This window comes from Sinomonas sp. (assembly GCF_036848755.1).
Lineage (GTDB): Bacteria > Actinomycetota > Actinomycetes > Actinomycetales > Micrococcaceae > Sinomonas.
Genome location: NZ_DAIUJO010000023.1, coordinates 1 through 41,420, shown reverse-complemented (window position 1 = coordinate 41,420; position 41,420 = coordinate 1). Strand labels below are relative to the sequence as shown.

At 69.1% G+C, this 41,420-nt stretch carries 45 protein-coding genes, 1 pseudogene and 1 riboswitch; of the genes and pseudogenes, 19 read left to right on the top strand and 27 right to left on the bottom strand.

What is annotated here, in order from left to right; all coding sequences use genetic code 11:
- Positions 1-356 (top strand): annotated as a pseudogene (locus tag V7053_RS05605) (hypothetical protein); the annotation flags it as partial.
- A gap of 58 nt (positions 357-414) precedes the next feature.
- Positions 415-1,062: an NADPH-dependent F420 reductase gene (locus V7053_RS05600; protein WP_334171285.1), complete on the top strand. Its 648-nt coding sequence runs from the start codon at positions 415-417 to the stop codon at positions 1,060-1,062.
- 30 nt (positions 1,063-1,092) lie between these two features.
- On the opposite strand, the gene V7053_RS05595 is transcribed toward V7053_RS05600, so the two are convergent.
- Positions 1,093-2,091 (bottom strand): GNAT family N-acetyltransferase, encoded by a 999-nt coding sequence (locus V7053_RS05595; protein WP_334171284.1) that lies wholly within the window; start codon positions 2,089-2,091, stop codon positions 1,093-1,095.
- Between the two features lie 60 nt (positions 2,092-2,151).
- Positions 2,152-3,537 carry a glycine--tRNA ligase gene (locus tag V7053_RS05590; protein WP_334171283.1) on the bottom strand — a complete coding sequence of 462 codons (1,386 nt, stop codon included), beginning with the start codon at positions 3,535-3,537 and terminating at the stop codon, positions 2,152-2,154.
- An 86-nt stretch (positions 3,538-3,623) separates the two neighbouring features.
- Here V7053_RS05590 and V7053_RS05585 point away from each other — a divergent pair, with 86 nt between their 5' ends.
- Positions 3,624-3,839 (top strand): RNA-binding S4 domain-containing protein, encoded by a 216-nt coding sequence (locus tag V7053_RS05585; RefSeq protein WP_334171282.1) that lies wholly within the window; start codon positions 3,624-3,626, stop codon positions 3,837-3,839.
- A 3-nt stretch (positions 3,840-3,842) separates the two neighbouring features.
- On the opposite strand, the gene V7053_RS05580 is transcribed toward V7053_RS05585, so the two are convergent.
- Positions 3,843-4,538: an alpha/beta hydrolase gene (locus V7053_RS05580; RefSeq protein ID WP_334171281.1), complete on the bottom strand. Its 696-nt coding sequence runs from the start codon at positions 4,536-4,538 to the stop codon at positions 3,843-3,845.
- Positions 4,539-4,720: 182 nt separating this feature from the next.
- Between V7053_RS05580 and V7053_RS05575 the strand changes: the two genes are divergently transcribed.
- Positions 4,721-5,605, top strand: coding sequence for an SGNH/GDSL hydrolase family protein (locus tag V7053_RS05575; RefSeq protein ID WP_334171280.1), 885 nt, complete (start codon positions 4,721-4,723; stop codon positions 5,603-5,605).
- A gap of 9 nt (positions 5,606-5,614) precedes the next feature.
- On the top strand, positions 5,615-6,199 hold the full coding sequence (locus V7053_RS05570) for a hypothetical protein (RefSeq protein WP_334171279.1): 585 nt from the start codon (positions 5,615-5,617) through the stop codon (positions 6,197-6,199).
- Positions 6,200-6,226: 27 nt separating this feature from the next.
- Here V7053_RS05570 and V7053_RS05565 read toward each other — a convergent pair whose 3' ends face one another.
- The 6 genes from V7053_RS05565 to V7053_RS05540 form a co-directional block, all read right to left on the bottom strand.
- The gene (locus V7053_RS05565; RefSeq protein WP_334171278.1) at positions 6,227-7,126 is read right to left on the bottom strand and encodes an FAD:protein FMN transferase; all 900 of its coding nucleotides are present in this window, start codon (positions 7,124-7,126) and stop codon (positions 6,227-6,229) included.
- A 1-nt stretch (position 7,127) separates the two neighbouring features.
- The gene (locus tag V7053_RS05560; RefSeq protein ID WP_334171277.1) at positions 7,128-7,424 is read right to left on the bottom strand and encodes a hypothetical protein; all 297 of its coding nucleotides are present in this window, start codon (positions 7,422-7,424) and stop codon (positions 7,128-7,130) included.
- A 112-nt stretch (positions 7,425-7,536) separates the two neighbouring features.
- Positions 7,537-8,691 (bottom strand): homoserine O-acetyltransferase MetX, encoded by a 1,155-nt coding sequence (gene metX, locus V7053_RS05555; RefSeq protein ID WP_334171276.1) that lies wholly within the window; start codon positions 8,689-8,691, stop codon positions 7,537-7,539.
- Complete coding sequence (locus V7053_RS05550; RefSeq protein ID WP_334171275.1) at positions 8,688-10,055, bottom strand: bifunctional o-acetylhomoserine/o-acetylserine sulfhydrylase; 1,368 nt, start codon at positions 10,053-10,055, stop codon at positions 8,688-8,690. Before V7053_RS05550 ends, metX begins: the two co-directional genes overlap by 4 nt.
- A 13-nt stretch (positions 10,056-10,068) precedes the next feature.
- A riboswitch (SAM riboswitch) is annotated at positions 10,069-10,180 on the bottom strand.
- 73 nt (positions 10,181-10,253) lie between these two features.
- Positions 10,254-11,474 carry a type II toxin-antitoxin system HipA family toxin gene (locus V7053_RS05545; protein ID WP_334171274.1) on the bottom strand — a complete coding sequence of 407 codons (1,221 nt, stop codon included), beginning with the start codon at positions 11,472-11,474 and terminating at the stop codon, positions 10,254-10,256.
- 13 nt (positions 11,475-11,487) lie between these two features.
- On the bottom strand, positions 11,488-11,712 hold the full coding sequence (locus tag V7053_RS05540) for a type II toxin-antitoxin system Y4mF family antitoxin (RefSeq protein WP_334171273.1): 225 nt from the start codon (positions 11,710-11,712) through the stop codon (positions 11,488-11,490).
- Between the two features lie 290 nt (positions 11,713-12,002).
- Between V7053_RS05540 and V7053_RS05535 the strand changes: the two genes are divergently transcribed.
- From V7053_RS05535 to V7053_RS05515, 5 genes are read left to right on the top strand one after another with little or no spacing between them, the layout of a single operon-like run.
- The gene (locus V7053_RS05535; protein WP_334171272.1) at positions 12,003-12,740 is read left to right on the top strand and encodes a phosphatase PAP2 family protein; all 738 of its coding nucleotides are present in this window, start codon (positions 12,003-12,005) and stop codon (positions 12,738-12,740) included.
- Between the two features lie 18 nt (positions 12,741-12,758).
- Entirely contained in the window at positions 12,759-13,412 is a 654-nt protein-coding gene (locus V7053_RS05530; RefSeq protein ID WP_334171271.1) for a DedA family protein, read from the top strand.
- 54 nt (positions 13,413-13,466) lie between these two features.
- Positions 13,467-14,135, top strand: coding sequence for a response regulator transcription factor (locus V7053_RS05525; protein ID WP_334171270.1), 669 nt, complete (start codon positions 13,467-13,469; stop codon positions 14,133-14,135).
- Positions 14,132-15,154 (top strand): sensor histidine kinase, encoded by a 1,023-nt coding sequence (locus V7053_RS05520; protein ID WP_334171269.1) that lies wholly within the window; start codon positions 14,132-14,134, stop codon positions 15,152-15,154. The genes V7053_RS05525 and V7053_RS05520 overlap by 4 nt, the downstream gene beginning before the upstream one ends.
- Before the next feature lie 47 nt (positions 15,155-15,201).
- On the top strand, positions 15,202-15,840 hold the full coding sequence (locus V7053_RS05515) for a VOC family protein (protein WP_334171268.1): 639 nt from the start codon (positions 15,202-15,204) through the stop codon (positions 15,838-15,840).
- Between the two features lie 72 nt (positions 15,841-15,912).
- Here V7053_RS05515 and V7053_RS05510 read toward each other — a convergent pair whose 3' ends face one another.
- From V7053_RS05510 to tdh, 5 genes are read right to left on the bottom strand one after another with little or no spacing between them, the layout of a single operon-like run.
- The gene (locus V7053_RS05510) at positions 15,913-16,698 is read right to left on the bottom strand and encodes a CPBP family intramembrane glutamic endopeptidase (protein ID WP_334171267.1); all 786 of its coding nucleotides are present in this window, start codon (positions 16,696-16,698) and stop codon (positions 15,913-15,915) included.
- 55 nt (positions 16,699-16,753) lie between these two features.
- A complete protein-coding gene (gene hutI, locus V7053_RS05505) occupies positions 16,754-17,998 on the bottom strand; it encodes an imidazolonepropionase (protein ID WP_334171266.1) in 1,245 nt (414 codons plus the stop codon).
- A gap of 11 nt (positions 17,999-18,009) precedes the next feature.
- Positions 18,010-19,134 (bottom strand): NAD(P)/FAD-dependent oxidoreductase, encoded by a 1,125-nt coding sequence (locus tag V7053_RS05500; RefSeq protein WP_334171265.1) that lies wholly within the window; start codon positions 19,132-19,134, stop codon positions 18,010-18,012.
- Positions 19,135-19,143: 9 nt separating this feature from the next.
- Positions 19,144-20,376 carry a glycine C-acetyltransferase gene (locus V7053_RS05495; RefSeq protein ID WP_334171264.1) on the bottom strand — a complete coding sequence of 411 codons (1,233 nt, stop codon included), beginning with the start codon at positions 20,374-20,376 and terminating at the stop codon, positions 19,144-19,146.
- A 30-nt stretch (positions 20,377-20,406) separates the two neighbouring features.
- A complete protein-coding gene (gene tdh / locus V7053_RS05490) occupies positions 20,407-21,453 on the bottom strand; it encodes an L-threonine 3-dehydrogenase (protein ID WP_334171263.1) in 1,047 nt (348 codons plus the stop codon).
- A 295-nt stretch (positions 21,454-21,748) separates the two neighbouring features.
- On the opposite strand from tdh, the gene V7053_RS05485 reads away from it, so the two are divergent.
- From V7053_RS05485 to V7053_RS05455, 7 genes are all read left to right on the top strand, one after another.
- Complete coding sequence (locus tag V7053_RS05485) at positions 21,749-22,015, top strand: hypothetical protein (RefSeq protein ID WP_334171262.1); 267 nt, start codon at positions 21,749-21,751, stop codon at positions 22,013-22,015.
- A 98-nt stretch (positions 22,016-22,113) separates the two neighbouring features.
- Entirely contained in the window at positions 22,114-22,611 is a 498-nt protein-coding gene (locus V7053_RS05480; RefSeq protein WP_334171261.1) for a hypothetical protein, read from the top strand.
- Entirely contained in the window at positions 22,608-23,180 is a 573-nt protein-coding gene (locus V7053_RS05475) for a hypothetical protein (RefSeq protein WP_334171260.1), read from the top strand. The genes V7053_RS05480 and V7053_RS05475 overlap by 4 nt, the downstream gene beginning before the upstream one ends.
- Positions 23,181-23,188: 8 nt before the next feature.
- Positions 23,189-23,554, top strand: coding sequence for a hypothetical protein (locus V7053_RS05470; protein WP_334171259.1), 366 nt, complete (start codon positions 23,189-23,191; stop codon positions 23,552-23,554).
- Positions 23,554-25,053, top strand: a complete 1,500-nt coding sequence (locus V7053_RS05465) for a hypothetical protein (RefSeq protein ID WP_334171258.1) — start codon at positions 23,554-23,556, stop codon at positions 25,051-25,053. The genes V7053_RS05470 and V7053_RS05465 overlap by 1 nt, the downstream gene beginning before the upstream one ends.
- Positions 25,050-25,652, top strand: a complete 603-nt coding sequence (locus tag V7053_RS05460; RefSeq protein WP_334171257.1) for an ABC transporter ATP-binding protein — start codon at positions 25,050-25,052, stop codon at positions 25,650-25,652. The genes V7053_RS05465 and V7053_RS05460 overlap by 4 nt, the downstream gene beginning before the upstream one ends.
- Positions 25,653-25,683: 31 nt before the next feature.
- On the top strand, positions 25,684-26,646 hold the full coding sequence (locus tag V7053_RS05455) for a LysR family transcriptional regulator (protein ID WP_334171256.1): 963 nt from the start codon (positions 25,684-25,686) through the stop codon (positions 26,644-26,646).
- Here V7053_RS05455 and V7053_RS05450 read toward each other — a convergent pair.
- From V7053_RS05450 to V7053_RS05390, 13 genes are all read right to left on the bottom strand, one after another.
- Entirely contained in the window at positions 26,594-27,094 is a 501-nt protein-coding gene (locus tag V7053_RS05450) for a hypothetical protein (protein WP_334171255.1), read from the bottom strand. The genes V7053_RS05455 and V7053_RS05450 overlap by 53 nt on opposite strands.
- 107 nt (positions 27,095-27,201) lie before the next feature.
- On the bottom strand, positions 27,202-27,573 hold the full coding sequence (locus tag V7053_RS05445) for a VOC family protein (RefSeq protein ID WP_334171254.1): 372 nt from the start codon (positions 27,571-27,573) through the stop codon (positions 27,202-27,204).
- Between the two features lie 88 nt (positions 27,574-27,661).
- Entirely contained in the window at positions 27,662-29,167 is a 1,506-nt protein-coding gene (gene gatB / locus V7053_RS05440; RefSeq protein WP_334171253.1) for an Asp-tRNA(Asn)/Glu-tRNA(Gln) amidotransferase subunit GatB, read from the bottom strand.
- On the bottom strand, positions 29,168-30,703 hold the full coding sequence (gene gatA / locus V7053_RS05435) for an Asp-tRNA(Asn)/Glu-tRNA(Gln) amidotransferase subunit GatA (protein WP_334171252.1): 1,536 nt from the start codon (positions 30,701-30,703) through the stop codon (positions 29,168-29,170).
- Between the two features lie 8 nt (positions 30,704-30,711).
- Positions 30,712-31,008, bottom strand: coding sequence for an Asp-tRNA(Asn)/Glu-tRNA(Gln) amidotransferase subunit GatC (gene gatC, locus V7053_RS05430; RefSeq protein ID WP_334171251.1), 297 nt, complete (start codon positions 31,006-31,008; stop codon positions 30,712-30,714).
- A 136-nt stretch (positions 31,009-31,144) separates the two neighbouring features.
- Positions 31,145-31,675: a GNAT family N-acetyltransferase gene (locus V7053_RS05425; RefSeq protein ID WP_334171250.1), complete on the bottom strand. Its 531-nt coding sequence runs from the start codon at positions 31,673-31,675 to the stop codon at positions 31,145-31,147.
- The gene (locus tag V7053_RS05420) at positions 31,672-32,508 is read right to left on the bottom strand and encodes an inositol monophosphatase family protein (RefSeq protein WP_334171249.1); all 837 of its coding nucleotides are present in this window, start codon (positions 32,506-32,508) and stop codon (positions 31,672-31,674) included. Before V7053_RS05420 ends, V7053_RS05425 begins: the two co-directional genes overlap by 4 nt.
- Positions 32,508-34,802, bottom strand: a complete 2,295-nt coding sequence (ligA, locus tag V7053_RS05415; protein ID WP_443022540.1) for an NAD-dependent DNA ligase LigA — start codon at positions 34,800-34,802, stop codon at positions 32,508-32,510. Before ligA ends, V7053_RS05420 begins: the two co-directional genes overlap by 1 nt.
- A 6-nt stretch (positions 34,803-34,808) precedes the next feature.
- Positions 34,809-35,597 (bottom strand): PP2C family protein-serine/threonine phosphatase, encoded by a 789-nt coding sequence (locus tag V7053_RS05410; RefSeq protein ID WP_334171247.1) that lies wholly within the window; start codon positions 35,595-35,597, stop codon positions 34,809-34,811.
- A 23-nt stretch (positions 35,598-35,620) separates the two neighbouring features.
- Positions 35,621-36,811 carry an adenylate/guanylate cyclase domain-containing protein gene (locus tag V7053_RS05405; RefSeq protein WP_334171246.1) on the bottom strand — a complete coding sequence of 397 codons (1,191 nt, stop codon included), beginning with the start codon at positions 36,809-36,811 and terminating at the stop codon, positions 35,621-35,623.
- An 11-nt stretch (positions 36,812-36,822) separates the two neighbouring features.
- Positions 36,823-37,428: a PH domain-containing protein gene (locus tag V7053_RS05400; protein ID WP_334171245.1), complete on the bottom strand. Its 606-nt coding sequence runs from the start codon at positions 37,426-37,428 to the stop codon at positions 36,823-36,825.
- Positions 37,421-38,317, bottom strand: a complete 897-nt coding sequence (locus V7053_RS05395; RefSeq protein WP_334171244.1) for a biotin--[acetyl-CoA-carboxylase] ligase — start codon at positions 38,315-38,317, stop codon at positions 37,421-37,423. Before V7053_RS05395 ends, V7053_RS05400 begins: the two co-directional genes overlap by 8 nt.
- A gap of 50 nt (positions 38,318-38,367) precedes the next feature.
- Entirely contained in the window at positions 38,368-39,243 is an 876-nt protein-coding gene (locus V7053_RS05390) for an SDR family oxidoreductase (protein WP_334171243.1), read from the bottom strand.
- Between the two features lie 224 nt (positions 39,244-39,467).
- Here V7053_RS05390 and V7053_RS05385 point away from each other — a divergent pair, with 224 nt between their 5' ends.
- The gene (locus V7053_RS05385; protein WP_334171242.1) at positions 39,468-41,063 is read left to right on the top strand and encodes an acyl-CoA carboxylase subunit beta; all 1,596 of its coding nucleotides are present in this window, start codon (positions 39,468-39,470) and stop codon (positions 41,061-41,063) included.
- Entirely contained in the window at positions 41,060-41,323 is a 264-nt protein-coding gene (locus V7053_RS05380; RefSeq protein ID WP_334171241.1) for an acyl-CoA carboxylase epsilon subunit, read from the top strand. Before V7053_RS05385 ends, V7053_RS05380 begins: the two co-directional genes overlap by 4 nt.
- Positions 41,324-41,420: the final 97 nt, after the last annotated feature.

Here is a 41,420-nt window from a genome sequence, read left to right as displayed (position 1 = left end):
TCGCCGTGTGGGGCGGACATCGCGTGACGACGCGGGGCCACGGGACGATGGGGTCGCGCGGGCAGGGGTCTCTTCGCGATCTCGTGCGGGCGCCCATCCGCGTGCACTTCGGTCCGCCCTTGGACCTCGCGGACTGCGAGCCCGACGATGAGGCTGATGATGCGGCCGCGATGCTCCAACTCGCCATGCAGACCGCGGTGGACGTCGCAGCATCGGATTTTCCACTCGGCCAGCCGGCGGGAGCCTGGTGGCTCCCGGCGAAGCTGGGCGGCGGCGCGCCGACGGAGGCGGAGCGGGACATCTGGGACGCGCGGGACGTGATGAACGGGCTGCGGCCCGACCGGGACAAGATGTGATGGCAAGAACTGTTCGCCGAGGAGGGAATACTCCGCGCCCTTCGCGGTTGCACCCGACATGACAACGATTGGCTTCATCGGCAGCGGACACATCGGCTCCCAGCTCGCACGGCTCGCCGTGCGTTCGGGCTACGACGTGGTCGTGAGCAACTCGCGCGACCCCGAGACCCTGTCCGGTCTCGTGGCCGAGCTCGGTCCCACCGCCCGTGCCGCAACGGCCCGCGACGCTGCGCGCGCCGCGGACATCGCCGTCGTCACCATCCCGCTGAAGAACATCGACAAGGTGCCGGTTGAGGAGCTCGCCGGCAAGACGGTCATCGACACCAACAATTACTACCCCCAGCGCGACGGCTCGATCCCGGAGCTCGACTCGGAGGAGTCCACGACGGCGGAACTGCTCCAGGCGCATCTGCCCACCTCGCACGTCGTCAAGGCGTTCAACCACATCCATTCGCGCGACCTCACGGCAGACCCGCTGCCAGCGGGGTCGGCGAACCGGCGCGCCCTCGTGGTCGCCGGGGACGACGAGGAGGCCAAGGCTCAAGCGGCCCGGCTCATCGATCAGTTCGGCTTCGACGTGGTTGACGCCGGTCCCCTCGCCGAGGGCTGGCGCATCCAGCGGGACACCCCCGGTTATGGCGTCCGGCTCGACAAGGCCGGCCTCACGGCGGCGCTGGCCGCCGCGAAGCGCTACCGCGACATGTAGCCTGCCACTCGCGTGGTCCCGCCCTAGACGTCAGTCCCCGAGAACGAGCGTGTCCGGCCCGAGCTGGGTCGCCAACCCGGCCTCGAGCAGGGGGTCGACGGCGGCGCGGACGGCGTCCATCGAATCGTCCACCTCGAGGACCACGGGATGCTGGTAGGCGATGAGGGCGAGCAGGCCCCGCACCGCATCGCGCGCATCGGCGGAATCGAGCTCCGGGTTGTAGCCGAGGAACACCTCGGTGGGCTCTTCGCCGTCGTCTCCCGCCTGGGACGCCGCCGCGATCGGTGAGGCGTAGCTGACGGCGAAAGCCCGCAGCCTGCCCTTCTTCTTCGCGGGCACACCCGCCCCGAAGGCGCTCTGGGCGGGGGCCCGGAGGACCACCGCCCCGTGCGCACCCGAGGCATCCGAGAGGAACAGCTGCTGCGCCCTCCCGATACTCAGCGGCGCCGGCGGATCCCACGCATGCACGGTCGCGTAGTAGCGGCCGACGACGTCGCTCAGCTCGACGGAGCCGGTCGCCAGATCCTGCACGAGCTGGGAGCCCTGCTCCTCGGAGCCGTCGCCGAACACGGGGAGCTTCAGGGTGCCGGGACGAACGACGACGTGCCGCGAGCGCTGAAGGGGCGCGAAGCCCCGAGCCCCCGCAAAGGCCTCACCCGTGCTGCCCGAGCCGGCCTTGGTGCGCAGCGCCCTCACGCCGCCCGGGGCGAGCAGGGCCGCCTCGCGGAGGCGTCGGAGGAGCTCCGTGCCCACGCCGCGGCGGCGGTGGTCACGCGCGACCTCGACATAAGCCCACATCCGTTCCGGATGCAGCATGCTCTCGTAGACGACCCCGGCGGCCACAGGGATCCCCTGATCCTCTGCCACGACACACCGACGCCAGACCACCCCCGTGGTGTCGTCGTGGTCTGCGTCGGGCGCAAGCTCGCCGCGGAACTGCTCCACGGCGGGCCCTTCGGCGTCGCCCCAGATCTGCAGGAGGTTCTGGTCGTCGCCCGCATGCCACGGACGGTAGGTCAGCTCAGCCACGCGGTCCGCCTGCTCCTTGTTCTAGGGGTTCTCTGCGCCGTTCTAGGGCTTCTCTGCGCCTCAGTTCTTCGCGAGACGCTCGAAGAGATAGCCCTGAACCTTGTCGAGCGAGACGCGATCCTGTGACATCGTGTCCCGTTCGCGAATGGTCACGGCCTGGTCCTCGAGCGTGTCGAAGTCGACCGTGATGCAGAACGGGGTGCCGACCTCATCCTGACGGCGGTAGCGGCGCCCGATCGCACCGGCGTCGTCGAAGTCGATGTTCCAGTGCTTCCGGAGCTCGGCCGCGAGGTCGCGGGCCTTGGGCGAAAGGTCCTCGTTTCGGCTCAGCGGCAGCACCGCTGCCTTCACAGGAGCCAGGCGGGGATCGAGGCGCAGGACAGTGCGCTTGTCGACGCCGCCCTTGGTGTTCGGAGCCTCGTCCTCCGAATAGGCGTCGACGAGGAACGCCATCATCGAACGGGTGAGGCCGAAGGAGGGCTCGATCACGTAGGGGATGTAGCGCTCGTTCGTGGTCTGGTCGAAGTAGCTCAGTTCGTGGCCCGAAGCCTTCGAATGGCTCCCGAGGTCGAAGTCCGTCCGGTTGGCGATGCCCATGAGCTCGCCCCACTCGTTGCCCTGGAAGCCGAAGCGGTATTCCACGTCGATCGTGCCCGCGGAGTAGTGCGCTCGTTCCTCCTCGGGAACGTCGAACTTGCGCATGTTGTCCGGGTTGATTCCGAGGTCCACAAACCAGTTCCAGCACGCGTCGACCCAGTGCTTGAACCACTCGTCCGCCTCTGCCGGCTCGGTGAAGTACTCGATCTCCATCTGCTCGAACTCACGCGTGCGGAAGATGAAGTTGCCCGGGGTGATCTCGTTGCGGAACGCCTTGCCGATCTGCCCGATGCCGAACGGCGGCTTCTTGCGGGACGCGGTGACGACGTTGTTGAAGTTCACGAAGATGCCCTGCGCCGTCTCGGGCCGCATGTAATGGAGGCCCTCGGCGTTGTCGACCGGGCCGAGGAACGTCTTCATGAGGCCGGAGAACATCTGCGGCTCAGTCCACTTCCCGGTGATGCCGCAGTCCGGGCAGGTGATCGATTCCATGCCGTTCTCGGGTTCACGGCCCTTCTTGGCGACGTACGCCTCGATGAGGTGATCCTGACGGTGGCGCTTGTGGCAGTTGAGACATTCGACGAGAGGGTCGGTGAACGTCGCGACGTGACCGGAAGCCTCCCAGACCTGCTTCGGGAGGATGACGGACGAGTCGAGGCCCACCATGTCTTCGCGGCCGCGGACGAAGGTCTGCCACCACTGCTCCTTGATGTTCTCCTTCAGCTCGACGCCGAGCGGGCCGTAGTCCCATGCGGAGCGGGAGCCTCCGTAGATCTCACCCGCCTGGAAGACGAATCCGCGGCGCTTGGCCAGGGAGACGATAGCGTCCAGTTGGGATTTGGGTGCCAAGAGATGTCCTCCGTAGTGATCAGGGCCGCTGGGTGCGGTCCGGCGATGTCCTTCAGTCAAGCCTACCGGCGGTTAAAGTGAGTGCCATGCACGACGTCGAGATCCGCGAAGGCACCATCCGTCTGGGACAGCTCCTCAAGCTTGCCTCGCTCGTGGAGGACGGCGTCGAGGCGGCGGAGCTCATCCGCAACGGCCTCGTCAAGGTCAACGGGGACATCGAGGAGCGCCGCGGCCGCCAGCTCGCGGCCGGCGATGTGGTCGAGGTCAACGGCGAGAGGGTCAGGCTCGTCGCCCAGGAGTGACCGTCAGACTCCGGCGAGCACCTTGAGCCGCAGGAACTCGGCGACGTGACCCATCTCGGGGACGCTGATGCTGTGTCGGATCCCCTCGTAGGCGACCTTCGTGAGGTCGACATGGCCCCGAACCCACGAGAGCGTGTAGGCCACCTTGTCCGGCGTGATGACGGGGTCTGCTTGATCGCGCCCCCAGAAGAACGGGAGCGTGCCGTCGAGCTCGTCGTCGCGCACATAGTCCCAGGAGGCCTCCCCGCCCTGGCTGGCCGGATCGATCGCGAATCCGGAGAGCCCGACGACGGCGGCGAATTCGTGCGGGCGCCGCCTCAGGAGAGTCGTCGCCATCGCCATGCCCATCGAGAAGCCGAGAAGCGTGACGGAGGGATGGTCGGCACGGAATTCGTCGAGCCATCCGAGGGTGTATTCGCTCGCCGCCTCGACGTGGGCGAGGTCGAAGTCGTCGGCCGCTACGAGCGGGAACCACTGGTAGGCGCCTGGGGCCAGGACTTGCGGCGCGCGCAGCGAGACGATCGTGAATTCTTCGGGAAGCAGCGGAGTCAGGCCCATGAGGTCGGCCTCGTTCGCACCGTACCCGTGCAGGAGCACGAGGAGCGGCGTCCCTGCGCGCTCGTCTTCAGGGCGGTTCCAGATGGCCTGGGGCGCCGGGTAGCCTGCAAGGTAGCGGGAAACGGTCGAGACCTCTGTCATGCCCACCATTCTTGCACATAGTTGAAGGGTCAAGTATTCGCCTGAATGGATCAGCTAGTGCATCAGGGCACAGACGGGGCATCATCGGCGTTAACGTCTCAAGGCCTAGGAACCCCAGGTCTCTAGCCCCACCACGACGCCTCAACCCCCACGAGGGGATCAGGAGCAAAGCGAGAAGCGAGATGACTCTGACCAGCCAACGCGAAGTGGAACTCGTCGACGGCGAGCGGCACCCCTGGCATCGATATGTCGCCATGGGCGACTCCTTCACCGAAGGCATCGGCGACCCCAACCCGGATTCGCCGGGAGGACACCGCGGCTGGGCCGACCGCCTCGCCGAGGAACTCGCCCGCGGGCGCGAGGACTTCGCCTACGCCAATCTCGCCATCCGCGGCCGTCTCCTGCAGCAGATCCTCGACGAACAGCTCGAGCCAGCCCTCGCACTCGTCCCCGACCTTGTAACGATCTCCGCGGGCGGCAACGACCTCCTCCGCCCTGGCAGCGATCCGGACGCCCTCGCCGTGAAGCTTGACGGCGCCGTCGGCCGCCTCGCCGACAGCGGTGCCACGGTCCTCCTGTTCAACGGGCCGGACATCGGCTCGACCCCCGTACTCAGCGCGATCAGGGGCAAGGTGGCGATCTACAACGAGAATCTGCGGACCGTAGCCGCCCGCCACGACGCCATCATCGCCGATATGTGGAGCCTGCGGCTGCTTTCGGACCCACGGATGTGGGCAAGCGACCGGCTCCACTTCAGCCCGCTCGGGCATCACACGATCGCCATTATGGCGCTCGAGGCCCTCAACGTCCCGCACGCACTCTCCCCGATGGATCCGGCCCCGCTGCCGGGCCGGTCGTGGCGGATGGCCCGCGGGGAGGATCTCGTGTGGGCCCGCGAGTACTTCGTCCCTTGGGTGATCAGGCGGATCCGCCACAAGTCGAGCGGCGACGGCATTTCGGCAAAGCGGCCGACGGCGGCACCCGTCTTCGGGATGGGCGTACCCTTGGGCTCGGGCGACGCCGCGATAGCGGGCGCGATCGCCAACCCCGACGACGTTGGAAAGTAGGAGGCGGCCGTGAGCTTCTTTTGGCTGGTCGTCGTCTTCGGCTGGGTGATTCCGATCATCATCAGGCGGATGAGCCAAGATCCGCGGCGGCGGCAGCTTCCACCGCGCGACCGAGGCTACAACCGCTACGGCGGATATCCGGGCAACCCGTATCCCCGTGGCTTCCCCGGCCCCCCACCGCCGCCGCAGCAGGCCCCAGATGAGCCATCCGGCAGCCAGCAGCCTGGTGGCCAGCCGGTAGGAACCGCTTCCGCCACCGGTCGCCCGCCGATACCGCCCGGCGAGGGCGCCTGGTGGCAGCAGCCCATCCCGCCCGGAAGCTTCCCAAGGCAGACGATCCCGGACCCGTCCCCCATGCCGAGCCAGGCCGGCTCCGTGCCACCACGCATGCCGAATCAGGCGACCTTCGGCCAGCCAGTGCCCGGCCAGCCTGTGCCCGGCCAGACAGTGCCCGAACCCCCGACAATGCCGGAGAGCTCAGAGCCCCAGGGCTATCGAGCCCGGAAATTGGCCGAGCTCGACCAGAAGTTCACCGAGCAGAAGATCTCCCTCGAGGAGTATATGAAGGCCCGGAACGAGGTCATGCGCGGCTGACGCCGACCGCAGCCGGCCCGGCTCGTCTCATACCCTGTCTCTGGCCGGCCAGCCGTTGATCGCGAGGACTTCGCCGCCGTCTCGCACGAGCCACGAGGGATAGCCGAGCCGGCGGAGCCAAGGCAGCGCACGCTCGCCCCTGACGACCGCGGCCGTGCTCGCCATGTTCGCGCTGACGCAGTCGGGCGCTGCGACGGTCGCGCTGCGCCATACCGGCTCCGCAGGAAGTGACGTGCGCGGGTCGAGGATGTGGTGGAGCTCGAGGGACCCCGAGCTCCACCGTCTCTTCTGAGTGCTCGAGGTCGCCATGGCCCAGCCCCCGCTGAGGCGGACCTGCGTGGACGGATCGTCCGGGAGGTCTTGGACGAAGACCTCCCACGCGTCCGGTCCCGCCGTCGCGAGGTCGCCCCCGAGGGAGACCAGGACAGACGTTGCAAAGCGTTCGCGGATGTCGCGCGCAGCACGGTCCGCGGCCCAGGCCTTGGCCGTCGCGCCCAAGTCGAGGGTGACACCCGGCGGAAGGGTGAGCGCGCCGTCGTCGATCCGCACCTGGCGCCAGCTCTCGCCCGGCAGGACCCGTTCGGTGATGAGCGGCTCTCCTGGGGCGGTCCTTGTCGATCCGTCGGGAGAGGGGCCGTACCCCAGGACCGCGAGTTGGCTTCCCAGAGTCGGCGTGACATCTCCCTCGCTGCGTTCGGCCACGACGAGGGCGGCCTGGACGAGCGAGACGAGGAGCGGACTCGCGTGGCCTCCGCCCTCGCGCTGGAGACGGCTCAGCTCCGAGTCGGGCCGGAATCGGCTGCAGGCTTCGTCGATTCGGGCGAGGAATGATTGGAGGTACAGGAGGGCCGGCTCAAGCACGTCCTCGTCAGCGACCACCAGACGGCAAGCGCACGTGAAGGCCTCGAAGTCAGCGGAAGCCGGCACCTCAGGACCCCGACGAATGGCCGAACGCGCCCCCGCCCTGTGACGGCTGCAGACCCTGCTGGAACCGCGGGTACTGCTGCCGGTACTGCTGGCTTCCGCCATTCGAGCCGGATGAGCTGCCGTCCGTCCCGAAGTTCCCCGAAGTGCTTCCCGAGGTATTGGACACGTTCTGGACGGCAGCGGGCGCGTACACCGCGGCCGCGATCGCCCCGGCGCCCAGCACGCTCGAGGCCCCGACGGCGACCGCGGCAACGCGGGCACGACGACGTCCTGACTCACGGGTGTTCTGCCCCATCATCACCCTCCTCACTCCGGTCTACTCCGACGAGCGCCGTACTTCCAGAGTGGGCCGTCCTCTTGTGTCTTCCAGGAGCGAATCCTGTGGAATCCCTGTGGACGGGTCGGCCGGTTCAGAGCGTGAAGACGCGCCGCCTCAGCGCGGGACCGAGCTGCCCGATCTCCGTGAGGAAGCCGTCGTGGCCGATCTTCGCGTCGATCATGTGCACGGGAACGTCGCCCGGCAGCGCTTGCGCGAGCTCCTCGCTCTGCTCCGGGAAGTAGAGCCGGTCCGAGTTGACGGCCGCCAGGAAGAACTCCGCCCTCGCGGACGAGAGGGCCCGCCGGACGCCTCCCCGGCCGCGCCCTACGTCGTGGCTCATGAGGGCTTCGGTCAGGATCACGTAGCTGTTGGCGTCGAAGCGACCGACGAGTTTCTCGGCCTGATGGTCGAGGTAGCTCTCCACCTGATAGCGTCCGCGCGAGGCGGCTCCGCCGGGCGCGTCGAACGGGTTCTCGGCCCCTTGGCCGCGCCGGCCGAAACGGAAGCCCAGCTCCGCTTCCGATCGGTAGCTGATGTGGGCGATCCGACGGGCGAGGCCGAGCCCCGCTTCCGGGGGCGGGCCCCCGTAGTAGTCACCGTCGCGGTAGTTCGGGTCCTGGCGGATCGCGAGGATCTGGGCCTGCGCGAGCGCGATCTGCTCGGCGGTGCTGTACGCGCCGATGGCGACGACGACGCAGTGCCGCACGCGGTCCGGGTACGTCGCGGCCCACTCGAGCGCGCGGGCCCCGCCCATCGATCCGCCCAGCACCGCATGCCAGCGCCGGATGCCGAGCCGATCGGCGAGGCGTGCCTCAGCGCGTACCGAGTCGCGCATCGTCACGAAGGGGAAGCGCGAACCCCACGGCGTGCCGTCGGGATCCAGGGAGGCAGGGCCGGTGCTCCCGTAGCAGCCGCCGAGCATGTTGGCCGAGACGACGAAGTACTTGTCGGTGTCCACAGGCTTGCCGGGGCCGACGAGCGCGTCCCACCAACCCGGTTCGGGCCCCAAGCCGCGCGCGACGTGGGTGTCGCCGGTCAGCGCATGCTGGATGAGGACGGCATTGGAAGCCTCGGCATTGAGCGTGCCCCAGGTCTCGTACGCGAGCTCGACCTCGGGCAGGGCGCCGCCCGCCTCGAGCTGCAGCGCACCGACTCCGACGGCGCGCAGCACGCCGTCGGAGTCGGGGCGCGGAGCTGCAGCCGGCGCCTCGGCTGGAGCGGCGGTGAAGCGATCCACTACCGTCATGCGAGCGACTCGGCGACGACGGGGGCGCCGGAGGCTGCCGCCGCGGCCGCGAAGCCCGCCTCGAGGTCGGCGAGGATATCCGCGATGTTCTCAATGCCCACCGCGAGGCGCACGAGCCCGGGGGTCACCCCGGCGGCGCGCTGTTGCTCCTCCGAGAGCTGGGCGTGGGTCGTCGACGCTGGATGGATGACGAGCGAGCGGACGTCCCCGATATTGGCCACGTGCGAATGGAGCGTGAGCGCGTCGACGAAGGCCTTGCCGGCATCAGCGGGCGCGGCGCCGGTGCTCTCAAGTTCGAACGAGACGATCGCGCCCGCGCCCTTCGGTGCATACTTCTGGCCCAGCTCGTACCAAGGGCTCGACTCGAGCCCGGCATAGGCAACCGAAGCGACGTCTTCGCGCGCCTCGAGCCATTGGGCGACCTTGCCGGCGTTCTCGACGTGGCGCTCGACCCTCAGGCTCAGCGTCTCGAGTCCTTGGGCAATGAGGAAGGCGTTGAACGGCGCCACGGCCGAGCCAAGGTCGCGGAGCAGCTGGACGCGTGCCTTGAGAATGTAGGCGAGGTTCGCGCCGAGGATCCCGTTGACGCCGAGGTCGCGCGCGAACACGAGCCCGTTGTAGCTCTCGTCGGGAGTGTTGAACCCCGGGAACCGTTCGGGGTCTGCCGCGTAGTCGAAGGTGCCACCGTCCACGATGACGCCCGCGATCGCTGTTCCGTGGCCGCCGAGGTACTTCGTCGCCGAGTGCACCACGACGTCGGCGCCGTGCTCGAGCGGGCGGAGGAGGTACGGGGTCGCGACCGTGTTGTCGACGATGAACGGCACGCCCGCCTCGTGGGCCACTGCAGCGACCGCTTCGAGGTCGAGGACGTTCTGGCGGGGGTTGGAGATCGACTCCGCGAAGAACGCCTTCGTGTTCGGGCGGACCGCGCCCCTCCACTCCTCGAGGCTGTCCGGATCCTCGACGAAGGTCGTCTCGATGCCGAACTTGCGCAGCGTGAGCTTGAGCAAGTTGTAGGTGCCCCCGTAGAGGCTCGCGCTCGCGACCACGTGGTCGCCCGACTCGGCCACGGTGAGGATCGAGTACGTCGTCGCCGCCTGCCCCGAGGCGAGCAGGAGGGCTCCGATCCCCCCTTCGAGGCTGGCGATGCGCTGCTCGACGGCATCCTGGGTGGGGTTGCCGATACGCGTATAGATGGGCGCGAGTTCGGCGAGGGCAAAGCGGTTGGCCGCGCTCTCGGCGCTCGGGAAGACGAACGACGTCGTCTGGTAGATCGGCAGGGCCCGGGCACCGGTCTCGGCGTCAGGGGTCTGGCCCACGTGGATCTGGCGGGTCTCGAAGGACCATTGGGGGTTGCTGGACATAGCGATCTCCTTTGAGCTGCACTTGACCGGCGGCTCCCGCCGGACCAGGTCCTCACCCGGGGCACCCCACCGCAGCGGAGGGTTGCCGGCCAGCAAACCGGGGTTTGACGCTGGCACTCATGACCTCTTGAGAGTCTAGGAGGCCGCGCTTTCAGGCGGACAAGTCTGTGACCGTGTGTGAAGCACCCCCTGCGGCGCCTACCCGTCGAGAAGCCGACGCCGGTGACGCAGCTCCTTGACCCAGGAGCGGGTCTGCGTGGCCCCGAAAGGCGAGGGGCCGCCGTCGTCCGCCTCGAGGGCCGCGACGAGGGGGCCAGCCGCCCGCAGCGCCGCGTCCACGCCCCCCACCGCCGCGCGCGGCGGGAGCCCGAGTGCGCCGGCCCACCCGAGGAAGTGACGCCGCGAGATGCCGGTCCGCTTGCCGCCCAGCGGCAGGGCGAGCGACAGGTCGCCATAGGGCACCGTCGACGGAATGTCGTAGACGGGCGCAACGGTCCACTCCCCCGCAACCATGAGCCCGCGCACCACGGAGACGTTCTTCGCGTGGAGATCGCCATTCCCGACGAGCCACGCGAACGCTCCTTGGAGCGCGAGGTTCCGCAGCGCGGGCAGCTCCGCTGCGCACTGGGACGCAACGGCACGGCACAGCTCTTCGTAGCTGACGCTGTACTTGTCCGCCGGGTAGAGGCCGAGCAGCTGCGAGCCGTCCTCGACGGCCAGCCGCGCGTTGCCGCCCTCGGGCAGCACCGGCCGATCGAAGCGCTCGACGAGAAGTCCCGCACGCCCCTCGACGTCGTGCACGAGCCGGACCGGGCTCAACGGCAGCCGCAGGCGGGCGGCGAAACGGTACATGAGGTATTCGTTCTCGACGACGTGCGGGAACTCCGGGGCGTTGAGCTTGAGGATGTAGCGACGGCCGGCCTCCGCAGCGGGGAGCGAGATCATCCCCGCGCTCACCTTGTCCTGGATGCCCGCGAGCGCCTTCGGGTCGACGAGCGTCGGGTCGTCGACGAGCGCAGCGAAGTCCGGTGGGCGCCGTGCGTCGAACTCGACGGCGTGCTCGAGGTCCCGGGCGTGGCTCGAGAGCGGTTCTCCGTGCGGCACGATCTGGACATCCCCGACGGGGTCGCCGCCCGCAGCCATGAGGAGGCCGAGCTCGTCGTCCGCGCTCGTCTTGACGGCACGCCGGAGAGACGCGAGGCGACGGCCCTCGGGGAGGAGCCCGGTGAAGAACGCCGGCACGGCACCGGCCGGAGTCTCGACAGGCCGGGAACTCAAGGGGAGCGTGGTCGCGACCGGATCGCGGTGTGCGGCGAGATAGGCGGGCAGGTACGAGAAACGGGTCCCGTGCTCCACGCGCTCGAGCCGGGCCGCGAGCACCCCGGCCTTGTAGACGTCCGCGATGCGGTGCCTGCTCACGCCCGCCTCCCGCTCACGTGGGACCGCCGCCGCGGCGCGCCACGACGGCGAGGTCCAAGCCGAGGGCGTCGAGCACCGCGGTCAGCGCATCGAGCCGGATGCTCGGCTTCGCCTGTTCGACGAAGCGCACAAAGCGTTCGGAGACCCCGGCGAGATCGGCCAGATCCTGCTGGGTCAGGGCCAGCGCCCGACGTCGGTCGCGCACGCGCGCCGCGATCTCACCGCTCGCTTCGCTCATCCGGTCCCTCGATCCCTGGGATGCGACGTTCGTGTGGAGCTCGGCCCGCCTCCGGCGGAGCGCTCGTCAGTGGCGGAGCGCTCGTCAGTGGCGGAACGATCGTTCCGATCTTATCGTCTCGGGCAGTTCGACTGTGAATCGCGCCACGAAATGGGCCACCAATCGGCACGTTCGTACCGGCGTCGCCGTACGCCGACTCGTCCCCCGCCGCTCGGGAATGCCCGGGTTTCCCCGATCACTCCTCAGTGGTTCTTAGAGCCGTCTTAGATGCAACAAGGCAGGATAGGACCATGACCTCTTACGACTTCGCGGGGCAGAGCGCCTCTGTGAACCGCACTCCGCGCAGCCAACTGGCCACGCTGCCGAGCGTGCGCCACTGGATCCTCACCCCCGTGGTGCTCAGCGTCATCGTGCTCATCGGCGGCTTCGTGGCGAAGACGTCGACCATCACGGGCGCCGAACTCTCGATCGACCAGTCGATGAGCACGGAGCATGTCGGCTGGCTCAACACCCTCGCGCTCGCCGTCGAGAAGATTCTCGGCCCGTCGGGCGCCGTCGTGATACTCGTCGTGCTCATCGCCGTCCTCTGGTTCGTCAGACGCACGCCCATCGATGCACTCGCCGTCGCCTCGATCACCGGATTCGGCTGGGTCTTCAGTCTCATCTTCAAGTACGCCGTGCACCGGCAGCGCCCGGACGCGAGCCTCCTCGCGAATCCCATCTCCCCGGATATGGACCCCAACAGCTTCCCGAGCGGCCACGTCTGCTTCGCGGTGTCCCTCACGATCGCGCTCTACTTCCTGTTCCGCCACAAGCGCTGGGGGCAGTGGGTGCTCGTGGTGGGCATGGTCTTCTCGGGCCTCGTCGCCGTGTCCCGCGTGTACGTCGGGGTGCACTACCCGATCGACGTCATCGCGTCCTTCCCCGCCTCGATCGCAGGCATCCTCTTGTGGTGCGGCCTGTGGAACCGCTTCGCTCCGCGAGTGCTTGCCCGCGTCCCGTTCGTGACGCGCCTCGAGTACCGCTGACCCCGAAGGACCCTCCTGATGGATCCCACCTCGCTCCTCGTCAATGCCGGGCCCTGGGTGCTCGGCGTGGTCGCGCTCATCGTCTTCATCGAATCCGGCCTCCTGTTCCCGTTCCTCCCGGGCGACTCGCTGCTGTTCACGGTGGGGCTCCTGCACGCCCAGCTCGGCCTCTCGCTGCCCGTCCTCATCCTCGTGGTCGCCGTCGCCGCCATCGCAGGAGACCAGGCAGGCTATATGCTGGGCCGGGCCGTCGGCAGGCGGTGGTTCACGGAGGACGCGAGGATCCTCAAGCTCAGGCATCTCGAGAGCGCCGAGTCGTTCTTCGCCCGCTACGGCGGCCGGGCTCTCGTCCTGGCCCGTTTCGTACCGATCGTGCGCACCTACACCCCTCTCGTCGCGGGGGCCGCCCGGTACCCGTACCGGAGGTTCATCGGCTGGAACGTGCTCGGCGCCGTCGCGTGGTCAGTCTCCGTGACGCTGCTCGGCGTGTGGCTCGGCCACGTCGAGTTCATCAAGAACAACATCGACGTGCTCTCGGTGGTGATCGTGGTCGTCTCGGTCGTCCCGATCGGGATCGAGGCCTTGCGTCACCGCCGATCAGCCCGGACCCCGCACGCCGGGGAGGCCGAGCAGACCGCTCCCGCGCCCGACTACGCCGAAGCGGCCGACTGACCTCCGGTGCCCGCCGCCGGGGACGGGGTGCGCATCCTTGCGAGAATGTCTCTCATGGACCCCCGACCCCGCGTGCTCCTCGTGGAGGACGACCCCCAACTCGGCCCCCTCATCGCCGAGCTCCTCGCCTCGGACTTCGAAGTCACCCTCACGCCTGACGGTCGGGAGGGGCTCCGCCTCGCGACCGGCCAGGAATGGGAGGCGCTCGTCGTCGACCGCGGTCTGCCCCACGTGGACGGCATCGATCTCGTGAAGTCGCTGCGGTCCAAGGGCCTCGCCACGCCCGTGCTGATGCTCACGGCCCTCGGCACCGTGCCCGACAAGGTCGAGGGCCTCGACGCCGGAGCGGACGACTACCTCGTCAAGCCCTTCGACGCGGACGAGCTCGCCGCCCGTCTCAGAGCCATGACGCGCACCTACGCCTCACACGGACCCGAGCGCCTCGGGATCGGCACCTGGGAGCTGGACCCTGCCACGCGGGTCCTCTCATCCCCGTATGGGCACCGGGTCGAGCTCTCAGGCGCCGAGGCGACACTCCTTGCGGTGCTCGCGCGGGAGCCGGAGCGCGTGCACTCCCGTTCCGAGCTCCTCGCCGTCGCGTTCGACGCCGGAGACACCCCCGGCGTCGTCGACACCTACGTCCATTACCTGCGGAAGAAGACGGACAAGTCAGTGATCAGGACCGTCCACGGCGTCGGCTACCAGCTCGGCGGGCTCGAATGAGCTGGCGGGGGGCGCGCCGGGCCCGAAACTCGGACGAGGTCGCGCTTCGCCGCGCGGCGCTCCGGGTGGGGGTGCAGATCGCGGGAGCCGTCGCCGTCGTCGTCGTCCTGCTGCTCGCGGGAGCCGCCGTCTTCCTGTGGGCCAAATCGCAGCCGGCCGAGGTGCTCTCGCACCTCCAGCGCTCGGAACCGCAGGTCGTGCTGGACACCGTCGACGTACTGGGGATCCTCGTGGTCGGGGGCATCGCGGGCATCGTGCTCGGAGGCGTGGTCGGAGTCCTGAGCGCTCGGCGCGCGGTCCGGCCGCTCGGCGAGGCACTGGCCCTCCAGCGGCGGTTCGTCCAGGACGCGAGCCACGAGCTCCGGACCCCGCTCGCGGTCCTCGACACCCGGATCCAGCTCGCGCAGAAGCGCCTCGGTCCCGGCAGCGACGCCGCTCCCGTCCTCGCCGAGCTGCGGAACGATTCCGCCTCCCTCGCCGCGGTCATCGAGGACCTGCTCCACGGCATCGCCGGCTCCGGGCCCGACCTCACCGAGAGCCCGACTGACCTCGCCGAGCTCGCCCGGACCGTCGTCGCCGACCTCGCGGTCATGGCGAGCGACCGCGGCATCTCACTCGGGGCCGAGACGACCACGGAGCCCGTGCCGGTGGCCGTTGCGGCGCCGGCGGTGCGACGCGTCCTCGTCGCCCTCGCCGACAACGCGCTCAAGTACACGCCCGAAGGTGGGCGGGTCACGGTCGCTGTGCGGACAGCGGCGGCTCCGGGCCGTGGCGGGACGGCGCTCCTGACGGTCGCGGACACCGGGCCGGGCATCTCGGGGCCGAGCCCCGAGCGGGTCTTCGAGCGGTTCTCGCGCGGCGGTTCCACGGCGCGGCTTGACGCGCGGCGGAGCTACGGAATCGGACTCGCGCTCGTTCGGGAGATCGCCGTTCGGAACGGCGGATCCGTCCGGATCGCCGAAACGGGGGCCGGTGGAACAACGATGGAAGTGGCACTTCCGCTCGCACTTTCCAAGTAAGGCAACCCTAAGCTGAGAGCCCAGTCACAAAGTGCCAAGATGACTGCATGCGTATGGACCATGTTTCTTATGCCTGCGAGCCCGACGGCCTGGCCGCCACAACGGAGAGGATTGCCAGCGCACTCGGCGTCGAGGCGGTCAAGGGCGGGGTCCACCCTCGGTTCGGCACCCGCAATATGATCATCCCGCTCACTCAGCACCACTACCTCGAGGTCGTCGAAGTCCTCGATCACCCGGCATCGGACAAGGCACCGTTCGGTCAGGCCGTGCGCGCCCGTTCGGCTGCAGGCGGGGGCTGGATGGGCTGGTGTGTCGAGGTCGAGGACCTCGCCCCCATCGAAGACCGGCTCGGCCGCAAGGCTGTTCCGGGCAACCGCAAGTTCCCCGACGGCCGCGAACTCGTATGGAAGCAGATCGGCATCCTGGGGCTCATCGCCGACCCGCAGGTCCCGTACATGCTCAAGTGGGAGGGCGACCCGGAGCTGCACCCCTCGAACGCCTACCCGGGCACGGTCGGGGTCACGAAGCTCACGATCGCAGGCTCGGCCGAGCGCGTCACCGAGTGGCTCGGCGAGCCGGTCGAGAAGCCGCTCGAGGACGTCGAGGTCGAATGGGTGGCGCCGAAGGGCACGCCCGGCATCATGTCGGTCACGTTCGACACGGGCAGCGGCCTCGTCACCATCTGACCAGCGTCTCTGGTTTGCTCTGGCCACTCGTCGATGCGTTCGGGGAGTGGCCAGAGCGCTTTCGCCGACGTCTCAGCCCAAGCCGATGGCCTTGCCCACCAGGCTGAAGCCCACGAAGGCGAAGGTATCCAGAAGCGCGTGGGCAACGACGAGCGGCATCACCCGACCGTAGCGCCGATAGACCCAGCAGAAGACGAGGCCCATCACGGCATTGCCGAAGAACGGTCCGATGCCCTGGTAGAGGTGGTAGCTCCCCCGCAGGATCGAGCTTGCCGCGGCCGCCGCCCTCGGGCCCCAGCCGAGCTTCCGGAGCCACCCGAGCATGAAGCCGACGACGATCGTCTCTTCGAGCAGCGCATGCCGAATCGCCGAAAGGATGAGGACCGGAACCGTCCACCAGTACTGGTCGAGACCGCTCGGGATGATCGACGTGGTGATGCCGAGCAGCCTCCCGGCCCAGTACAGGCCGAGCGACGGGATCCCGATCGCCAGGAACAGGCCCACGCCATAGAGGGCGTCGCGGCCGGGACGACGCAGGTCCAGGCCCAGGCGCGCGAACGGCACCCGCCACCCCCCGCGCCCGGCGGCCTCCCAGACGAAGTACAGCGCGAGCGCGACGGGCACGAGCGAGAACACGATGTCGAGCAGCTGGTAGACGAGGTCGAAGTACTCGCGGGTGCTGAGCGACTGGTTGAGCGTCGACTTCCCCTGGGCGAGCGGCGCCTTGGTCGCCTTGTCGAGAAGCTGCACGACCGAGTACACGGCCGACTGTCCGAGGGAGAGCCCCAGGACTATGAGCAGCTGGGCCCGCCAGCGCGTGCGGTGGGCGGGACGGACGACGGCGGGTGCATCGGGCATGCATCCATCCTGCCCTAGGCCGAGGTTCTATGAGCGCGACGCTTCCCGAAAGGCTCTAGCGCACGCGCTTCCCCGCGCGCCACACGGCATGGACGAGCGGCATCCCCGGCCGGTACGCAAGGTGCGTCGCCGAGGGCGCGTCGAGGAGCTGGAGGTCGGCGCGGTGGCCGAGAGCGATCGAGCCGACGGCGCGCTGGCCGTCCTCGTCCCGGCCCACGTGGCGGCGCAGCGCGAGTGCGCCTCCGAATGTCGCCGCCCGCACTGCCTCCTGGACGCTCAGGCCCATCTGGAGAACCGCCGTCGTGACGCAGAAGGCGATCGAACTCGTGTAGCTCGTGCCGGGATTGCAGTTCGACGCGATCGCGAGCTGAACGCCGGCGTCCAGGAGCCGCCGGGCTGGCGCGAGCGGTGCCCGGGTCGACAGATCGCATGCGGGCAGGACGGTCGCCACCGTTCCGGCGCCCTCAGCCGAGTCGGGACCAGCCCAGTCGCCCCATGTCCCTGCGAGCGCCTCGATGTCGGCCTCGTCGAGGAAGTTCACGTGGTCCACGCTCGCTGCCCCGACCTCGACGGCGAGGCGTGCGCCGGCACCGGGCCCGAGCTGGTTGCCGTGCACGCGAAGGCCGAGCCCGGCCTCCCGGCAGGCGATCAGAACGCGACGGGACTGCTCCTCGGTGAATGCACCCCGCTCGCAGAACACGTCAGCCCACTGGACGTAGGGCCGCACGGCATCGAGCATCTCGCCGCAGACTAGGTCCGTGTACTCCTCCGGGTCGGCGCCTGCGGGAACCAGATGTGCGCCGAGGTAGGTCACCGCGTCCGCCGCCTCGGCAGCGAGCATCGCGCTGCGACGTTCGTTGCGGACATCGAGCCCGTAGCCGGTCTTCGTCTCGAGATAGGTGGTCCCTCCCGCACTCGCCTCTGCGAGCCGCACAGCGAGGAGACGCCGGAGCTCGTCGTCGGACGCCTCCCGCGTTGCCGCGGTGGTGACACCGATGCCGCCGGCAGCGTACGCCTGCCCCGCCATCCGCGCCTCGAACTCCGCTGTGCGGTCGCCCGCGAAGACGAGGTGGCTATGGGAGTCAACCCAGCCGGGCAGCGCGGCGCGCCCCCCGGCGTCGTACCTTTCGTCGGTGGCCGGGGCGGACGACGACGGACCGACCCACGCGATCCGCTCGCCATCGAGCACGACGGCGGCATCCCTGAGCACGCTTGCTGCAGCGGCCGCGGGAGTCCTGCCCTCCCAGTCTTGGGTTGAGAGTTCGCCGATGTTGTCGATCAGGAGGGTCGCACTGCTCATGCAGCCATCCTCTAGCGGCGCACCGACAGCCGGTGCGGGTCGAGGGCCCGCTCCGTCTCGGATACCGGACGAGCCCCTGTCCGGAGCGCCTCGGGTCCCGCAAGCAGCTGGCCCGTCGCGTCCTCGGCCATCGCGGCGGAGGTCTGGAAGCCGTAGCCGCCCTGCCCGGCGAGCCAGAAGAACCCGGGCGCCTCGGGATCGAAGCCGAGCACGGGCACTCCGTCCCCGGCCGAGGTGCGCAGTCCGGTCCACGCTCGGATGACCCCGGTCACCGGGAGGTCCGCGACCTGGCGGATGAGGTGAATGGTCCGCTCGATGTCCCCTGGCCGGGGGACGGCGTCCTCGGCACGGCTCGGCTCCGTCTCGGAGGGCGACACGAGGGCGCCGGCCTCGTCGGGGCGGAAGTACCACGTGTCGTCGGCTGCAGCGACCATCGGCATCTCGGGGTCGAGCGGCTCGGCGAGCGAGACGAGGGCCGCCGTGCGGCGATAGGGCTGGAGGCCGAGCCGCTCGACGCCGAACAGGATGGCCAGATCGTCGGCCCACGCGCCCGCGGCGTTGACGACGCTCGTCGCATGGAAGCCCTCGGATCCGGCGCCCACGAGCCAGCCGTCGCCCACGCGCTGCGCCGTGTGAACGGCACTCCCGAGGTGAATGGCGACACCGCCGGAACGGGCGCGCGCCTCGTGATGGGCCAGCAGCGCCGCGGCATCGGTCCGGACTGAATCCGAATCAAGGGCCGCGGCCTCGAAGGCGCCCTCCCTCAGGACGGGCGCGAGTCCGCGGGCTTCCTCGGGCTCCAGATGACGCATGCCCGCGTGCGCCTCGGACGCGACGTCGCCGCGGCTGCCCACGAGCATGAACCGGCTGGGCCACGCGAGCCTCCGCCCGCCGTCGTCGACCGCGTCGCGGAGCGTCGCGAGGGTGCGCCGGGTGAGGTCTTGGACGGGGGCGGGACCGAAGCTCGGAATGAGCTGCTGCGCCGACCGCGCAGACGTGTGGTAGGCGAGGCTCTGCTCCGCCTCGACGAGTGCGACCTTGCACTGGCCGGCGAGCCGAGCGGCCAGTGAGAGCCCTGCAATGCCGCCGCCAACAATGAGGACATCGACGTCATTGGTGCTGTCCGGGGAGGTCATGCGGCCAGACTATCGCGCTGGCTCCTGGCGCCCCGCCACCGCCGAGCGCGCGGCGACGAAGGCTGCCACGGCCGTTTCGACGTCGTCCGCGCTGTGCGCCGCGGAGAGCTGCACCCGAATGCGAGCCTTGCCCTTCGGCACGACAGGGTACGAGAACGCCGTGACGTAGACGCCGTGGGCGAGCATCTCGCCTGCGATCCTGCCTGCGAGGACGGCGTCGCCGAACATCACGGGCACGATCGCGTGCTCGCCGGGAAGCAGATCGAAGCCTTCCTCGGCCATGCGGCGCCGGAACAGGGCTGCGTTCTCGAAGAGCCTCGACCGCAGCTCGGCCGAGCCCGCCAGGAGGTCGAGGGCACGCAGAGTGGCCGCGACGATCATGGGTGCGACCGAGTTCGAGAACAGGTAGGGCCGGGCCTTCTGGCGCAAGGTCGCGACGATCTCCGCCCTGCCCGAAACGTAACCGCCGGACGCGCCGCCAAGGGCCTTGCCGAACGTCCCGGTATAGATGTCGACGCGGTCCGAGACGCCTGCGTGCTCGGGGGTCCCCGCGCCGGTCTCGCCCATGAAGCCGACGGCGTGCGAGTCGTCGACCATGACCATTGCGCCATAGCGATCGGCCAGATCGCAGATCTCGCGCAGGGGCGCGAGGTAGCCGTCCATGGAGAAGACGCCGTCGGTGACGATCAGCATCCGTCGGGCGCCGACGCCGTCGTTCAGCGTCGTGGCCTCGCGGAGCCGGGTCTCGAGCTCACCCATGTCCCGGTTCGCGTAGCGGAACCGGGTCGCCTTGCAGAGCCGGATGCCGTCGATGATCGAGGCGTGGTTGAGCGCATCGGAGATGACGACGTCGTCGGCGCCCAGCAGCGCTTCGAAGACGCCGCCGTTGGCGTCGAAGCAGCTCGAGAAGAGGATCGTGTCCTCGGTGCCGAGGAATTCGGAGACCCGGCGCTCGAGCGCGAGATGCGCATCCTGCGTCCCGCAGATGAACCGGACAGAGGCCATGCCGAAGCCGCGCTCGTCCAGGGCCTTCTTGGCTGCCTCAATGAGCTCCGGATTGTCGGCCAGGCCGAGGTAGTTGTTCGCGCAGAAGTTGAGCACCTCCCCCGCCGGCGCTCCGAGCGGGCCCGCCTGGATGTGGGCCGACTGCGGCGAGTCGATGTGCCGCTCCTCCTTGAAGGTCCCCGCCGAGCGGATCTCGGCGAGCTCCGCGGCCAGCTGTTCCTTGACTCCTGCGAACATGTACTGCTCTCTTCCCTCTGTCTGCTTCGCCTAGACGCCCGACCAGTCCAACACCACTTTGCCGCCGCTGCCAGAGCGGGCGATGTCGAAGCCCTCCTCCCAGCGCGCGGCCGGGAGGACGTCCGTGACGACGGCGGCGACGTTCCGGTGGAGGACAGCGTTGGACGAGAGCATGGCGCTCATCGCATACCACGTCTCGAACATCTCGCGCCCGTAGATGCCTTTGAGCGTGAGCATGTGCGTCACTACCTTTCCCCAGTCGATCTCCGCGGCCTGGGCGGGCAGGCCGAGCAGGGCGATGCGGCCGCCGTGGTTCATGTTCTCGATCATTCCCTGCAATGCGGAGGGCCGGCCGGACATCTCGAAGCCCACGTCGAAGCCCTCGCGCATCCCGAGCTCGCGCTGGGCCTCGCGGACGCTCATATTCGAGACGTCGACCGCGAGGTCCGCGCCCATCTGACGAGCAAGCTCGAGACGGCGCCGCGAGACGTCGGTGATGGCGATCTTCCGGGCGCCCGCGTGCCTCGCGATCGAGATGGCCATCAGCCCGATCGGGCCTGCGCCGGTGATGAGGACGTCCTCGCCGACGAGCGGAAAGCTCAGGGCCGTGTGGGTCGCGTTGCCGAACGGGTCGAAGATCGCACCGAGTTCCGGGGTGATGGACGGATCCTGATGGACCCACACATTCGTTTCGGGGATGACGACGTACTCGGCGAACGCCCCGTCGCGCTGGACGCCGACACTCGAGACGTGAATGCACATCTGGCGACGCCCAGCGCGGCAATTGCGGCAGACGCCGCAGACGATGTGCCCCTCGCCGGACACCCGATCACCCGGCCGCACATCGCGGACATCCGCGCCCACCTCGACGACCTCGCCGTAGAACTCGTGGCCCGGGATGAGGGGCGCGTTGCTCATGGACTGAGCGGTCGCGTCCCAGGACTGCAGATGGAGGTCAGTGCCGCAGATGCCTGTCGCGAGCACCCGGATCTTGACGTCTGCGGGCCCCGCCTCGGGCTCCGGGCGCTCGACGAACTCGAAGCCCGGCTGCGGGCGGGCCTTGAACAGGGCTTTCATGAGGCCATTCAAGGGCAGGGGAAGGCTTAGAACAACCACGGGCGTCTCAAGGGACAGATTAGCGTCCCTTCACCTTTTGCCGGCCGGCACCGGCCCATCGAGAACCAACCACGACAAGTAAGTCGTCGCCGGACACCGTATGACTCAATGTGTCGCTTCTCCCTCCCCGCACCCATCGTCCCGGGACACAAACGTTCCTCCCCGGCCCGCGGCCGCTGGATACAAGTAAAGACGGGATGCCTACTCTCTGTTCGTGGCCACTCCCGGCCACACCATCCCTTGAGAGGAGACAGTCATGACCCCCATCTCGTCCAAGTCGCTCGCTGCAGCAGCCGTGGTCAGCGCAATCGGACTTTCGCTCGGAAGCATAGGAGCGATGTATATCGCCGGAATGTTCGGCCTTTCGGCCTCGTTCGCGGGACAGATCGTCGACGCGGTCACGGTCGGTGGCTGGGTCTTGGCGGTCGTCATGGGGCTTCTTTCAGGAGGCACCGCAGCGGTCGTCATCGGCACCGCGCGGTGGGCCATCTCTGCTCTCGGCCGCAGGGCCGCCGTCGCCTAGCCACGCATCGGACAAGCACAATGAGCGCCAGGGGGAACGCGCGCCCGTCGATGATCTTGGCACTCGCACTCTCCCTGGCGCTTCTATGCACAGGCCTAGTGATCGGCTTCCAGACCAACATCGGGGAAGATGCAGGGCAGCGTGGCAATACCAGCCTCTCATGGTGGGATGCGTTCAGAGGGGTTCTGGCAGTCAACGGACCAGCGGTTGCCCTGCTCTACAGCGGGGTCCTCACCGTCGGCGTCGGCACGCTGATCGCCTTGCCCATCCTGGCAATCTACATAGGGGCAACGCTCCGGGCGAGCACAGATCTACTCGGCGCCAATCAGGTGTTCGGCACAATCTGGGTCTATGCACCGCTTGAATTCATGGCGGTGGCCTTTGGCGCCGCTTCAGGCCTAATGCCCCTTCTCTCGGCTCTGAGGGCCGCCTTCTGGCTGCATGCAGAGGAACGCCCCATCCGCGCCTATCTAGGCGAAATCGGTAATTCTCTTCGAATCCTTGTCATAGCCACGAGCTTGATGCTGCTCGCCGCCTCTGTCGAAGCCAGCGTGATCATGCTGAATTCGACGCTGGAGGGAAGGAATATCCAATGACCGAAATGCCGGCCCTCAGGGCCAGTGCAGACGAGGTGCATGAACGCTCGTCGCGCAGCACCTCGGCCCCCTTCTGGGTCACTGCTGTCGTAGCGACCGCCGTCTTCCTGTGGATCCGGATGCAACAGCTCCACCCCCTGCTCGTCAAGCGAGTCCACAACGCGCCTGAACTCTCGCACGTCACGAACGAAGGGGTTCTCGACCTGTCGGTAGGTATCGGCTCCTTCCTCGGATTCGTCCTGTCGCTAGGTCTGGCTGCGATGTACTTCTCCCTGGCGTCGGTCCTTGAGTCCCGTGTACTCCCGGGAGTACGAGTTCGCTTGGGAAGGCTCAGCCTCGGGGTACTCGGGGCATCGTCGATCGCCTCACTGGTCGGCCTACAGGCCGTTGCTGCCCTCGGACAACTCGTAGCTATCAAGGATCAATGGTTCAGCTTCGCCTTCGTAGCGCTGGTGGGCTCCACTCTGCCGTTCCTCTTCCGAGCCCGCTGGAGGTCTCGACCGGCAGCAGCGCGGATGTGGACGTTCGGACTGTCGCTCGGAATTGCCGCTGGCTCACTACTCTTCTGAGGATCACCTTGCTCGCCAAATTCACACTCCCCGCTCTGACGCTGATCGGCACTCTCGTTGTGACAAGCGTTGTCCTCGCCGCCGTTGTCGCTGAGGGGACCTGGTTCTCCTGGACTATTGCGAGCTTTACAGCGCTGCTTCTGGCGGTTGTCGCGGCAACCGCTCGGTTCTCGCCCAGAAATGCCGCTCGAAGGATGGGCGTAGGTTTCTTCCTTGTGGGTCTCGGCGGCGCGCTTTTCCTATCGAGCAGCGGGCTGCCCATGCCGGCGTCTCTTCCGACGTGGGGTTGGACGATCCTCGCCATCGGGATGGCAACGATCGGCCTCGTCGAAGATGCTGACAGGGCACAATCGACGCCGAAGAACCGACTCTGATGCCGTCGAGTCTCGCTGCCGCAATCGCCCTTGAGGGGCTTCGCCTGCTCGCCGCCCTCGGCTGGTCGATTTCCCTTCGTGCGCTCGGGTGGCTCGCTATCATCACCGCTGCAGCCATCGCTCTACTTGCCTTTGCAGCAGGACTTACTGTGTTCCGACTACTGTGCTCCCTTGAGGCAGAAGGCGTCATCCCGCTCAACGGCACGGCGGGATCACTGGCGAGCTTCACGGCGATTACCGTTGTGATCTACCTCGCGGGTGGCGTCGCTCTGCGGGAAATGCTCGGCCCGCGTCGGCTGGCGGTCCAAGGCAACCCCAACCGAGGACTCTTCCGTGCCCTCGATGTCGAGATGCGCCACGTCTTCCTCGCAACGTGCGGCCCGCGGGGGCTGGTCGTCTTCCTTGCCTCCGCTTCGCTGGCAACCAGTGCTGTCGCAACGCTTGCGATGTCCGGTTTGGCAAGGCCAGCCTCTGTCCTGCTGCTCACCGCCACTCCGTTTGCCGCCACCGCAGCCGTTCTCGGCATCGGAGGCTGGCTTGCCGCGCACGAGGCGCGACCGTTCACGCTCGCGCACCGGTCGGCTGTCGTCATGCTCGGCAGCGCTGCGCTCGGAGTGCCGGCGTACCTAGGCACGCGCCTGCTGTCTGGGGGCCTTGAGCCGCGGGGTTGGAGACTGCCGACGATGTGGGAGCCGGTTGCTGCGGCAGGGATCTTGGCCGCGGGGCTCGGCGGCGCCTGGCTGCTCACCGTGTCCTGGGCACGCATGAGCCGCGACTCTTTCCCACTCCGCTCGAGCCGGACGATTCGGCGCCCCCGGACCTCGAAGGCGATCAACCCGACGGCTGCTCTCTGGCTGAACCTCGTGAGCTCGCGGCACCACCACGCGATAGCGAGCACCGTCTCTCTCGTGACGCTTGCTGCGAGCACCGCGGCCGCAGTTCGACTCGGTGGCTTCCAAGCCGAGAAGGCAGGACCCTCAGCCTCCATCGGGACTGTCGTTCCGTGCATGGCGCTCGTTGTGACCCTAACGGTGGCCGAGTTGCTCTCGAAGGACAACGGGCTTGTCGTCCTTGTGCCGAGACTTCGCGTCCTCTGGGAGAACGGCAGCAGCACCCGAAGCCTCATATCGGGCGTCTTGTGTACCCAGCTTGGCTTCACTCTTGCCCTGCTCACACCCGGATTCGCGGTCATGGGCTGGGCAGCCACGGGCGTCCCCTTCTGGGGGGCACCATCGGTCATCGCGGCCGCCGCATCTGCAACTGTTCTGGGCAGCAGTGTCAGCACGGCGGTTGTCAAGCAGGCTGATGGCTCAGCTGACGTCTCACTTGCTGCAGCGCTCCTCACTCTCCTCGCGGCCGCCCCCGCCGGGCTCCTGGCCCTCATCCCGGGCCTCTTCGGCCTGATCGCAAGCTGCCTCTACACCGTCATCCTCTTAGGAGGCGTAGCCCTGTGCTTTCGTCAACGCATCATTCGCCTGCCCTCAGCTTCGAGGGAGTGACAGCCGGCTACATCCGTGGATCCCGCATCTTCGACAATGCGAGCCTTTCGATCAGCGGTCCTGGGCTGTTTCATCTCCGGGGACGGAACGGCTCCGGCAAATCCACCTTTGCCGAGCTTGCCAGCGGCTATCTTCGCCCGTGGGCAGGCCAAGTGCTGGCGAATGGGATCGAGGCGGCCAGCCGGGACGCACGCGAGGCGCGACGCGTGTGCCGCGCCGAGCCGGCCCTCTTCCCCGCGATGACGGTCCACGACCACATCGTTCTCACGGCGACCGCGCGCGACGTCAGTCCCGAGCCTGCCTTGGACCGGGCTGCCATGCTGGGCCTCGGGCCATGGCTCGGCGAGAACGCCGGAAGCCTCTCGACTGGCACCGCCAAGAAGCTCTGGTACCTGGCCAATACGCTCGGCGACTTCGATCTCGCAGTCCTCGACGAGCCCTTCAACGGCGTCGACGCAGACAGCGTGGCCGTCATGGCCGGGGAAATGAGGGAATGGGCGAAGAGTGCGTGCGTCGTCCTGATCGCCCACGCGCTGCAACCCGAGATCGAACCTGATCTGGTCATCGAGATCTCCGAATTCAGCGGTGAGATTAGCTAACGGGTACTTCGCCACCCGTTAGCATTCCTTCATGGACGTTCGGCAGCTGCAGATTCTCCGCGAACTCGGAGAGCTCGGAAGCGTCAAGGCCGTTGCGGAAGAACTTCTCGTCACGCCCTCGGCCGTCTCACAGCAGCTCGCCCTCCTGACCCGCAGCGCAGGCGTCCCGCTCACCCGCAAGGAGGGCCGCACGCTCGTCCTCACCGACGCCGGCAAGGTGCTCGCCGAGGCGGGAGGCGCCGTCGTCCGGGCGATGGCCGACGCGCGCGCTGCCATCGGCGCCTATCACGAGGACCCCGCAGGGACGGTCTCGGTGAGTGCCTTCCACTCGGCGGCCCAGGCGCTGTTCGGGCGGCTCTCCGCTCGGCTGGCTGCCGGGACGTACGACGGCGCCCCCTCCCCGCGCCTGCGCCTGGCCGATGAGGATGTCCCCCAGCACGGGTTCCCCGCGCTCACCGGCCGCTACGATCTGGTCCTGGCCCACCGCATGGCCCACAGCGAAGAATGGCCGGAGGATCGGCTCGTCGTCGTGCCGCTTGCGCGCGAGCCGTTCGATGTCGCGGTTCCGGTCGGGCACCGGCTTGCGGCGCGCCCCTCGCTTCGGCCGGACGACGTCGCGGGCGAACCCTGGGTTTCGAGCCGCGACGGCTACTCCCCGGCCGACGTGCTCGCGGCGATCGGGGCCGTTGCGAGCCTCGCGCCCGAGATCGCACACCGGATCAACGACTATTCCTCGGTCGCCTCCGTGGTCGCCGGCGGCGGGGTGCTCGGGCTGCTCCCGCGGTATACGGCCGCGATCGGGCTGCCGCCCGGCGTCGTCCTCCGCCCCCTCGAAGGCATCGCCACGCGCCGCAGCATCGACTTGCTCATCCGTCCCGAGAACGCCCGGCGACGCTCGGTACGGGCGGTCGCGGACCTGCTCGGCGCCTTGGTCAGCGAGCTTATCGCCGAGGCGGAAGAGCGGGCTTCTCCGACTTCCGCTGAGGCGCGATGAAGACCAGCGCGGGATAGGTGACGACCGCGAGTGCGAGGTGCATCACGACGAGGACGCCGACGGCGTCGGCCGGCTGGCCCTTGTAGAGGATCCACGCGTCGGGCGCGAGGCCCCCGAGCGTCACAAGCACCGTGAGCACGAGGAACGGCTTCCACGCGCGGGTCGAGAACCACGTGACGATGGGCCACGCCAAGCAGGCCAGGACGACGCCGATGATGGTGAGCTTCGCGTAGTCGGCGAAGCGGAAGTGCTCATAGCCCGCTGTCGCCGGGAACATCGCGACGCCGAGGGCGGCGAGGGCCGCGCAGGCCACGAGCGAGCCGACGACGGCGGCGACGGTTGCGACAACCCACCTCACCGCCGACGGCTGGTGGCCGCCGCCTGGGAAGTCGAGGCCGAGAGCGCGCGCGGCACGGAATTCAGGGCGGGTGGAGGTCTGAGTGGGCATGAAGCTTCCTTCGGCTGGGCCTGGTCGAGGTCGGCCCTTCCAGCGTAGGAAACGGCGTCTAAGAAGCCCCTAAGAATTCGGCCGCGAGGAATTCGGCAGCGGGGGGATCAATCCTCGAAGAGGCAGAACGGATGGCCCGCCGGGTCGAAGAAGACGATCACGTCGTCCTGCGGTTGGTGGTCGGCCCGTTTGCCCCCGCACTCTGTTGCGTGCGCGGCCGCCTTCGCGAGGTCGGCGACTTTGAGGTCGAGGTGCATCATCATCTGCTGGCGCCCGGACTCCTCCGGCCACACGGGACGCTCGAAGTTCTCCTCGAGCTGGAACGAGAGCTTCGGACCGCCGGCCGGGTTGACGACCGTCGCCCACTCGCGGTCGTCGTCGCCCAGCTCCCAGCCAAGGAGGTTCGCATAGAAGCGGGCGAGCTGTTGGGGGTCAGGGGCGCCGAGGACGGTGGCGTGGAGGCTGATCGGTGAGCTCATGGGCCCAGCGTAGGACGCGGCCGCCGGGCCCAGAAGGCCCCGGCCCGGCGGCCGCCGGATTTCTTTTCCCTGCGGGCGGTGACGCCGATTACGCGTTGACGCCGAGCTTCTCGAGGATGAGCTCGCGCACGCGACCCGCATCTGCCTGACCGCGTGTGGCCTTCATGACGCCTCCGACGATGGCGCCGACGGCCTGCACCTTGCCACCGCGGATCTTGTCGGCCACCTCGGGCTGAGCCGCGAGGGCCGCGTCGATCGCTTCGAGGAGCGCCCCGTCGTCCGAGACGAGGACGAGCCCGCGGGCCTCCATGACCGCCGTCGGCGTGCCCTCGCCGGCGATGACCCCGTCCAGCACCTGGCCGGCCATCTTGTTGTTGAGCTTGCCGCTCTCCACGAGGCCGTTGAGCTCGACGATCGCCGCCGGCGTGACGCCCAGCTCGGAGGGGTCCACCTCGGCCACCTTCGCGCGGCCGACGATCTCCCCCATCCACCATTTCCGGGCCGCGGCGGGGGTGGCACCTGCGGCGATCGTCTCCTCAATCGAGTCCATGACGCCCGCATTGACGACGTCGCGGAACTCCGGGTCGGAGTAGCCCCAGGCGGCCTTGAGTCGCTTGCGACGCTCGGCAGGTGGCTCGGGGAGCTGCGCGCGGAGGGACTCGACCCACTCTCGCGTGGCAACGATCGGGACGAGGTCAGGCTCAGGGAAGTAGCGGTAGTCGTCGGCGTCGCTCTTGGGGCGACCCGCCGTCGTCGTCCGCGTGTCCTCGTGCCAGTGGCGCGTCTCCTGGGTGATCTTTCCCCCACGGGCGAGGACGGCCGCGTGTCGCTGGATCTCGTGCCGGACCGCGTGCTCGACCGAACGCAGCGAGTTCACGTTCTTCGTCTCCGAGCGGATGCCGAACCTCGTGGCACCCTTCGGCATGAGCGAGACGTTCGCGTCGCAGCGCACGTTGCCGCGCTCCATGCGGGCGTCCGAGACGCCGAGGTTCTTCACGATCTCGCGGATCGCCGAGACGTAGGCGCGGGCGAGCTCGGGTGCACGGCGCCCGGCGCCGACAATCGGCTTCGTGACAATCTCGACGAGCGGGACCCCGGCTCGGTTGTAGTCGACCAGCGAGTATTCCGCTCCCTGGATGCGGCCCGTCGCCCCGCCCAGATGGGTCAGCTTGCCCGCGTCCTCCTCCATGTGGGCGCGCTCGATCTCGACTCGGAACACCTCGCCGTCCTCGAGCTCGATGTCGATCCAGCCGTCGTGGGCGATGGGCTCGTCGTACTGGGAGGTCTGGAAGTTCTTGGGCGTGTCCGGGTAGAAGTAGTTCTTCCGGGCGAAGCGGCAGGCCTCCGCGATCTCGCAATTGAGCGCGAGGCCGATCTTGATCGACGACTCGACCGCGGCCTTGTTCACGACGGGGAGGACGCCCGGGAGGCCGAGGTCGACCTCGTTGACGTTCGAGTTCGGATCGTCGCCGAACGCGTTCGGGGCCGAGGAGAACATCTTGGTCTTCGTGTTCAGCTCGACGTGGACCTCGAAGCCGAGGACGGGATCGAACTGATCCATGGCTTCGTCGAACGAAAGGGTTGCGTCAGACATCTACTTCGCCTCTCCGGTCTTCGCGGTCCCGAGGACCGGCGCCTTGGACAGCAGCGGACCGCCCCACTGCACCTCGAGCAGGGACTCCAACGCGGCGCCGACCTGGTAGAGCCGTGCGTCCTCGCGGGCCGGCGCGAGGAGCTGGATGCCGACGGGCAGGCCATCCTCGTCCGCCAGACCGCCCGGGAGGGACAGGCCCGGAACGCCGGCGAGGTTCGCGGGGATCGTCGCGACGTCGTTCAGGTACATGGCCAGCGGGTCGTCGAGCTTCTCGCCCAGGCGGAACGCCGTCGTGGGCGCCGTCGGGGAGATGAGGACGTCCGCTTGGGCGAACGCGGCGTCGAAGTCGCGCTGGATGAGCGTGCGGACCTTCTGGGCCGAGCCGTAGTAGGCGTCGTAGTAGCCGGCCGAGAGCGCGTACGTGCCGAGGATGATGCGACGCTTCGCCTCGTCCCCGAATCCCGCAGCGCGGGTGGCACCCATGACGCGCTCGATCGTGAGCGGGCCGTCCTTCGGCAGGACGCGCAGGCCGTACCGCACGCCGTCGAACTTCGCGAGGTTCGAGGAGACTTCGGACGGCATGATCAGGTAGTAGGCCCCGAGCGCGTACTTGAAGTTCGGGCACGAGACTTCGACAATCTGGGCGCCGGCCCCGCGCAGAAGTTCGACGGCGTCGCGGAACCTGGCTTCGACGCCGGGCTGGAAGCCCTCCCCGCCGAGCTCGGTGACGACGCCGATCCGCAGGCCCTCGACGCTGCCGTTGCGCGCCGCCGCGGCGAGGGTGTCGAACGAGTCGGTGAGCGACGTCGAGTCGAACGGGTCGTGGCCGCCGATGAGCTCTTGGAGGAGCGCGGCGTCGAGCACGGACCGCGAGACGGGACCGATCTGGTCGAGGCTCGACGCCATGGCGATCGCGCCGTAGCGGGACACCGCGCCGTACGTCGGCTTGACGCCGACGGTTCCCGTCACGGCGCCTGGCTGGCGAATGGACCCACCGGTGTCGGTGCCGAGCGCGAGCGGGGCCTCGAAGGCCGCGACCGCGGCCGCGGAGCCGCCGCCGGACCCGCCCGGGATCCGGTCGAGGTCCCACGGATTGCGGGTCGGCCCGAACGCCGAGTGCTCCGTGGATGAGCCCATCGCGAATTCGTCGAGATTCGTCTTGCCGAGGATCGGGAGCTTCGCGGCCCGGATCTTCTTGACGACCGTCGCGTCGTAGGGGCTCATCCAGCCCTCGAGCATGCGGGAACCCGCCGTCGTCGGCTGCCCGACCGTGACGATGAGGTCCTTGATGGCGATCGGGACGCCGGCCAGCGGGTGGAGGCCCGCGGCGTCGTCCCCGCCCCCCGCGCGGACGGTGTCGACCTCGCGGGCGACGGCCAGCGCCTCCTCCGTGTTGACGTGCAGGAAGGCGTGGACCTGCTCGTCAACCTCGGCGATGCGATCCAGGTGGGCGCGGGTGACCTCCTCGGAGGACACCTCCTTGGACGAGAGGGCCTCGGCCAGCTCGCTCGCGGTGCTCGTGATCAGCTCGTTCATCGGGGCGCTCACTCCTCGTCCAGGATGGCCGGGACCTTGAAGCGGTGGTCCTCGGAGTCGGGGGCGCCGGAGAGCGCCTGGGCGGGCGTGAGCACGTGGCCCACGACGTCCTCGCGGAAGACGTTGCTGAGCGCGATCGGGTGCGAGGTCGCCGGGACGTCCGGGCCGGCGACCTCGCTCACCGACTTGACGGCATCGACGATGTGGGCGAGCTCGCCCGCCATCCGGTCCAGTTCGTCTGCACTCATCTCGATGCGCGCCAGCTGTGCCAGATGCGCAACGTCGTCACGAGTGATCTCAGCCATGGATCTCCCCTGTGCGGTGGTTAGGTTCGCGTTCCAGTCTAGTGGTGCGCGCAGCACCCCGGGTTTCGGACATCGCCCCGCGTCGGAGCGCGAGGCTGCGTCCGAAACTGGGGGGCGGCCGTCGAGGGCCGGGAGCTCAGAGGGGCTTCCGGTAGACGGGGAGCCAGATGTCCGTTCCGTCGATCGGCCAGTCGCGTTCCGGGGCGCGCTCGTACCCGAGACGCGCGTAGAGCGCGTGGGGGGCGGCCCAGTCCACCCCGGTGGTGAGGACGACGGCGGTCGCGCCCGCCCGTCGTGCCCTCGCCTCGACCTCCGCGACCAGGGCGGTCGCCGCACCCGTGCGTTGAGCCGCGGGGTCGACCACGAGGAGGCGGAACTCGAACTCGCCTTCGCGGGCCACCTGCTCGAATCCATCCCCAGGGGCCATGAGCGTCACAGACCCGACAAGCCGGCCATCGCGCTCGGCGACGAGGAGCGTTCCGCGCGCGGCGCGGTAGGCCACGTCGACCACTTGCCGCATGTACGGATGCCCCGCGTCCTGAAAGTAGCCCGCCCCGAGGTAGGCCTCCCTCGTGATCCGGGCGATCTCGGCATGGTCTGCCTCCGTCGCCAGCCGAATCACGAGCCCGCCCGCGTGGCGCCGCTCATTCACAGTCAGCCCGCTCATTCGACCGGGAAGCGTCCCGAGAACTCGATCCCGCCCGCGCACGTCCAGAGCGCGAGCCGTTCTTCGGGTGTGGGGCCGCCTTCGAGCGGGCTGGTGAGCTGTGGACGCCGTACCCAGCACCCGGCTTCCTCCGCGATGAGCGCTCCGGCGGCGAAATCGTGCTCGTTGAGGCCGCGTTCTCCGTACGCGTCGTGCGTGCCGTCCGCGACGAGGCAGAGGTCCAGGGCGGCGGAGCCGAGGCGGCGCATGTCCCCGAATCCGTCCATGAGCGCGGGGAGAGCTCGCGCCTGTTCTGCGCGGATGGCCGGGTCATAGCTGAATCCGGTCGCCAGGAGGGCCGAACCTGCCGAGTCCCGCCCTGGGATGGGGCCGTCGAGCGGACGGGGATCGCCGCCGTCGTCCGCCCTGAAGGCGCCGCCCCCGCGAACCGCCCAATACTCCCTCCGGAGCGCGGGCGCATGGACGACGCCGGCCAGCCAACGCCCGTGGTCATCGGCAACGGCGACGCTCGTCGCGTAGTAGACGATGTCGCGGATGAAGTTCGTGGTGCCGTCCAGTGGATCGATGGACCATCGGAAGCCGCTCGGGGAATCGACGATCGTCGTGCCCTGCTCCTCGCCGGTCACGATGTCGCGTGGACGCTCGTCGGCGAGGACGGCGCGCACGGCGCGCTCCGCCGCGAGGTCGAACTCGGTGACCCAGTCGCTGCCCGAGCTCTTCGTCTCCTGGCTCAGCCGCGCGCCGTCCCGTCCGGAGAGAACGGCGGCGCCCGCGGCGGCCGCGCGCCGCGCAGTCGTCAGGAGCTCGGCCAGGAAGTCCTCGGTGTAGTCCATCACTCGTCCTCGTCCGTGACGGCGGCCGCGAGGGCCTCGGGAGCCTCCGCGCCCTCCGAATCGCCTTCTGCGTCTGCTTCCGCGCCGACCGATCCGTCGCCGAGACCCGCTGGCCCCTGCTCGAGCAGGATTCGGAATCGATCCTCGTCGAGCACCGGGAGGTTGAGCGACTCCGCCTTGTCGAGCTTGGAGCCCGCGTTCTCCCCCGCCACGACGTAGTCGGTGTTCTTGGAGACCGAGCCGGCCGCCTTCCCGCCCCGCGTGATGATGGCTTCCTTGGCCTCGTCGCGGCTGTAGTTCTCGAGGGAACCCGTGACGACTACCGTCAGGCCCTCGAGGGTACGGGGAGTGGAGCCGTGCTGCTCGTCCCGCATCAGCACGCCGGCCCTCTTCCAGCGGTCGACGATCTCGCGATGCCAGTCCTCGCCGAACCACTCGATGACGGCGTCCGCAATGATCGGCCCGACCCCGTCGACCTCGGCGAGCTGCTCGCGGGCGTCCGGGGCGTCCAAGACCGTGCGCAGGGCGTCCATCGAGCCGTACCGCGTCGCGAGGGCGCGGGACGCCGTCGGCCCGACGTGGCGGATGGAGAGGGCGACGAGGACCCGCCAGAGCGGCTGGGACTTCGCCTTCTCGAGTTCCCGGAAGAGCCGTTCGGTGTTGACGGTGGGCTTGGTCTGGGTCTTGTTCCAGAAGTACGGGACGAGCTCCCACTCCCCCGAAGCGACGCCCTTGGTGCGCTTCTGGCGGCGGATCTTGACGGCACGCAGGTCCTCCGGCGTGAGGTCGAAGATCCCCGCCTCGTTCTCGAGCGGAGGCACCTCCGGCTCCGCAGGCTGGGTGAGGGCGACAGCTGCTTCCCAGCCGAGCGCCTCGATGTCGAAGGCTCCGCGGCCCGCCAGATGGAAGACGCGCTCCCGCAGCTGCGACGGGCACGAACGGGCGTTGGGGCAGCGGATGTCGACGTCGCCCTCCTTCGCCGGTGCGAGCTCGGTCCCGCACGAGGGGCACTCGGTCGGCATCACGAAGTCGCGGACGGGCGGATCCTGCTGGTCCCTCAGGGCAAGGACCGGCCCCACGATTTCGGGGATGACGTCGCCCGCCTTGCGGAGGATCACGATGTCGCCGATCTTGACCCCCTTCGCCCTGACCACGTCCTGGTTGTGCAGGGTCGCCATCTCGACGGTCGAGCCCGCGACCTTGACGGGCACCATGACGCCGAACGGCGTCACGCGGCCCGTGCGGCCCACGTTCACTGCGATGTCCAGAAGCTTGGTATGGACTTCCTCGGGCGGGTACTTGAACGCGACGGCCCAGCGAGGCACCCTGCTCGTGTGTCCGAGGGCGCGCTGCGTCGCGAAGTCGTCCGCCTTGATGACGATTCCGTCGATCTCGTGGATGAGGCTGTGCCGTTTCTCGCGGTAGGTCTCGATGAACTCGAGCACCTTCCCGTAGCTGTCGAAGACCTCGTAGTACGGGCTCGTCGGGAGCCCCCAGGACTTGAGCAGCTCGTACGTCTCGGACTGGCTCTTCGCGGGGATTCCCTCGCGCACGCCCACCCCGTGGACGAACATGCTCAGCGGGCGCTTCGCCGTCTCGGCCGGATCCTTCTGCCGGAGGGATCCGGCTGCCGCGTTGCGCGGATTGGCCAGAGGCGCCTTCCCATCGGCGATGAGGGCCTCGTTGAACTCGTTGAACGCCTTGGTGGGGATGTACACCTCCCCCCGGATCTCGACCTCTTCGGGGTGGTTGTCGCCGGTCAGGCGATGCGGGATGTCCTTGATGGTGAACACGTTGTGCGTCACGTCCTCGCCGGTGCGGCCGTCGCCGCGAGTCGCGGCCCTCACGAGCTCGCCCCGGCGATAGAGCAGGTTGATCGCGAGGCCGTCGATCTTGAGCTCGGTGAGCCAGCGGACCGGCGGGAGGTTCCCGAATCCCGCGATGCTCGCCTCCGCCCGTGAAATCCAGGCGTTCAGCTCGTCGATCGAGAAGACGTCCTCGAGGCTGTACATCCTGCTCAGATGCGTGACGGGGGCGAACGCGGCCGTCGCCTCCCCGCCCACTTCCTGGGTGGGCGAGTCGTTCGAGACGAGCTCGGGGTGCAGCGCCTCGAACTCCTCGAGCCGTCTGAACAGCTCGTCGTACTCGGCGTCCGAGAGGACCGGTGCGTCCTCGTTGTAATACAGGGCGCGGTGCCGGCGTACCTCCTCCGCGAGGGACTCGTACTCTTCGCGAAGCGTCGCAGAGGGAGTGCCGGCTTCGGGGATCACGGATTCTGCGCTCACGTGTCCTATCTTGCCCTACCCCTCCGACACCGGAAGGGCGTCGTCGTCGGCCGCTCCGACCCCGACGACGACGACGGTCACGTTGTCGCGGCCGCCGGCCTCCAGCGCGGCCGCCACGAGCGCCTCCGCCGCCCCTTGGGAGGTGGCGTGCTCGCGCAGGATGGCGGCGATCTCGAAGTCCTCGAGCTCGGTCGTGAGCCCGTCCGAGCAGACGAGCAGGCGCTGGCCCGGGAACGCGGGGAGCAGCCAGAGATCCGGGTCTGCGTCGAAGCCCGTGCCCAAGGCGCGGGTGACGACGTTGCGCCGAGGGTGGACGCGTGCCTCCTCGGGCGTGATCTCTCCCCGCGCCACGAGCTCCCAGACCTCGGAATGGTCGACCGTGATCTGGTCGAACTCGTCGTGGTCAGCGGCGTACACGCGCGAATCGCCGACGTTCGCGACGATCCAGGCCGGGCCCCCGTCGTCGTCCTCCGCGCGGAAGGCCGCGGCGAGCGTCGTACCGGCGCGCGATCCCGTCGCCTCCCGGATGGCCCAATCCGCCCGGCGCACCGCGAGGACGACGTCGAGCATCGTCGCGGGCTCCCCCGGGGCAAGCATGTCCTTGTCCGCCAAGGCCTCGATGCAGAGGCCGCTCGCGACCTCGCCGGCCTCGTGGCCGCCCATTCCGTCGGCCACCGCGAACACGGGTTCGCGTGCCAGATACGAATCCTCGTTGAGCTCGCGGACGAGACCGCGATCTGTTGCCGCACCAACGTCCAACACGAGACGCGCTCGGTGCTCGGGAGTCTCCTCGCCGCCGGCCATAGGTACCCCCCTTGTGTGAGCCATCAGTCGAGCACGATACCCGTGCCTTCGCCTCTGCTCAGTGCGACCGGCCGCACTTCGCCGAATCCGCGCACGTTCTGGGCGGCGAGGCGCCTCAGAACGAAGCGGGCGTCGCTCTCGAGGACGCCGGCTGTGAGCTCGTCGACGAGCACCTGCCCGGGGTCGGCGATCGCGGTGAGGCGGGCCGCGAGGTTCACGGTCGGACCGTAGATGTCGCCGAGCCGGCTCAGGACGCGGCCCCACACCATGGCGACACGGCCCTCGGGAAGCCGCTCGTCCGCGGCGATCTCGCGCGAGAGGGCGAGCGCGATCTCCGCACCCGCCGTCGGCGTCTCGGCGATGTACAGGACTTCGTCGCCGACGGTCTTGACGAGCCGCCCGCCGCCCACGGAGATGACCTCGGCGCACGTGTTCTCGAACGTCTGGACAAGCCGCGCGAGCGTCTTCTCATTCATCCGCCGCGAGAGGCTCGTGTAGGAGACGAGGTCCGCGAAGCCGACCGCGCGCGCGAGCGGCAGCGGCGCGTCGTCCTCGCTCCCGGTCCTGCCCTCCTCGCTGGCCTCGAGGCCCTCCCTCGCGCGCACCGCGAGGCGCTGCACCCCCGCGCTGAGCTGGCGGCGCCACGAGTACACGAGCATCTCCTCGAGCGGCTCGATGAGGTTCGGCAGCTCCTCGACGAGACGCACGCGCGCCTCCGCGTCGGAGATGCCCTGCGTGGCCACCATGTCCTCGACGAGCGCCTCGACCTGCCAGACGACCATGCGGTCCGTCATCTGCCCGATCGCGCGCGTCACGGAGAGCGCGGCGTCCTCCGTGAGCACGCCGTCGCGGACGAGGTTCGGCATGAGCTTGAGGTGCTCGAGGTCTTCGGTCGTGAAGGCCAGGTCGTCGTCCGTGAAGTTCGGCATGCCGAGCGCACGCCAGAGTTTGCGCGCGGAGAAGAGCGAGAGGCCCACGCCCTGGGCGACTTCGCGGCGCTTGAGCGTGCGTTCCCCGCCGAGCAGGAGGTTCTCGAGCGACTTCGCGGCGCGGCGGTAGTCGGAGCCGGCCCGCGCCACCGGCGCGGTCGGTCCCCTCTCCACCCGCTCGGGGCCTGCCTCGGCCTCCTCAAGGTCCTCCACGCTGTCCGGAGTCGAGGGAACAGGGTCGTCGTCGACGTCAGCGGGCACGGAGGGGGGCAGCTCGTCGTCCATGTCGCCCTCCATCAGTACTCTCTCGGCTCCCAGGGCGGCGGGGCTTCGGACCGCTCAGCCCAGCCGCCGGGCCGCGGCAGCCCGCCGTCGTCCGCGAAGCCCTGGTCCAGCGGCAGCTCGTCGATCGCGTCGAGCACCAGTTGCCGGAAGCTGCGCACCTCGGGCACGTCGTCGAGCCGTAGGCTCGCGGCCTGCCCTGTCGTCAAGGTTATCGAACCCGAATGGACGAAGGACTGCAGGATCGTCTGATGGACGGCGACGTCGCGCACCATGACGAGCGGCAGTTCGCGCTCGCTGCGCCGGAATCCGCGCTGCCGTCGGAGGACCCGGCGGCTCGTGAGGGTGTAGCGCAGCCCGGTCCACGCCACGAGGCGGCGCAGCGGGTACGTGACCACCGTCCAGGCACCGAGCAGGGCCGGTACCAAGGCCAGCCATGGCCCGGATCCCGCGGGGATCCAGGGAAGCACCGTGTCCAGGCGGCCCCGCGTGAGCCATCCGGCCGCGAATGCGGCCGCGCCGCAGACGGCCACGGTGACGACGGCGGGCAGCACCAGGAGCGAGGGGTGTCGCCGCGTGTCGACGATCACCTGCTCTCCGGGGGCAAGCAGCCTACGCATAGCCGCCGTCGGCCGGGCGGAGATGGACGACGTCGCCCGCGGAGACCGCGTGACGCTCGCCGTCGTCCTCCACGACCTGGAGCGCCCCGTGGCCGTCGAGGCCCGTCGCACGGCCCTCGAGACGCCGGCCGCCGGGAAGCTCGACGCGGACGCGGCGTCCCAGCGTGATCGTGGCGTCCTGGACTCGCGAGAGCAGGCTCCGACCACCCTCGAGCGGGGCATCCGCGTTGCCGTTCACCGCGCAGAAGGAACGGTAGCGCCGGGCGAATTCCTCGAGATAGCGCACGAGCAGCGCAGTCCGGTCCACGGGGCGCCCGGCGGCGAGGCTCGCCGACGTCGCGGTGGGCACCGGGAGCTCGTCCTCGCGCAGCGAGACGTTGACGCCCGTCCCGAGGACGACGCCGGGGGGCTCGCCGTGGGCGCCCGCAGCGAGGTGGGCGAGGATCCCCGAGATCTTGAGGCCGTCGACGACCACGTCGTTGGGCCACTTGAGCGCGGACTCGATGCCCGCGACCTGCGCGAGGGCCTCGCGGAGCGCGAGGGCCGCGAGCGGCGAGAACCACGAATAGGACTGGGTGGGGAGGGGGCGTCCGGCCGTGTTGTGCGGGCGCAGCAGGATCGAGACGGCGAGCGACGCGCCGGCCGGAGACTCCCACGCCCGGTGCAGGCGGCCGTGCCCCTGGGTCTGCCGCTCGGCGACGAGGACGGCCAGATCTCCCCACGCGTCGGGCTCGGCGCCGGCCAAGCGGGTGAGCTCGGTGTTGGTCGAGCCGATCTCGTCGACGACCTCGATCCGCGAGAGCCCGGCCCGGCCCGCAAGCTCGGCACCGAGACGTTCCCGGTCGAGCGGTCCGCGTGTCTCGCCCTCCGCAGGCGTGTCCTGATCCATACCGGAATCCTAGCGATCGGGGGGATCAGGACGCTGGGCGAAACCCCACGTCAGAGGAAGATGTCACGCTCGAGCCCATCCTCGGAGGCTCCTCGGCTGTAGCGCGAGAAGTCGGTGACGCCCACGCGACGGAGCGCCTCCTCGTCCGTGAAGAAGTGTCCCGTCGTCGTGCGGGGGTCGCTCGTGAGGATGGCGTGGGCCGCGTCGGCGACGATCTCCGGGCCCCGCGAGGCGTGTGCCATCGCGGCACCGCCGGGCAGGTTCCGGATTGCGGCCGTGTCGATGAGGGTTCGCGGCCACAGGGAGTTGGCGGCGATGCCGTCTCCCCTGAGCTCTTCGGCCAGCCCCAAGGTCACGAGGCTCATCGCGTACTTGGCCATGGTGTAGGCGAGGTGGGCGCCCGCCCATCTGGGGTCGAGGTTGAGGGGCGGTGAAAGGGTCAGGATGTGGGCCGCCGAACCGGCGCGCGCCGCCTCGCGAAGCGCGGGGAGGGCGAGCTTGGAGAGGAGGAAGGCTCCTCTCGCGTTGACGTCCTGCATGAGGTCGTAGCGCTTCATGTCAATCGTGTCGGTGGGTGAGAGATCGATGGCGGACGCGTTGTTGACCACCGTGTCGATGCCGCCGAACGTCGCGAGGGCCTGCGCGACCGCCCGGGCGACGTCGTCGTCGCGCCGCACGTCCCCCACGACGGGCAGGGCCCGCCCGCCGCTGGCCTCGATCTCCTCCGCGGCCTCGAAGACCGTGCCGGCGAGCTTCGGGTGGGGCTCGCCCGTCTTGGCAAGCAGGACGACGTTCGCGCCGTCGGCCGCCGCACGCTTGGCAATCGCCAGCCCGATCCCCCGGCTGCCGCCGCTCATGAGCAGGGTGCGTCCGGCCAGCCCGCGGGGAGCCGCGGGCGCGCTTGCGTCCGGTGTGTTCGTCGTCATGACGACAGTCTAGGCAATGTTACTCAGCAGTAACAAGGGCGGCGGCGAGACGGGTCGCCAGAGCGTCCTCGCACGCTGCGAAGGGGACCAGAAATTGTAGGGTTCCTACACACGACCGCCGCGGAAGCCTCACTAGACTGTGGTAACAGCTCCGCCGATTGTGCGGAACCTACATCCGAGATCGACACCGACAAATTCGACTTCGACCGAGAGCTGGAGCCCGCGTGACCCACGATTTGACCACGACCGCCGGCAAGATCGCGGACTTCCGCGATCGGCGTGCCGCTTCGCTCCTCCCGTCCGGCCCTGAGGCGGTCGAGAAGCAGCACGCGCGCGGCAAGAATACGGCGCGCGAGCGGATCGATCTCCTGCTCGACGAGGATTCGTTCGTCGAGTTCGACGCTCTCGCCGTCCACCGGTCCACGGCATTCGGGATGGCGAAGAAGAAGCCGCTCGGAGACGGCGTCGTCTCCGGGTATGGCACGGTCGACGGTCGCCTTGTGGCTGTCTACAGTCAGGACTTCTCCGTGTACGGCGGCTCGCTGAGCCAGGTCAACGGCGAGAAGATCGTCAAGGTCCAGGAGTTCGCCCTCCGCAATGGCTGCCCGGTCGTCGGGATCAACGACGGCGGCGGCGCCCGCATCCAAGAGGGCGTCGCCTCGCTCGCGATGTTCGCGGACATCTTCCGGAACAACGTGGCTGCCTCTGGCGTCGTCCCCCAGATCTCACTCATCATGGGCCCCTGCGCCGGTGGCGCCGCGTACTCGCCCGCGCTGACCGACTACGTCGTCATGGTCGACAAGACGAGCCACATGTTCATCACGGGCCCGGACGTCATCAAGACCGTCACGGGCGAGTCCGTGGACATGGAGACCCTGGGCGGGGCACGCCAGCACAACGCGACGACCGGCACGGCGACCTATCTTGCGGCCGACGAGAAGGACGCGATCGAGTTCGTCCGCGAACTCCTCGACTATCTCCCTTCCAACAACCTCGTCGAGGCACCTGTCCTCGACTCGGACCAGGAACTCGAGGAGACCGACGAGGACCTCGCCCTGGACGCGCTCGTCCCCGACTCGCCGACCCACGGCTACGACATGCGGAAGGTCATCGAGACGGTCGTCGACGAGGGCGCCTTCCTCGAGATGCAGGCGCTCTACGCACCGAACGTCATCATCGGCTACGGGCGGATGGAGGGGCACACGGTCGGCATCGTGGCGAACCAGCCCATCCAGTTCGCGGGCACGCTCGATATCGCGGCTTCCGAGAAGGCCGCACGCTTCGTGCGGCACTGCGACGCGTTCAACATCCCGATCATCACGCTCGTCGACGTCCCGGGCTTCCTCCCGGGCAAGGACCAGGAGTTCCAGGGCATCATCCGCCGCGGGGCGAAGCTCCTCTACGCCTACGCGGAGGCCACTGTGCCCAAGCTCACCGTCATCTGCCGCAAGGCGTACGGCGGGGCCTACATCGTGATGGGCTCGAAGAAGCTCGGCGCCGACCTCAACCTCGCATGGCCCACGGCGCAGATCGGCGTCATGGGCGCCCAGGGCGCGGTCAACATCCTGTACCGTCGCGACCTCGCTGCGGTTGCGGAGCAGCCCGGCGCAACGGCCGGAGACGTCGAAGCCAAGCGTGCCGAGCTCATCCGCCACTACGAGGAAGAGCTCCTCAACCCCTATCAGGCCGCCGAACTCGGGTACATCGACGCCGTCGTCGCCCCGTCCGAGACGCGCGTCCAGCTGCTCCGCGGGCTCCGGGCGCTCCGCGACAAGCACGCGTCGATGCCCGCCAAGAAGCACGGGAACATCCCGCTGTGACCACGGAACCCAGCGCTTCTGCCGCAGCGCACGACGACGTCAACGAACCCGCCGCGTCATCCGCGCCGCTCTTCTCGGTCACCTCTGGCAACCCCACGCGGGAGGAACTCGCCGCGCTCACGGCGGTCCTCGCCGCCGTCGCCTCGGCCGAGCCCGAGGAGGCCGCGGAGACGCGGGGGGCCATCACCCGGCGCGAGCGCATCCGCCGGGCTACCCTCCGGCCCCGGCACATGATGAACCAGCGGCGCGGACGGTACTAGGCACACCGGTCTCCGCACTCCCGCGCGGCTTCGTGGCCGCACGGCTTCGTGGCCGCACGGCTGCACGGCAGCACGGCTGCGCGGCTGCGCGGCTGCG

What these genes read in the sequence shown, in the direction of transcription:
- V7053_RS05475 (WP_334171260.1), top strand. Translation starts at nt 22,608, where the DNA reads ATGACCGAAATGCCGGCCCTCAGGGCCAGTGCAGACGAGGTGCATGAA.
- V7053_RS05585 (WP_334171282.1), top strand. Translation starts at nt 3,624, where the DNA reads ATGCACGACGTCGAGATCCGCGAAGGCACCATCCGTCTGGGACAGCTC.
- V7053_RS05495 (WP_334171264.1), bottom strand. Translation starts at nt 20,376, where the DNA reads ATGTTCGCAGGAGTCAAGGAACAGCTGGCCGCGGAGCTCGCCGAGATC.
- tdh (WP_334171263.1), bottom strand. Translation starts at nt 21,453, where the DNA reads ATGAAAGCCCTGTTCAAGGCCCGCCCGCAGCCGGGCTTCGAGTTCGTC.
- V7053_RS05450 (WP_334171255.1), bottom strand. Translation starts at nt 27,094, where the DNA reads ATGCCCACTCAGACCTCCACCCGCCCTGAATTCCGTGCCGCGCGCGCT.
- gatA (WP_334171252.1), bottom strand. Translation starts at nt 30,703, where the DNA reads ATGAACGAGCTGATCACGAGCACCGCGAGCGAGCTGGCCGAGGCCCTC.
- V7053_RS05465 (WP_334171258.1), top strand. Translation starts at nt 23,554, where the DNA reads ATGCCGTCGAGTCTCGCTGCCGCAATCGCCCTTGAGGGGCTTCGCCTG.
- V7053_RS05515 (WP_334171268.1), top strand. Translation starts at nt 15,202, where the DNA reads ATGCGTATGGACCATGTTTCTTATGCCTGCGAGCCCGACGGCCTGGCC.
- V7053_RS05445 (WP_334171254.1), bottom strand. Translation starts at nt 27,573, where the DNA reads ATGAGCTCACCGATCAGCCTCCACGCCACCGTCCTCGGCGCCCCTGAC.
- metX (WP_334171276.1), bottom strand. Translation starts at nt 8,691, where the DNA reads ATGACGGTAGTGGATCGCTTCACCGCCGCTCCAGCCGAGGCGCCGGCT.
- V7053_RS05420 (WP_334171249.1), bottom strand. Translation starts at nt 32,508, where the DNA reads ATGGACTACACCGAGGACTTCCTGGCCGAGCTCCTGACGACTGCGCGG.
- V7053_RS05525 (WP_334171270.1), top strand. Translation starts at nt 13,467, where the DNA reads ATGGACCCCCGACCCCGCGTGCTCCTCGTGGAGGACGACCCCCAACTC.
- V7053_RS05560 (WP_334171277.1), bottom strand. Translation starts at nt 7,424, where the DNA reads ATGATGGGGCAGAACACCCGTGAGTCAGGACGTCGTCGTGCCCGCGTT.
- V7053_RS05520 (WP_334171269.1), top strand. Translation starts at nt 14,132, where the DNA reads ATGAGCTGGCGGGGGGCGCGCCGGGCCCGAAACTCGGACGAGGTCGCG.
- V7053_RS05390 (WP_334171243.1), bottom strand. Translation starts at nt 39,243, where the DNA reads ATGACGACGAACACACCGGACGCAAGCGCGCCCGCGGCTCCCCGCGGG.
- V7053_RS05580 (WP_334171281.1), bottom strand. Translation starts at nt 4,538, where the DNA reads ATGACAGAGGTCTCGACCGTTTCCCGCTACCTTGCAGGCTACCCGGCG.
- V7053_RS05530 (WP_334171271.1), top strand. Translation starts at nt 12,759, where the DNA reads ATGGATCCCACCTCGCTCCTCGTCAATGCCGGGCCCTGGGTGCTCGGC.
- V7053_RS05425 (WP_334171250.1), bottom strand. Translation starts at nt 31,675, where the DNA reads ATGAGCGGGCTGACTGTGAATGAGCGGCGCCACGCGGGCGGGCTCGTG.
- V7053_RS05500 (WP_334171265.1), bottom strand. Translation starts at nt 19,134, where the DNA reads ATGACCTCCCCGGACAGCACCAATGACGTCGATGTCCTCATTGTTGGC.
- hutI (WP_334171266.1), bottom strand. Translation starts at nt 17,998, where the DNA reads ATGAGCAGTGCGACCCTCCTGATCGACAACATCGGCGAACTCTCAACC.
- V7053_RS05575 (WP_334171280.1), top strand. Translation starts at nt 4,721, where the DNA reads ATGACTCTGACCAGCCAACGCGAAGTGGAACTCGTCGACGGCGAGCGG.
- V7053_RS05400 (WP_334171245.1), bottom strand. Translation starts at nt 37,428, where the DNA reads ATGCGTAGGCTGCTTGCCCCCGGAGAGCAGGTGATCGTCGACACGCGG.
- V7053_RS05550 (WP_334171275.1), bottom strand. Translation starts at nt 10,055, where the DNA reads ATGTCCAGCAACCCCCAATGGTCCTTCGAGACCCGCCAGATCCACGTG.
- V7053_RS05600 (WP_334171285.1), top strand. Translation starts at nt 415, where the DNA reads ATGACAACGATTGGCTTCATCGGCAGCGGACACATCGGCTCCCAGCTC.
- V7053_RS05535 (WP_334171272.1), top strand. Translation starts at nt 12,003, where the DNA reads ATGACCTCTTACGACTTCGCGGGGCAGAGCGCCTCTGTGAACCGCACT.
- gatC (WP_334171251.1), bottom strand. Translation starts at nt 31,008, where the DNA reads ATGGCTGAGATCACTCGTGACGACGTTGCGCATCTGGCACAGCTGGCG.
- V7053_RS05405 (WP_334171246.1), bottom strand. Translation starts at nt 36,811, where the DNA reads ATGGACGACGAGCTGCCCCCCTCCGTGCCCGCTGACGTCGACGACGAC.
- V7053_RS05510 (WP_334171267.1), bottom strand. Translation starts at nt 16,698, where the DNA reads ATGCCCGATGCACCCGCCGTCGTCCGTCCCGCCCACCGCACGCGCTGG.
- V7053_RS05410 (WP_334171247.1), bottom strand. Translation starts at nt 35,597, where the DNA reads ATGGCCGGCGGCGAGGAGACTCCCGAGCACCGAGCGCGTCTCGTGTTG.
- V7053_RS05455 (WP_334171256.1), top strand. Translation starts at nt 25,684, where the DNA reads ATGGACGTTCGGCAGCTGCAGATTCTCCGCGAACTCGGAGAGCTCGGA.
- gatB (WP_334171253.1), bottom strand. Translation starts at nt 29,167, where the DNA reads ATGTCTGACGCAACCCTTTCGTTCGACGAAGCCATGGATCAGTTCGAT.
- V7053_RS05485 (WP_334171262.1), top strand. Translation starts at nt 21,749, where the DNA reads ATGACCCCCATCTCGTCCAAGTCGCTCGCTGCAGCAGCCGTGGTCAGC.
- V7053_RS05395 (WP_334171244.1), bottom strand. Translation starts at nt 38,317, where the DNA reads ATGGATCAGGACACGCCTGCGGAGGGCGAGACACGCGGACCGCTCGAC.
- V7053_RS05540 (WP_334171273.1), bottom strand. Translation starts at nt 11,712, where the DNA reads ATGAGCGAAGCGAGCGGTGAGATCGCGGCGCGCGTGCGCGACCGACGT.